At 37.3% G+C, this 57671-nt stretch carries 51 protein-coding genes and 2 pseudogenes (1 of these 53 running past the window's edge); 21 read left to right on the top strand and 32 right to left on the bottom strand.

The window, feature by feature from the left end:
- A protein-coding gene (locus A6E03_RS00260; protein ID WP_061005313.1) for a cold-shock protein crosses the window boundary here: on the bottom strand, positions 1-184 show its 5' portion. 23 nt of this gene lie to the left of the window's left edge; only the first 184 of its 207 coding nucleotides appear in the window; the start codon lies at positions 182-184; its stop codon lies beyond the left edge, outside the window.
- A gap of 196 nt (positions 185-380) precedes the next feature.
- Here A6E03_RS00260 and A6E03_RS00255 point away from each other — a divergent pair, with 196 nt between their 5' ends.
- On the top strand, positions 381-995 hold the full coding sequence (locus tag A6E03_RS00255) for a hypothetical protein (protein ID WP_065599926.1): 615 nt from the start codon (positions 381-383) through the stop codon (positions 993-995).
- Between the two features lie 38 nt (positions 996-1033).
- Entirely contained in the window at positions 1034-1957 is a 924-nt protein-coding gene (locus A6E03_RS00250; protein WP_065593147.1) for a LysR family transcriptional regulator, read from the top strand.
- 22 nt (positions 1958-1979) lie between these two features.
- Here the strand turns inward: A6E03_RS00250 and A6E03_RS00245 are convergent, their stop codons facing one another.
- Entirely contained in the window at positions 1980-3083 is a 1104-nt protein-coding gene (locus A6E03_RS00245) for a 1-acyl-sn-glycerol-3-phosphate acyltransferase (RefSeq protein ID WP_065599925.1), read from the bottom strand.
- Between the two features lie 181 nt (positions 3084-3264).
- On the opposite strand from A6E03_RS00245, the gene A6E03_RS00240 reads away from it, so the two are divergent.
- A complete protein-coding gene (locus A6E03_RS00240) occupies positions 3265-3882 on the top strand; it encodes a hypothetical protein (protein ID WP_065599924.1) in 618 nt (205 codons plus the stop codon).
- Between the two features lie 56 nt (positions 3883-3938).
- Here the strand turns inward: A6E03_RS00240 and A6E03_RS00235 are convergent, their stop codons facing one another.
- Positions 3939-4445 carry a hypothetical protein gene (locus tag A6E03_RS00235; RefSeq protein WP_065599923.1) on the bottom strand — a complete coding sequence of 169 codons (507 nt, stop codon included), beginning with the start codon at positions 4443-4445 and terminating at the stop codon, positions 3939-3941.
- Positions 4446-4451: 6 nt separating this feature from the next.
- Positions 4452-4964, bottom strand: a complete 513-nt coding sequence (locus tag A6E03_RS00230; RefSeq protein WP_065599922.1) for a nicotinate-nicotinamide nucleotide adenylyltransferase — start codon at positions 4962-4964, stop codon at positions 4452-4454.
- A 156-nt stretch (positions 4965-5120) separates the two neighbouring features.
- On the opposite strand from A6E03_RS00230, the gene nadE reads away from it, so the two are divergent.
- The gene (nadE, locus tag A6E03_RS00225; RefSeq protein WP_065593152.1) at positions 5121-5951 is read left to right on the top strand and encodes an ammonia-dependent NAD(+) synthetase; all 831 of its coding nucleotides are present in this window, start codon (positions 5121-5123) and stop codon (positions 5949-5951) included.
- On the opposite strand, the gene A6E03_RS00220 is transcribed toward nadE, so the two are convergent.
- A complete protein-coding gene (locus A6E03_RS00220; protein ID WP_065593153.1) occupies positions 5948-6232 on the bottom strand; it encodes a GIY-YIG nuclease family protein in 285 nt (94 codons plus the stop codon). The genes nadE and A6E03_RS00220 overlap by 4 nt on opposite strands.
- A 5-nt stretch (positions 6233-6237) precedes the next feature.
- A complete protein-coding gene (locus tag A6E03_RS00215; RefSeq protein ID WP_065599921.1) occupies positions 6238-6906 on the bottom strand; it encodes a YceH family protein in 669 nt (222 codons plus the stop codon).
- Between the two features lie 154 nt (positions 6907-7060).
- Between A6E03_RS00215 and A6E03_RS00210 the strand changes: the two genes are divergently transcribed.
- Both A6E03_RS00210 and A6E03_RS00205 read left to right on the top strand, forming a co-directional pair.
- Positions 7061-7468 carry a polymer-forming cytoskeletal protein gene (locus tag A6E03_RS00210; RefSeq protein WP_065593155.1) on the top strand — a complete coding sequence of 136 codons (408 nt, stop codon included), beginning with the start codon at positions 7061-7063 and terminating at the stop codon, positions 7466-7468.
- A gap of 111 nt (positions 7469-7579) precedes the next feature.
- Positions 7580-7888, top strand: coding sequence for a DUF496 family protein (locus A6E03_RS00205; protein ID WP_065593156.1), 309 nt, complete (start codon positions 7580-7582; stop codon positions 7886-7888).
- Positions 7889-7928: 40 nt separating this feature from the next.
- On the opposite strand, the gene A6E03_RS00200 is transcribed toward A6E03_RS00205, so the two are convergent.
- From A6E03_RS00200 to A6E03_RS00185, 4 genes are all read right to left on the bottom strand, one after another.
- Positions 7929-8369 (bottom strand): PAS domain S-box protein, encoded by a 441-nt coding sequence (locus tag A6E03_RS00200; protein ID WP_065593157.1) that lies wholly within the window; start codon positions 8367-8369, stop codon positions 7929-7931.
- Complete coding sequence (locus A6E03_RS00195) at positions 8369-9373, bottom strand: response regulator (RefSeq protein ID WP_065593158.1); 1005 nt, start codon at positions 9371-9373, stop codon at positions 8369-8371. The genes A6E03_RS00200 and A6E03_RS00195 overlap by 1 nt, the downstream gene beginning before the upstream one ends.
- A gap of 132 nt (positions 9374-9505) precedes the next feature.
- Positions 9506-9871 (bottom strand): NADH:ubiquinone oxidoreductase, encoded by a 366-nt coding sequence (locus tag A6E03_RS00190; protein ID WP_065593159.1) that lies wholly within the window; start codon positions 9869-9871, stop codon positions 9506-9508.
- Positions 9872-10207: 336 nt separating this feature from the next.
- Positions 10208-10759, bottom strand: coding sequence for a DUF3332 domain-containing protein (locus tag A6E03_RS00185; protein ID WP_065593160.1), 552 nt, complete (start codon positions 10757-10759; stop codon positions 10208-10210).
- 312 nt (positions 10760-11071) lie between these two features.
- Here A6E03_RS00185 and A6E03_RS00180 point away from each other — a divergent pair, with 312 nt between their 5' ends.
- The 3 genes from A6E03_RS00180 to A6E03_RS00170 all read left to right on the top strand — a co-directional run bounded on the left by A6E03_RS00180 (position 11072) and on the right by A6E03_RS00170 (position 15503).
- Positions 11072-12313, top strand: a complete 1242-nt coding sequence (locus A6E03_RS00180; RefSeq protein ID WP_065593161.1) for an OFA family MFS transporter — start codon at positions 11072-11074, stop codon at positions 12311-12313.
- Positions 12314-12423: 110 nt separating this feature from the next.
- Complete coding sequence (locus A6E03_RS00175; RefSeq protein WP_065593162.1) at positions 12424-14781, top strand: fatty acid cis/trans isomerase; 2358 nt, start codon at positions 12424-12426, stop codon at positions 14779-14781.
- Positions 14782-14849: 68 nt separating this feature from the next.
- Entirely contained in the window at positions 14850-15503 is a 654-nt protein-coding gene (locus A6E03_RS00170; RefSeq protein ID WP_065593163.1) for a hypothetical protein, read from the top strand.
- Here the strand turns inward: A6E03_RS00170 and A6E03_RS00165 are convergent.
- From A6E03_RS00165 to A6E03_RS00155, 3 genes are all read right to left on the bottom strand, one after another.
- The gene (locus A6E03_RS00165) at positions 15495-15872 is read right to left on the bottom strand and encodes a hypothetical protein (RefSeq protein ID WP_065593164.1); all 378 of its coding nucleotides are present in this window, start codon (positions 15870-15872) and stop codon (positions 15495-15497) included. The genes A6E03_RS00170 and A6E03_RS00165 overlap by 9 nt on opposite strands.
- A 189-nt stretch (positions 15873-16061) precedes the next feature.
- Positions 16062-17477, bottom strand: coding sequence for an FAD-dependent oxidoreductase (locus A6E03_RS00160; RefSeq protein ID WP_065593165.1), 1416 nt, complete (start codon positions 17475-17477; stop codon positions 16062-16064).
- A 183-nt stretch (positions 17478-17660) separates the two neighbouring features.
- The gene (locus tag A6E03_RS00155; RefSeq protein WP_065599920.1) at positions 17661-17894 is read right to left on the bottom strand and encodes a hypothetical protein; all 234 of its coding nucleotides are present in this window, start codon (positions 17892-17894) and stop codon (positions 17661-17663) included.
- Between the two features lie 167 nt (positions 17895-18061).
- On the opposite strand from A6E03_RS00155, the gene A6E03_RS00150 reads away from it, so the two are divergent.
- Positions 18062-19708: an ABC-ATPase domain-containing protein gene (locus A6E03_RS00150; RefSeq protein ID WP_065593167.1), complete on the top strand. Its 1647-nt coding sequence runs from the start codon at positions 18062-18064 to the stop codon at positions 19706-19708.
- A gap of 270 nt (positions 19709-19978) precedes the next feature.
- Complete coding sequence (locus A6E03_RS00145; RefSeq protein WP_065593168.1) at positions 19979-21346, top strand: YjiH family protein; 1368 nt, start codon at positions 19979-19981, stop codon at positions 21344-21346.
- A 192-nt stretch (positions 21347-21538) separates the two neighbouring features.
- Here the strand turns inward: A6E03_RS00145 and A6E03_RS00140 are convergent, their stop codons facing one another.
- The 10 genes from A6E03_RS00140 to lolC form a co-directional block, all read right to left on the bottom strand.
- The gene (locus A6E03_RS00140; RefSeq protein ID WP_065593169.1) at positions 21539-21787 is read right to left on the bottom strand and encodes a DUF3297 family protein; all 249 of its coding nucleotides are present in this window, start codon (positions 21785-21787) and stop codon (positions 21539-21541) included.
- A gap of 243 nt (positions 21788-22030) precedes the next feature.
- Complete coding sequence (gene gnd / locus A6E03_RS00135) at positions 22031-23479, bottom strand: decarboxylating NADP(+)-dependent phosphogluconate dehydrogenase (protein ID WP_065593170.1); 1449 nt, start codon at positions 23477-23479, stop codon at positions 22031-22033.
- Between the two features lie 40 nt (positions 23480-23519).
- Positions 23520-24236 (bottom strand): 6-phosphogluconolactonase, encoded by a 717-nt coding sequence (gene pgl, locus A6E03_RS00130; protein WP_065599919.1) that lies wholly within the window; start codon positions 24234-24236, stop codon positions 23520-23522.
- Positions 24233-25735, bottom strand: a complete 1503-nt coding sequence (gene zwf, locus A6E03_RS00125; protein ID WP_065593172.1) for a glucose-6-phosphate dehydrogenase — start codon at positions 25733-25735, stop codon at positions 24233-24235. The genes pgl and zwf overlap by 4 nt, the downstream gene beginning before the upstream one ends.
- A 152-nt stretch (positions 25736-25887) precedes the next feature.
- Positions 25888-26958: an HlyD family secretion protein gene (locus A6E03_RS00120; RefSeq protein ID WP_065593173.1), complete on the bottom strand. Its 1071-nt coding sequence runs from the start codon at positions 26956-26958 to the stop codon at positions 25888-25890.
- Between the two features lie 5 nt (positions 26959-26963).
- Positions 26964-28289, bottom strand: a complete 1326-nt coding sequence (locus A6E03_RS00115) for a glycosyltransferase (RefSeq protein WP_065599918.1) — start codon at positions 28287-28289, stop codon at positions 26964-26966.
- Positions 28282-29640 (bottom strand): hypothetical protein, encoded by a 1359-nt coding sequence (locus tag A6E03_RS00110; protein WP_065593174.1) that lies wholly within the window; start codon positions 29638-29640, stop codon positions 28282-28284. The genes A6E03_RS00115 and A6E03_RS00110 overlap by 8 nt, the downstream gene beginning before the upstream one ends.
- Before the next feature lie 220 nt (positions 29641-29860).
- A complete protein-coding gene (gene lolE / locus A6E03_RS00105) occupies positions 29861-31105 on the bottom strand; it encodes a lipoprotein-releasing ABC transporter permease subunit LolE (RefSeq protein ID WP_065599917.1) in 1245 nt (414 codons plus the stop codon).
- A complete protein-coding gene (gene lolD, locus A6E03_RS00100) occupies positions 31105-31821 on the bottom strand; it encodes a lipoprotein-releasing ABC transporter ATP-binding protein LolD (RefSeq protein ID WP_065593176.1) in 717 nt (238 codons plus the stop codon). The genes lolE and lolD overlap by 1 nt, the downstream gene beginning before the upstream one ends.
- Positions 31814-33022: a lipoprotein-releasing ABC transporter permease subunit LolC gene (lolC, locus tag A6E03_RS00095; RefSeq protein ID WP_065593177.1), complete on the bottom strand. Its 1209-nt coding sequence runs from the start codon at positions 33020-33022 to the stop codon at positions 31814-31816. The genes lolD and lolC overlap by 8 nt, the downstream gene beginning before the upstream one ends.
- 176 nt (positions 33023-33198) lie before the next feature.
- Here lolC and A6E03_RS00090 point away from each other — a divergent pair, with 176 nt between their 5' ends.
- The 5 genes from A6E03_RS00090 (at position 33199) to A6E03_RS00070 (ending at position 39504) form a co-directional block, all read left to right on the top strand.
- A complete protein-coding gene (locus tag A6E03_RS00090; protein WP_065593178.1) occupies positions 33199-33768 on the top strand; it encodes a hypothetical protein in 570 nt (189 codons plus the stop codon).
- A gap of 15 nt (positions 33769-33783) precedes the next feature.
- On the top strand, positions 33784-37239 hold the full coding sequence (mfd, locus tag A6E03_RS00085; protein ID WP_065599916.1) for a transcription-repair coupling factor: 3456 nt from the start codon (positions 33784-33786) through the stop codon (positions 37237-37239).
- Positions 37240-37328: 89 nt separating this feature from the next.
- Entirely contained in the window at positions 37329-38222 is an 894-nt protein-coding gene (locus A6E03_RS00080; protein WP_065593180.1) for a peptidoglycan binding protein CsiV, read from the top strand.
- 117 nt (positions 38223-38339) lie between these two features.
- On the top strand, positions 38340-38963 hold the full coding sequence (locus A6E03_RS00075) for a thiol:disulfide interchange protein DsbA/DsbL (RefSeq protein WP_065593181.1): 624 nt from the start codon (positions 38340-38342) through the stop codon (positions 38961-38963).
- A gap of 67 nt (positions 38964-39030) precedes the next feature.
- The gene (locus tag A6E03_RS00070; RefSeq protein ID WP_065593182.1) at positions 39031-39504 is read left to right on the top strand and encodes an FKBP-type peptidyl-prolyl cis-trans isomerase; all 474 of its coding nucleotides are present in this window, start codon (positions 39031-39033) and stop codon (positions 39502-39504) included.
- Between the two features lie 66 nt (positions 39505-39570).
- Here the strand turns inward: A6E03_RS00070 and A6E03_RS00065 are convergent, their stop codons facing one another.
- Positions 39571-40242 (bottom strand): class I SAM-dependent methyltransferase, encoded by a 672-nt coding sequence (locus A6E03_RS00065; protein WP_083201823.1) that lies wholly within the window; start codon positions 40240-40242, stop codon positions 39571-39573.
- A gap of 601 nt (positions 40243-40843) precedes the next feature.
- On the opposite strand from A6E03_RS00065, the pseudogene A6E03_RS00060 reads away from it, so the two are divergent.
- From A6E03_RS00060 to A6E03_RS00040, 5 genes and pseudogenes are all read left to right on the top strand, one after another.
- A pseudogene (locus A6E03_RS00060) lies at positions 40844-41650 on the top strand (aromatic amino acid lyase); the annotation flags it as partial.
- Between the two features lie 149 nt (positions 41651-41799).
- Positions 41800-43116, top strand: coding sequence for an MATE family efflux transporter (locus A6E03_RS00055; RefSeq protein WP_065599914.1), 1317 nt, complete (start codon positions 41800-41802; stop codon positions 43114-43116).
- 9 nt (positions 43117-43125) lie between these two features.
- A complete protein-coding gene (locus A6E03_RS00050) occupies positions 43126-43371 on the top strand; it encodes a DUF2164 domain-containing protein (RefSeq protein WP_065593185.1) in 246 nt (81 codons plus the stop codon).
- Positions 43372-43551: 180 nt separating this feature from the next.
- Positions 43552-45180, top strand: a complete 1629-nt coding sequence (locus tag A6E03_RS00045) for a methyl-accepting chemotaxis protein (RefSeq protein ID WP_065599913.1) — start codon at positions 43552-43554, stop codon at positions 45178-45180.
- A gap of 284 nt (positions 45181-45464) precedes the next feature.
- Positions 45465-47093, top strand: coding sequence for a methyl-accepting chemotaxis protein (locus A6E03_RS00040; protein WP_065599912.1), 1629 nt, complete (start codon positions 45465-45467; stop codon positions 47091-47093).
- A 69-nt stretch (positions 47094-47162) separates the two neighbouring features.
- Here A6E03_RS00040 and A6E03_RS20410 read toward each other — a convergent pair.
- From A6E03_RS20410 to A6E03_RS00005, 8 genes and pseudogenes are all read right to left on the bottom strand, one after another.
- Positions 47163-47267: pseudogene (locus tag A6E03_RS20410) on the bottom strand (copper-binding protein); the annotation flags it as partial.
- Positions 47268-47279: 12 nt separating this feature from the next.
- Positions 47280-47846, bottom strand: coding sequence for a 4Fe-4S single cluster domain-containing protein (locus tag A6E03_RS00035; RefSeq protein ID WP_065599911.1), 567 nt, complete (start codon positions 47844-47846; stop codon positions 47280-47282).
- A gap of 2 nt (positions 47847-47848) precedes the next feature.
- Positions 47849-48310 carry a hypothetical protein gene (locus A6E03_RS00030; protein WP_065599910.1) on the bottom strand — a complete coding sequence of 154 codons (462 nt, stop codon included), beginning with the start codon at positions 48308-48310 and terminating at the stop codon, positions 47849-47851.
- The gene (locus A6E03_RS00025) at positions 48311-48514 is read right to left on the bottom strand and encodes a DUF2997 domain-containing protein (protein WP_065599909.1); all 204 of its coding nucleotides are present in this window, start codon (positions 48512-48514) and stop codon (positions 48311-48313) included.
- Entirely contained in the window at positions 48514-50970 is a 2457-nt protein-coding gene (locus A6E03_RS00020; protein WP_065599908.1) for a hypothetical protein, read from the bottom strand. The genes A6E03_RS00025 and A6E03_RS00020 overlap by 1 nt, the downstream gene beginning before the upstream one ends.
- A complete protein-coding gene (locus A6E03_RS00015; RefSeq protein WP_065599907.1) occupies positions 50967-52523 on the bottom strand; it encodes a hypothetical protein in 1557 nt (518 codons plus the stop codon). The genes A6E03_RS00020 and A6E03_RS00015 overlap by 4 nt, the downstream gene beginning before the upstream one ends.
- Positions 52524-52525: 2 nt before the next feature.
- Positions 52526-55915 (bottom strand): AAA domain-containing protein, encoded by a 3390-nt coding sequence (locus A6E03_RS00010; protein WP_065599906.1) that lies wholly within the window; start codon positions 55913-55915, stop codon positions 52526-52528.
- A 4-nt stretch (positions 55916-55919) separates the two neighbouring features.
- Positions 55920-57560, bottom strand: coding sequence for an AAA family ATPase (locus A6E03_RS00005; protein ID WP_065599905.1), 1641 nt, complete (start codon positions 57558-57560; stop codon positions 55920-55922).
- Positions 57561-57671: the final 111 nt, after the last annotated feature.

The raw sequence follows: 57671 nt of genomic DNA, 5'->3' as shown, positions 1-57671 counted from the left end.
CTTGAGGGCCTTTTGGACCTTGTTCAACATCAAAAGTTACTGCTTGGCCTTCTTTCAACGTTTTGAAACCTTCTGATTGAATCGCGCTGAAATGTGCAAACACATCTGGTCCATTCTCTTGTGCGATAAAACCAAAACCTTTCTCTTCGTTAAACCATTTTACAGTACCAGTTGCTTTAGACATTACGTCTCCTTAATCTTAAATTTAATTACTTGCGACTTTATTTATCGCGCCGGTATCAAATACCGAATTTCACTATATCAAATGTATTTTCATAAAAAAAATGCAAAAACACGACCCTTATCACTGATTTGAAATTAAACTTATTTCCTATCTTGCCGATATTGAAAGTAAGCCATAAACCTAAGTTGCCTTTTATATGTCTAAATTAAATATTGCTCTCATTATCATCTTTATATCAAGTGCTACCTCTCCACTATCAATGGCTGAAACACTTAATAAACATCGTCTTATTAATCATATTGATAGCTATGGGAATATCAGCTTAAGAAATACAAATTATACAGAGCTACCAGATAATCTAGAGCTTAAAGGTAACGTAAATCTAGCCAATAGTAAGATTATTAAATTACCGAAAGGGCTTATTGTCGATGGCAATCTAAATCTAGCAAATACAGTAATCAAAACAATCCCTGGCGGTACACAAGTAAAAGGTTACTTAAATTTAGCAGGTACAACTCAACTTAAACGCTACACTCGTGGTATTAAGGTTGATGGATTTATTAACTTTGCAGGCTCCGGACTCACAAAATTGCCACCACGCTTAACCGTAAATGGGGATTTAAGCGTGATTAGAACGCCCTTGACTCTCTTACCGAAACAACTGACCGTGAAAGGTAATCTATACCTTGGGTATTCGAAAGTTACCACCCTGCCTGATGATCTGATTGTGAAAGGTAATATCTACCTTGGTGGCCAACAAATTACTGATTTTCCTGAATCAATAAAAGTAGATGGTTATATTTTTAAGTAGTATTACAATAGAGTCATCATTCTTCTTTAGGCGCAATAATGTTAGACAATCTACATCAAATGGTGATCTTTGCGACAGTAGCTAATGAGTTAAATTTCACTCGTGCTGCCGAGAAATTGGGGATATCGAAATCCCACGTATCTAAACAGATTAAAGCATTAGAAACCCGTCTAGATTGCCAACTCGTTCAACGTAATAATCGCTCAGTCTCTATTACAGAATTAGGCCAGCAATACGCTGAATACAGTCAAAAGCTCATTGATACAGCTTATGAAGCAGATGCTTTACTTGATGCTCATCATGGCCGCATCTCTGGAGTATTTAAAGTCGGTATCGCACAATCTTTTGGCAACCGTCATATAATTCATGCGTTAGCTGATTTTCAAGCACAATTTCCAGAAGTAGAATTAGACGTCAGTCTTTTTGACCACAAGCCAAAATTACTTGAAGATGGATTAGATTGTTGGATAGCCATTCACGATAATATCCCAGAAGGTATGGTGGCTCGTAAAATTGCTGATTGTCGCTTCATTGTCGCTGCGGCGCCTAGCTACATTGAGCAGCATGGCCTACCTTCTCGTCCTGCTGATTTAGCACAACATAAATGCATCGCTTATCAGAGCAATGAACGTAAATTTAATGAGTGGGAATTTACTCGAGATGGCGTTCATCAAGTAGTTAAGATTCAAAGTATTTTTAAAATAGATAATGCCTCTGCCATTTTAGATGCAACAAAAGCCGGTGCGGGAATTTCGTATTTAGCGAGTTATTTGTTGGAAGATGAATTTGAAAATGGAAGCTTGGTTCGTCTATTAACGGAGTGGAAAGCAGACATGGTATTGCCAATTTATGCAGTCTACCCTAGGCGTCAGCACTTGCCCCCAAAAGTTCGTACTTTTATTGATTTTCTATCCCAACAAGTTGGTAACCCTCCTCATTGGGATAAAAAACTATTTCTTTAATTCTATTCTTTTGTTGCTGTTATTACTGTGCGTTTTTTACTGGATTAGCATAAAGCGCACGTAAGAATGGTTGCTCTTCTAAAGACAATTGTGCCAGTTTGTTTTCTAGCTCACGTTTAACTTCAACAGTAACGTCATCCGACTCAACATTTGCTGCGGCATAGTTAATTGGGAATAAATGATAGTTCTGGTTAATCTGTTGATCCATCATTTCTGCTAATTCATCAGCAGACTCTGGCGCAGAAATGACAACATCACCAAAATGAATATGGATACGTTTTTTATGTCCAATAATTCCTTTAATAATACTATCTATATCTTCAAACTCCCCTTTATTATAAGAGCCAAGTGTTGCCACTGCATTTAATTCTTTGGCTTTTTGAACATCTAATGGATCGTTTTCGTAAGAGATAGAAACAGGAACAATTTTTAGACTATTCATGTATTCAGAAAAGTTTTCTTTACGCTTTCTACCTTCAACGTGGAACATTTTTAAAATAGCTGGATCAGTAAAGTCATTCCCATCCTTCGCTCTTCCTTCTTTTTGAGCAATCCAAATTGAGTTATTTGTTTCTAGGGAATGCTTAATATAAGAGGACAAAAGACCAAGAGCTTTTAGCATTTGGCGTGGAGCCTTAGCTGAGCGCTTAACAATAAAACTTTTGTTTAATTTCATTAACTCAGTACTGCAAGGTTTTTTCAGTAAATTATCACCAATTGCAATTCTTACCGTTTGCATTTTATTGTTATATAAAACCCAGTTCATTAAAGCAGGGTCCATTGCAATATCACGGTGGTTAGAGACAAACAAATAGGCTTTATTTGGGTCTAGCTTATCTAATCCTGTATAGGTAATGCCATTAGTTGTCTTTTTAACGGTCTTATTTAAATAAGACGCGACGTTAAGTTGGACATCTTCTATTGTTGTGATTTTTGACAATGAACTGCGTAATTTACAGCGAAGTAACGGTGCTAAAAACCAAAATAGAAACTTAGACGCTGATGGAAACTTGTAATGCAGGATCGCGGTAATGAATTCATCATCAGAAATTAGACGCTCAATTGCAGCAGGAACTTCATCATCACTATACGGGCGAATTTCTTGATAGATATCTTGTGTGGTCATTTTTAGACTTCTGGTTACCGAAAAAGGAAGTAAGGCCTATTCTACTTGATTTTATCCCTCTTGTACGTGATCAATTACAGAGGTCATACCATTGATGACTAAATATAATACTTATCACAGAGAATCCGTTGATTTTTGAGCTAAAATCAGTAAAGTTACGGGCTTAAATTTAGAGGTTATTATGAAAAACGCAATTACGTTTCAATCAGAGACACATTCTCATCTTCTTTATACTGCTCGTAAAAAAAAGAATCATTATGAGTTAATTTCGGTACAAACCGGTGCGGTTCTAATTCGCCTAGGAAAATGGGAATATTTAGTGCTACCTGGTGAATCGTTCTGGTTACCTTTTGATGCACTAAACGCCATGACCGTGGTTCCTAACTCAACCATCTCGACCACTCAATTTTCTATTAGAACAAGAGAATCTCTGCCTCATCAAGGTGGTTATGTTGAGATGACACCTCTTCTTATCGCTGGCCTAAATAAACTACAATCACCAACGATGCTAGAGCAAGCTCAACAACGTTTATTGTTGGTTATTCAAGATGAGTTATTAGAAGCCTCTTTACATACTGATTTATCTGACGAATCTAAAAGCATTAACGCTTATTTATCGGCATTAACAGAAAATAAGACGACCACTGGATACTCGGTTTCTCCTGATATGATGATGGCGTTAAAAGTACGAGAAGCAGATAAAATGCGTAAATCAGGTGTGAAGAATGACATGATTGCTGCACGATATTTCTCTGGAAATGTGGATTTTCTGTTGCAGGCTTGCTCTATATTGGCTTAATCAGAAACACTATTGTTCGTGAAAGACTAAAGTCAGTTATTCACGAACAAGGTGTATTATTGGAATGGAATCTCAAACTGCATAAATACTTGGTCATCTGCACTATCATGCCAGCGATAATCAATACGGAAACGAGGCGTTTTCCCTTCTTCTTCCCCGCCAAATGCTAAGCTTAATTGCAAACCATAGCTTTCTAGCCATTCTCCGTAAGATTTAAATTCTTCAATTTTTTTATCGTAATATTCTTCAGGTTGCCAAACCGCAAAACCTACCGCACTATCACTTAAATACCCCGTAAGTAATGGATCATCACCAGTGCTGTAAGCCCATTTATCCCAGTAACTTTCTTCAAAAAGATCATCTTCAATTTTCTGAGTCATGTCTGTTAATTGAGTAATGAACTGATTAACCTCGAATAAGGGTATTAAACAATTTGAATTACTTGAATAAATTTGACGAGAATAGCTGTCATAACTTTCTTGAAAACAAGTCGCTTTATCCTCTGCACTCGCATGCAGTGGTATCGCAATCATCAAACTTAATAAGCTGACTTGTCTTTTCATAAATAACTACTCGTATAAGCGGTGCGTAGAAATATATTTTTCTACACCCTTTGTTGTTAAGTGAGCAATCGACTCACCATCTTGTATTGCTGTTCTAATGTCTGTACTTCTTACTGGTAATGTTTCAGGACAAGCCATCACACTCCAACGTTGTACTATTTCATCTGATTTATAAAACTTGCTAAATTGAAGTAAATTATCTGGTCCAATGATAAAGGTAATATCGGCGGTACGATGTAACTCTTGAAGCTTTTTTAACAAAGAAAACGTAGTCACACTTTGTTCTGGGATATAGATCTCTTTTTCCAATGTTGATAACTCAAGGTTATTCATATTCAGATCATTAACAAATATCGAAACCATCTCTATTCTAGTTTCATATGAAAGCATTGATTTCCCCCAAGCGTGAGAAATACTTGGAACTAGCAATACTTTATCAAAATGACTTAACCGCTCTAAAACACTTTTATGCCCAAGGGACGGGGGATTAAAGGCACTACCAAATACAGCTATCTTCATTAATGGGTCTCTTTACTTTCGATATTATTAATTAGCATAAGTGAAAATTTCGTCGATGACCATCCTATCCCCCTATTAAACTGTCATTAATTGGTTAAATTCAGTATGATTATTCTAATTAATTGTGAACTGTCTCAATAAAGTAAAGGAATGAGAATGCAGCAGCAGATTGTTGAAGAAATGAAAGTAAAAGCGTTAATTGACCCGACTCAAGAAATACAACAACGTGTCGATTTTATTAAATCTAAACTTATTCAATCTCATTGTAAATCATTGATCCTTGGGATCAGTGGTGGTGTTGACTCAACGACGTGTGGACGCTTAGCACAAATTGCAGTGAATGAATTAAATGAAGAGTCTCAATCATCAAGCTATCAATTTATCGCCGTTCGTTTGCCTTATGGAATACAACAAGATGAAGATGAAGCTCAACTTGCTCTTTCTTTTATCAAACCAAGCCATTCTATTAGTATCAATATAAAAGACGGTGTTGACGGTTTGCATGCTGCCAATCATATCGGGCTTGAATCAACCGGTTTATTACCAACAGATAAGTCTAAAGTCGATTTTGTAAAAGGCAATGTGAAAGCCAGAGCGCGTATGATTGCGCAATATGAAGTTGCTGGTTATGTCGGTGGTTTGGTATTAGGTACTGATCATTCAGCTGAAAACATTACTGGCTTTTATACTAAGTTTGGTGATGGTGCGTGTGATTTAGCGCCTTTATTTGGATTAAATAAACGCCAAATTAGAGAAGTTGCCGCTGCACTGGGCGCACCTGAACAATTAGTAAAAAAAGTGCCAACGGCGGATTTAGAAGAACTAGCACCACAAAAAGCAGATGAAGACGCACTTAGTGTCACTTATGATCAAATTGATGACTTTTTGGAAGGCAAAAAAATTGATGCCGAGGCAGAAGCAAGATTAATTAGAATCTATCAACTGTCTCAGCATAAACGCCTACCTATTCCAACGATTTACGATTAGTCGCAAAGAATAGGAAGACTACCTGTTTGATTGACCAAGGCTTCTTTTGAGGCTTTGGTCATTTTTTTTATACGGTATTCATATCGCAACGCTAGCGATTTAGAATCTACTTGATGTGACCACTCTAGCGTTAAAGGTCCCTTACCTCTTAAATATTTCGCTCCTTTTCCTGTCTGATGCATAAGAAAGCGACGAGATAAGTCATTAGTAATACCGCAATATAGAGTATCTAGTCGAGTTCGAACTAAATAGATACTCCACTCTGTATTTGTTTTCGTCACGTTAACTAAGCTAAAACATCATTAATTAATTGCTTTAGCTCTGCGACTTCAGCTCGCAGTAATGCAACTTCTTGTTCTAGTTCATCCATTCTTTGCGTATTGTCATTACTGGTCTGCTCTGAATGGGTATGAGTATGAGTATGATTGACGGCAACACTGTCCTCGATTTCTCCACAGAATAAATGGCCATATCTTGCTTCTCGTTTTCCTGGTTCTTTCTCAAGTTTCACAACTTTTGGTGATGCCTCTTCTGAACATAATTTATTTAATACACTTTCTACTTGAGCAACGTTATCAAAATCACACAGACGTTGAGTTCGAGTGCGTAATTCCCCCGGAGTTTGAGGGCCACGTAGAAATAAAACACATAGAATAGCAATTTCTTGTTTTGATAATTGAAGGCTACCAAATTCGGTATTACAAAAACGATGCTGATATTTAGCAACTCGTGCATTGCCACGAGTTTCATCAGTAACTAATCGATCATTAATTAATGAATTAACCGCATCAAGAACCTCTGAATCGGTCATTGATGTGACAGGGTCACGGTTGCTTTTTTGATTACATGCAGTTGTTAATGCATTGAGCGTTAAAGGGTATTGTTCTGGTGTTGTGATCTCTTTTTCAATTAAACAGCCAATAATACGAATTTCTGCTTGGGTTATAATTCTCATTCTTTACTTCCTTTACTTTAATCGATTATGCATACGATACAAAGTGTGAGCTCTGTTACCAAATACTACTGTTAACTCTGTAATTAGTAGCTATCCCCTGTTCTATTCATGATAATATTCTTTCGTTAGTTTAATATCAATTGGAGAAACACACATGGGCCTTTTTAGTAGCAGGTCTACCTCTGCCTCTTTATCTATTATCGCTAAAGGTTGTCGTGCTATTGGCAATATCGAATCAGATCAAAGCATTCAAGTTGATGGTTTCGTTCAGGGAAATATCATTACAGACGCGGAAGTAATAATTACTCCGACAGGTCGAGTCCAAGGTGACATCAAAGCAAGATTAGTATTAATCAATGGGCTAGTTGAAGGTACATGTCAGGGCGGAGAAGTAAATATCCAACCGAAAGGAAAGTTTAAAGGGATAATGCAAACTCAGCAGCTAACGATTGAAAAAGGTGGTTTGCTTATCGGTGAAAACCGTGAGATTGTGGAAGTTGAAAAAGTGACAAAGCTTTCTCCAAACAACCAAGAAAATCAACCTAAAAGTAAAGCCAGTTAATAAACGGCTTAATTCAATTTTTTTAGCACTGTATTGATCTTGTTATTGTTTTCATTACTGCATTTATGATTTAATCAAGATAGTAGCTATTAAATATTATAGGAAATTAAAATGAACAACGTTTTTGAAATTATCAACCAAGCTCGTCGTAAAAATAAACTAAAACGTGAACTACAAGACAACCAAAAGAAAATTCGTGATAACCAAAAGCGTGTAACATTGCTAGAAAACATGCTTGATTATATTCACCCTACTATGTCTACTGACGAAATCATTGCTGTTGTACAGAATATGAAAGCAGATTACGAAGACCGCGTAGATGACCACATCATTAAAAGCGCTGAAATTTCAAAATCTCGCCGTGACATCAGCCGTAAGATCCGCGATCTTACAGAAGCTGATAAAAAAGCACACAAATAATATTTTTCTTAATAAAAATGGAGGCCTCGGCCTCCATTTTTTATTTATTCAATTTTTCAGCAAGAGCTTCTGGTGTTACGTCGTCAACAGAGATAAATATTGATTTAACTTCACCGGTAGTGCTTCGCATTGGATTAAGCGTGACATTTTGATACATGAATTCACTTTGTTGGGTAATAGGTCTGACATTACGACAACGAAATAAATAAGGTCTTTGCCGCCAAATTACAAAACTCCGCGTTCCCAACTCAAAAACGGGCTTTGATTTCGCTCTAAACCAATCTTCATGTATTTCAGGAAAAACAGTAAATAATGATTTACCCATGACATCATGCGATTGTTTTCCACTGTGATGAATCATAAATCCATTCCAAAGATGGATAGTAAATTCTTTATCTACAACGATTAAACCAACATCAACATTTTGTACTATATCAACCATCCAATGAAACTGCTCGAACTCGACAGGGATCCCATTCATTATTCATCATCCAATAAGTAAGCAAGTTTATTATCTAAAATTGGAAGTGATTCATCCACTATCATTAATAACATGTCACATTTAATATTTGTATTGTCAATATTATAACTGACCTCAAATGCCATTATTCGATTAAACGACCCTTTTGTTGATTCCAAAACACTATCAATAGAAATATGTTGCCCAAGCAATACTGGCGCACTTTGGAAAAAACGAACCTCCGATTGTTCCCCGATGCCTTTTAAGAATGCACCAACTAATATATTAGACACATCCATTAACAGTTCTAATTCTAAACTTGTATCATTGGATTCAGGGTAATCCATTAATTTAACAAGGTCACTTACACTTGAGTCACTTAATAATACTAATGCTTCTCCTGCAATACCTTCACCACTAAACCCCTGGCACACGCCTGACATATCCTCATTACTGGCCAAATGACGCAATGTCATTTGTAATTCACTCATTTCAAATAAATTAACGTTAGGCAAAGGCATATTAACAAAAACATCAAAATGGCGCGCTAAAGAATCTGCTGCACGACCAATTGCAACGTTCGCCACTTCTAAATAAACATCTCTACGACGTAATTGAATTGGCATTACAGGCTGTGGTGAATACGCTAATTGACGCTCAGGATGGATCCCGATTGATGTTAATGTCGAGATTAAAGTGGCTTTATCTAGAGGTTTTTTTATAAAGGCTTTTGCACCAAGTTCCGAAACTCGTAATTGTGCTTTTGGTTGAATATCACCGGAAACGACAACAACTTGGGTATTGATTTTACGGATATTAATTTGTTCTAACGTACCGTAACCATCAAGTTCTGGCATCGTTAAATCAAGAAATAAAAGATCGTATGAGTCAACTTCAAGTTTAGCAATCGCATCCCAACCGTCCTGAGCAAACTCTATTTTTGCTCCCCATGATAACGGTATAACTCGAGATAATTGCTTACGAGCTAATGCAGAGTCATCACAAATTAAGATGGAAATTGCCATCTAGAAACCCTTTTTAAGTAAAACTATCAAGACTATAGCAAGAAATCTAATTCATAGATACGGTATAGCATAATACAAAAACAAGAAGAGGAGCCAAGGCTCCTCTTCTTGTTTTAAAACTGATTGTCTCGGTTAAGCTATTTTTTGATTTTTCTTAAGCAGTTCTGCAGATATTTTTGCATCTTTAATTTTGAACCAAAGATATGTAGTCACTATTAAGAAGAATAAATAAGATACTGAGAATATAAATGGCGAAGTGATGAGATCCGCTTTCATACTAAAAACAACGCCAATAACAGTTACTGCAATCTTAGAAAATAAACCTAACATCAGTAACAGTAGTGCCATTTGTGGGTATCTAGTCGTTCTAAAAGCAAACCAATGGCAACAACCAACAGCTAACGAAGCAATACTTAACCCTAAAATAAAGGAATGAAAATGCTCAGCAGCAGCTACGCCACCTAAAGTTGAAACTAAAAAAATAAGAAATAATTTCATAATATACCTCGAAGATAAATTGAGAGCATCCTTTCAATTTTGGAATCTTTGTTTCCGGTATATTCTATCGCTTTCTATTTTAAATTCAACTATATGAAAAACAACGAAATGTAAAAAAAATGTTACGAAAATATCAGTTTACATTGAAAAGAAATAAGAGTGACCTGTTGTAATTTTAGTTTCTTAGAACTGGCACATTTAATGTAAATTAATTGTTAATTTTAGCCTGTTCCCAACAGAAAAAAACACATAAATAAATTAATTTATTTTGAACTGACACAAAAAAAGCACCCAAATTTGAGTGCTTTTTATTAATGCTATAAATCAGTTTAAAAATTAAGCTTGAGAAGCTGCTACGTAATTTTCTAACTCTTCAACTTGCACTGTTGTGATGTAATTACCATCTAGGTAAAAAGCAATTCCATCTTCCGCTTTCTCGCCACGTAAAACTTGTTGCGTACCATCAAGTAATGCTACATGCATTTCTAATGTATTTTCATCAATTTGCTCAAATGATGCGCTTTTTACATTGTTATTCACTTGAAGCGGCGCAATTGGTGCTTTTGTCATTGATGCGTCAATTTTATCATTAACTTTAAATACCGCACCACCAACATCGCTATCTACAACTGCAGGACTTTTACCTGTAATAATGTTTTTACCTGTCCAGAATTCAATTGAGTTGAAAACAAACAGATCGGCAAATGCTGCAACACCATATACAGGCGCTAATAAAACATATAGTCCAGCACGACCATAGCGGTTATCTACTGCTTTTAAGTTACCAAATGCAACTAATTTTGACACGCCCATTTGACCCATACAACCAGTTAACGTTGTTACGCCTAATGCTAATACTACTGCTAGTTTAATTTTCTTAATATTCATGTTTATCCATATTTTTAGTAATGTTTTTTCGCGGCGGATATTATCAAGCAATTGATCATAAAAATAGCCTTAATATCATTAATTTACACTAACATGACAAAAAAATGTGGTTTAGCGTCAAATTTATGACACTGCCAAATTTGAAATATTAGATTGTAAAAATGTGGTGTGATTTTCATACAGAGTATTCCAATACATATCAACTACTGGTAGACTCCGCCCAGATTTACGTGACGAATGTCATACTTCCAATAAAGAAACATAAAAAACATACATTTAATTGTAATAAACTTTCAACTCACTGAGATTGCGATGAAAAATATCGATAAAGCAATGCGTATCCTGCTAGCAGGCTTCTGTATTAACCTATGTTTAGGAATTCTTTACGCATGGAGCGTATTCAACAAGGCTCTTGTTACTGATATGGGCTGGACTGCTTCACAAGCGTCCCAACCTTATGCAACTGCAACAATCACTTTTTCTATCTGTCTTTTAGTTGCAGGTATTCTTCAAGATCGCATGGGTCCGCGCTTAATTCTTATCTTTGGTACTGTTTTAGTAGGCCTAGGTATGATCGCATCAAGCTTTGCTGACACGGTATTAATGCTAAATCTAACGTTTGGTGTGATGACAGGTGCTGGTATTGGTTTTGGTTACGCTTGCCTTGCTCCTTCTGCAATGAAATGGTTCCACCCTTCCAAGAAGGGAATGGTTAATGGTTTAATCGCGGCGGGTTTCGGTCTTGCTGCAATTTACCTAGCTCCAGTAACTTCTGCTCTTATTTCAATGTACGGTATTCATACTAGCTTTTTAGTTCTTGGTATTGCGATTCTTATTATTGCTGTTCCACTAGCGACAACAATTAATAATCCACCTGAAGGTTACCAACCAGAAGAGCCAAAAGTAAAAGCAGGTCAATCACCTGTTGCTACACGTAAACCAACGGATCTAAATTGGAAGGCAATGCTTAAAACGCCTCAGTTTTATTCATTATGGATTATGTATGCATTTGCAGCTTCTGCTGGTCTTATGATCATCGGTAACATTACTACTATCGCAAGCATGCAAGCTAACCTTCCAAACGCGGTTTACTTAGCCTCTCTTCTTGCTGTATTTAATTCAGGCGGCCGTGTTGCTGCTGGTATGCTTTCAGATAAAATTGGTGGTGTGAAAACATTACTTATTGCATTTATTCTTCAAGCAGCAAACATGGCTTTATTTAGCATGTATGACAACGAAGTAATGCTAATTATTGGTACTGCTGTTGCTGCTGTTGGCTATGGTACGCTTCTGGCTGTATTCCCATCGCTAACTGCCGAATTCTACGGCCTGAAAAACTACGGTACAAACTATGGTGTACTTTACACATCATGGGGGATTGGTGGTGCAATCGGTGCGGCTGTTGTTGGTTACTCAATGACACAAGGCGGTGATTACGCATTAGCATACACAATTTCTGCTGTAATGGTTGGTATCGCTATTGTATTAGCGTTAGTAACAAAACCTATCTCTGAAGAAAAAGCACAACAGTTAAGCCCTGCTACTGCTGCTTAAATATTCTTAATAAAATCAAGCCCGTTTACCTATAGGTAAGCGGGCTTTTTTTGTTTTTTCCCTTATTTATTATTACAATAAAACTATCTCTTTATTTCATGGATGTGCTTATGCTTTCTAAACGCTCATTAATTATTTTCTTTGTCGTCATATTCTCTGGATGTGCTACCTATGCAAGTTATAATTATGATCAATTATTCGGTAAGCAAAATGTTCAGCCCAGAATGCATGAGTATGATTCTCCTGAAAGCCTAAACTATTTAACTGACATTAAACCTCTTGTAGATAAACGATGCGTTGTTTGTCATGCGTGTTATGACGCGCCTTGCCAGCTAAAAATGTCTTCTGCTGAAGGGATGGATCGTGGAGCACATAAATCGCTTATATACCAAGGCACACGACTAGTTGCAGCTAATCCTACTCGTCTGTTTGAAGATGCTCAAACCACTCAAGAATGGCGTGATATTGGGTTCACACCTATTCTGAATGAACGAGAGCAAACAGAGATAGCGAATACAGATGCCAGTGTAATGGCTCGTATGTTAAACCTAAAACAAAACAATCCATTAGAAAAAGAAGCGCAATTAAGTGGTTATGATTTCTCTATCGATCGTGAGCAACAATGCCCAACCATTGAAGAAATGGCAGATTATGAATCTCAATATCCAAGCTGGGGAATGCCTTATGGAATGCCAGAGCTAAATAACTCAGAGCATAACTTACTTATGTCATGGCTTGAACAAGGCGCAAAAATGAGTGACATAGCCCCTTTAACGGAAGACGAAATTACAAAAATAACTCGTTGGGAAGCGTTCTTTAATGGCGATTCATTAAAGCAACAACTCGCAAGTCGCTATTTATTTGAGCATCTATTTTTAAATAACCTTTATTTTTCAACAAATCCTAATGCGTTACGCTTTTTCAAATTGGTACGTTCTGCAACACCACCTGGAGAACCTATTTCTCTTATTGCAACTCGTCGCCCTTATGATAATCCAAAAGTTGAGCGTGTTTATTATCGCATAACCGCCGTTCGTAGTACTACAGTCGATAAAACTCACATGCCCTACTTACTTGACCAATCTCGATTTGATAAGTGGCAAAAATGGTTCGTAAATTCAAGTTACACTGTAACTAAACTCCCAAGTTATTCTACTGATATAGCGGCAAACCCATTAACGACATTTGTAGATTTGCCCGTAAATTCACGTTATCACTATTTATTAGATGAAGCGCAAGACACCATTCAAGGCTTTATTAAAGGTCCAGTCTGCCGTGGTCAGTTAGCTTTGAATGTGATTAACGATCATTTCTGGGTGTTCTTTGTCGATCCAGAAAAAGCAGACAACCCAGGTGTCACTAAATTTTACAGAGAACAAAAAAATAACTTAACGCTTCCTGCTGAGTTAGACAGTACAACGGTACCCATCACTAGCTGGATTCAATACTCACGTAATCAAGCTCGTTATTTAGAAGCAAAAAATACCTATTTAAATCAAGTATTCAGTAATGGCCAGCATTTAACACCAGAACTCGTTTGGAGTGGTGATAAAAATAATGATAATGCCGCATTAACAATTTATCGACATTTTGATAGTGCTTCGGTAATTAAAGGATTGAATGGCCCGACACCAAAAACCGCTTGGATCATTGATTACGCCTTGTTAGAACGAATTCATTACTTATTAGTCGCAGGTTTTGATGTTTATGGTAATTTTGGTCATCAACTAATGACGCGTATGTATATGGATTTTTTACGAATGGAAGGTGAGAGTAATTTTTTAACCTTACTACCAAAAGAGATCCGTCAGGAAGAATGGCAAAGTTGGTATCAAAACCCACCACCTCAGCTAAGTAAATATATGCAACGTGATGTTCAGCCTTTTGAACAACCAACAAAAATTCAATATCTAACGAATAACCCTAAAGCAGAGTTATTCTCTTTATTACGCAAACACATCGGTAATAACGCTTCAAGACGTTACAATCTATCAAATTCAAACTTAAACGATGCCTCTTTGCTTGCATTGCATCAAATAGAGACGATTAAAGGTAATGGTTTACAATATTTACCTCAAATCATCACCATAAAAGTTATTGCGAATTCTGATAAGCGCAGTGAGTTTTTCACTCTACTCAATACAAGTGCCCATACCAATATTTCGTCACTGTTTAATGAAGAAAAGAACCGAGATCCCTTACTTGACCGTTTTTCCATTCTCTATGGCGTGGTAGGTAGTTATCCTGCCGCCTTTTTAGAACTAGAAGAAACTCAATTAATTCGCTTTGTTAGCGAACTGAATCGCATTAGTACTGAAGAAGATTATGTTAAACTTCTCGATAATTTTGCAATTAGACGCAGCTCAGATAAATTTTGGGCTTATAGTGATGAATTAATAGAGTGGTACAGGGTACATTATCCAGTAGAAGCTGGCCTATTAGATTACAATCGATTTGAAAATCGTTAATTCTGACTGTTGCTCACTGAAAAGCTAGTGACTTCCCGTTCCTCTGGATTAAAAAAAGGAAACTTTTCTTGTTAGAATCGTTATTTAAACATTCTCTTGATGCGTTCAGTGATGATTACAAGGCACTGTGTAAGCATCATTATCCAACAATTCATAATCGGGGAATGTCACCAGCTCACTTAAGCTCTGCATTTCATCGTCGATTGACATCTTTAGCAACAGACAAAGGGCTACCGATTAATTGTTCGCTTTTTTTACATGATGTCGATCATCACCTCTATATATACACACTATTAATCGACACTAAAAAAGTATGGTGTATTTATCCGTTATTTCTTAATGCCAAAACGGAAGCTAAAACACAAATATTACTTTCGATTAATAAGTTGTTAAACGATGGCGAACTACATAAAGAAGATTACGTTGCTGTATTATGTGATCACTGGTTTGATAGAACTCGTAGTAGTAAAGCGCTATATCATTGGTGGAACGGTCACTTACCAGCAGCTTTTGAGTCTTATGCTGAGCAAGGGATTCAACATTTACCTTCAGAAGATAATTTTGCAGCTATCGTTGAAGAACGGTTTGAGCTAGCATGCCTTAATCACTCTATATATCATCCGCTAGAGTCGAATCAACAGCATGCTTTGCTTAAATACTTTTTATGCTTTGCCTTATTTCAATATCCAAAAAATCAGGATACGTTTTTTTTATTAACCTAACGATTCTTTTTCTGGTTCTTTAATTATATGCTCTAAATTAATGACACCTTTACAACCTAAATTCTCTATTTGCGTTTTATGTAATTGAGTATTTAAGTAAAAACCATACTGGTAACGAGTTGCACCGTTATCTGTTTTACACTCTTTTCTATAAACGATGTTACCAATCATACTCGGAAAAGATCGAATTCTTAATTCACAACTGCCTTCTTGCAATTTCCGTTCACTAGTAAAACCAAAACCCTTTTTGGAAACGTCCATTAATTTAATACTAACGAATGGCATTAAACGATGAGCCCAAAATATTTTTGCATTAACCGATTTTTTACATACAAATCTAGGCCAACGGCGTTTCAGTAAAAATTCCACATATCACCTTGAAGAAGTCTCTATGCCCCTATTTTCAACAAAAAAGGAGGATAATTCAATAAAATTATCCTCCTTTTTTTGTGCGTATGGCATATTCTATTTTGGCTCAAAGAGTAATTAACCAAATCGATACATATTATAAATATAAATGAAATTAATCATTAAATAGCCTGATTAAACCCATTTAATTTAATAAACTTGAGCTAATTCTATTGGATAACCTCTTTCTAGTGCCAATCTTTCTGCTTCTCTTTCAATGTCTAATAATGCAAATTCAGGTATGTTCGACACCTGATTATTAAGTTTAATAATACGCTCTATCTCTTTGGCGCATTCAATTGCAGAAGAGGCTTTCACTATTTCAGCTCTAAAATAGCCATCTTCAGTATAAGAAATATTAGCGGCTCGCAAGGTAACATCATCTCCAGGGATCTGTTGTGCGCCATATAACGGCTTTCCTGCAGGCGTTGCTTCTATAAAATCAGGCATAAATTGAGATAGATGACGAATCGCTCTCTGTGTTCTTTCTGTTTGAAGTGAAATTTCCCAGCCATTGGTCAACTTCTTATTAAATGCTTCTGGCAGTTTAGGTTGTGCAGAAAGGTCACAAGAACCAGATAAGCCATCTTTAAATAAAGTGATCTCTTCGGTCATACCGTGTAATTGAAAATAACCATTTGGATATGGCGTAAATTGAGCCATGCCCTGTGGTGTTCCACGCTCTCCATGGAAAATAATCTCAGGCCATTTACCAAATTGTGGTTTATCCCATTGAGCAACATACGCCGCTTTGAATTCAACCAACCTTTTTCGGTACTTGTTTGCTAAATCATCAATAATACCGGTTTTAAAGCCCGCGCTATTAATCACATAATCAAACTCACTAGAATGTTGTTGTCCTGAATGCAAATAACTTAGCGCCCACAGAGAATCGACGCCTTTATTTTCCGTTCTAGAAAGCTTATTCACACTTGAAGAAAAATGTAATTTGAGGTTAGCAAGGTTTGATAAGGTAAGTTGGGCGGTTGCTGCCATACGAAAGACACTCAAACCGTGTTCTTGAACAAGTGCTATTGGGTATTTTAATTCATTTAAATCAACCTGATTTGCGAAGGCGATTAACCAATCATCAAGAGAGGTAGGATTTTGTGTTGGCGCACGTTGAGCAATTTTTTCTAAATCCACTTTATTGTATGTTTTAAAATACTCGTCAGCAGGCCCAAAAACTTGGTTAGCACTGTTTTGTTGAATTAATTGGCCGTAGGTTTGTTGTAATAATTTTAATCTCGGCAATAATTCTTTTGGCTCCCCGGGATCATTTTTAGGTACCGCAATCACAGTAGGACGAATATTCACGGTATGAGGAAAATAACGAACGGTTTCGATAGACTCAGTTAATAAGGTGATGCACTGTTCATCAGAGATTTCTCGATAGAGATTTCCTCCCGCATGAAGGTGACAAATTGGTGGTCCATTCACTAGACTTGTGCCTTGCTCAAACACCTCAATATCAACATCGTATTGCGATAGATACATTGCGATACTAGAACCTGCAATACCGCCACCAATAATGGCTATTTTTTTACGTAAATGCGTTTTATCCATCTTATTTTTATCTATCCAAGGCTATTTTCTTATTGACTTAGCTATTTTACTTCGCGTCACAAAAAAATAACAGGATATAGTAAAAAAAAGCTTGCTTCATACTTTATATTTTTAATATTCAATGAGTTAAGCGTTTATTCAAATAGTTACCCACAGAAATTGTGGATAACTGTGAGTAACTGTCTATCCAAAAAAGGCTAAATTTAAAATTCGAACCACAACCCCAAGAAAAAATGAGCTAACCCCAATTCGGTACCATTTGTGCTCTTGTATTGATAAATCAATTCGTTTAACAAATAAGATACACGCACCACCCCAATCTGATGTTCTTCTTCCATATTGGGTAATAGCAAGTAATAGACAGATAACGCCAATGCCGATTAAAAGATTCTCTAAAATGGTCACAATAACATTCATACCCGTACTCCTTTACGTATTATTAGCACTACTATGACTTGAAAGTCGTAAATATGTAAATTAGCCAATAGTCTTAGAGTTATTTTCCACATCAGGAGGAAAGATGTTCTTATTCTGACTGGGATTTTGTTATACTCCTCACAACTTTATTTGATAATGTGAATGTAATGGAACAGCTTGAAGCCAAACTAAAAAAATTAGAAAAAAGAAATTACCGTAGCTACACCTCTATTAAGGGTGAGTACGATTTTACCGACTTCACTTTGTATATTGATAACGTTCAATCTGACCCATACGCTCCACCTTCTCGTCTTCGAGCGAAACGTGCTTGGTCATTAACTCACCTTCAGTGGCTACAAGAGACGTCTCTTGATTATCAACGTGCTGCTCGTGATTTCCTTGCTCGCCACTTTAGTTCATTACTTGAGAAAGACGCAACGCTATCTATTGCATTATCAGGACAAACTGTTTTAGACCATACTTCTGTTATTTTTGATGATGAAGGTATTGAGCTTCGCTATAACATGAATCTACCGGCTGATGGTCGTGAGATTTTAGCTAAACGAGCCATTAATATTTTGACATTCCATATGCCAAAATACGTTCGTCGTACTTTATTAGCTCGTGAATTGCCAATTGAAGAGCTAAAAGAACATTGTAAAGTTATTGTTGACCAAGTCGCCCTTCGTCGCCAGCTTGCTGAACATAACTTGGTTGCTTTCGTTGCTAACGGCAGTATTTTACCTCGTATCGCAGGTAATAATGATCGTCCAATGAAAGAAGCCATTCCTTTTCAAAGCCCTGAATCTTTAGAAATTGAATTATCGACACCAAACCGTGGCTTAATTAAAGGCATGGGGATCCCTAAAGGGATCACGCTAATTGTTGGTGGTGGTTTCCACGGTAAATCGACGTTATTGAATGCATTAGAACGCTCTATTTATGACCACATCCCTGGAGATGGCCGTGAATATATCGTAACGGAAGAATCAACCACTAAAATTCAAGCGGAAGATGGACGCTGTGTTCATAGTTTGAACCTATCTAACTACATTAATCACCTACCAATGGGTAAAGATACGACGTGTTTCTCTACTCAAGATGCGTCGGGTTCTACATCACAAGCGGCATGGCTTCAAGAATCATTAGAAGCTCAAGCTCAAACGCTATTAATTGATGAAGATACGTCTGCAACTAACTTCATGATCCGTGATGAACGTATGCAAGCATTAGTTAATAATGGTGCTGAACCTATCACTCCATTAGTTGACCGCATTGGCCAGTTACGTGATGAAATGGGCGTTTCTACTATTTTGGTTATGGGCGGTTCAGGTGATTACCTTGATGTTGCTGATACCGTAATTCAAATGCACGACTATCAAGCAGTTGATGTCACTAAAAAAGCAAAAGAAGTCGTTATTTCTCACCCTACTACACGTGTTAGAGAGGGGTCGGAGCATTTACTTCCAACTCAAACTCGCCAACTAAACCGCTCTTCTCTTCAGGCTATCCTGCAAGAAGGTAAATTCCGTATTCAAGCAAGAAACAAGAATACATTGCGCTTTGGTCGTGAATTGGTTGATATTACCGCGATGTCTCAACTTCAATCTTCTGCACAAGTTCACGCAATTGGTTGGATGTGGTTCCAATTATCTCAAACCCCAGGTTGGGAACAAAACCCTATTGAGTTTATTGCTCAACAACTTCATGATAATTGGCATGAATTAATGCCAAAACATGGTGACCTAGCTAAGCCTCGTGTTATCGAAGTGATGGCAACATTAAACAGAATGCGAGTTGCTGATTTTAAGTAATTCCATCCATAATTTAAGCCTCCGATTTCGGGGGCTTTTTTTTGTATTTAATTTCATTAATTTAACAAAAACCAAACAAATAAGTTGCATTTAAAGAGAAAACCATGAGTTAACACTAGATAAAAGTGAATAATTACTTTTTTTTAATGAATAGTATTCCACTTTAAAATAAAACAGTGTAACCTCCATATTACTGAATGAATACGGAAGTTTAGTGAATAATAATGCTAAGGATTAGCTTTTTATTAACTAGTAGTAATCGAGAGATTTATGCAAAATTCAAGTGAGATACCACAAATGAGTAAGAAGAAGAATCTTCTAATGTTCCTTATCCCATCACTAATTGGTTTGTTCCTGTTTATGGCGCCAATCACTTACAATGGTGATATTACAATTCCTGTTGCTGTATTAGCAAAAACGATTCAAGCATTATTTGGTGAGCATTTAGTCGCGATGGTTACTGGCATCATTATTTTTATGTCTGTAATCACGATTATTGCTAAAATCATCAAGCCTAGCATTATCACAAACAACGCCTTTTTATTTGGTTTGCTAAACCCTACCCCTCTTTGGTTTGTGGTTCGCTTAATTGGTGGCGTAGCTGCTGCAATGGTTTTCTTTCAGGTTGGTCCTGAAGTTATTTGGGAACCAAACACCGGTGGTTTAGTTCTTAATGACCTTCTACCTGTACTTTTCTCTGTATTTATTTTTGCAGGATTACTACTCCCATTATTACTTAACTTCGGATTGCTTGAACTCTTTGGTGCTCTTCTAAGTAAAGTAATGCGCCCTGTATTTAATTTACCTGGCCGCTCTGCAATTGACTGTATGGCTTCTTGGTTAGGTGATGGCTCTGTTGGTATCCTTTTAACCAGCAAACAATACGAAGAAAAGTTTTACACTCAACGTGAAGCTGCCGTCGTTGGTACTACATTCTCTGCAGTCTCAATTACTTTTAGCTTAGTAGTTATCGCACAAGTTGAACTAGAAAGTTACTTCTTACCATTCTACTTAACAGTATGTTTAGCGGGTGTTGTTGCGGCAATCATTATTCCTCGCTTACCTCCTCTTAGCCGTAAAAAAGATTTATTCATCGATGGTACAGAACGTGCTGCAGATGCTGAAGTTATCCCTGAAGGTTATACCACTTTCTCTTGGGGTCTTGAGCAAGCAATGAATAAAGCATCAAAAGTAACCTCTATTAGAAGTGTATTTGGTGAAGGCGTTAAAAACGCAGTTGATATGGTTTTTGGTGTATTACCGGTCGTAATGGCACTTGGTACCGTTGCTTTGGTTATCGCTGAATACACCTCTGTGTTTTCTACCTTGGGTCAACCTTTTATTCCTTTCTTAGAATTACTTGGTGTTCCTTATGCGGTAGAAGCATCGCAAACAATTGTTGTTGGTTTTGCTGATATGTTCATTCCATCAATTATCGCAGCATCTATTGATAGTGAAATGACTCGTTTTGTTATCGCTGCAATGTCAGTAACACAGCTTATCTATATGTCTGAAGTGGGTGCATTACTGCTTGGTAGTAAAATTCCAGTCAACATCTTTGAGTTGTTCGCTATCTTCATCTTACGTACATTGATTACGTTACCTGTTATTGCTGGTATGGCTCATTTGATTTTTTAATCAGTGATACACTTTAGTTAACATTTTCAAAGGCGAACTTTTAAAGTTCGCCTTTTTTATGTCTAATCATTATTGCTTAGCTTCATTTATTAAACATAAAAAAAGAGCCTACATTTCTTTAGGCTCTTTTGGGAATAACATTCTCAGTGAAATAACGACTGATTGTATGATTATTTATTCGTATCTACTTTCTTATTTATAAAAAGCTTCAACTGTACCTTTTAGGGTAATCATAAGAGGTTGACCACGACGATCTAATGCTTTTGGAGAAGGAATTTTTACCCAACCTTCACTGATGCAGTATTCTTCAACATCTGTACGCTCTTTACCATTAAGTCGAATACCAATATGGTGTTCAAAACATTCTGCCACATGATGTGGGCTGCGAGGATTACCTGAAAGGTGATCTGGTAAAGCTGGTTGTGCGTTAATGTCGCTCATATTCGTGACCTATAGAAAATAAAAGTGCGCCATTGTAGACAATATAACGCCAACTCTCAAGCGCATCAGGAATAAATTGCGTTGATATAATTAATTATTTAATAGATTGATTTAAAAGTAATAATTATCACTTTAGATAGAACCTATCTGGATGCAACTTTCTATTATTTAAACTCGTGTTCACAAAAAAAGCCAAGAGTCTTAAACACTTGGCTTTGATTTTATCTAATTATTAAATGCACGTTAAGAATTGTATGTTGTTGATGAAACATCTCCACCTTTACCAGTCCAATTCGTGTGGAAAAACTCGCCTCTCGGTTTATCTAAACGCTCATACGTATGCGCACCAAAGTAGTCACGCTGAGCTTGTAATAGATTTGCAGGTAAACGAGCGGTTGTATATCCATCTAGGAATGTTAATGCTGATGTCATACAAGGCATTGGAATACCAACTTCCATTGATTTAGATGCAACTTTACGCCATGCAGATAAACTGTCTTCTAGAATCCCTTTAAAGTAACTGTCTGAGCCCAGGAATGACAATTCCGGATCGATATCATACGCATCACGAATATTACCCAAGAAAGCAGAACGAATAATACAACCACCACGCCACATTAACGCTACGTTACCGTAATTCAAATCCCAACCGTTTTCATTCGACGCTTCACGCATCAACATAAAACCTTGTGCGTACGAGATAATTTTTGAAGCTAGCAGCGCTTGACGTAATGCGTCAATCCACGCGGTCTTATCCCCTTCAATTGGAGTAATTGTTTTACTAAATAATTGCTCCGCTTCTATACGTTGATCTTTCAATGCAGATAAGCAGCGAGAAAAAACAGATTCTGTGATTAACGTTAATGGTATGCCCATATCAAGTGCATTGATACCCGTCCATTTACCTGTGCCTTTTTGTCCCGCGGTATCAAGAATTTTCTCAACTAATGGCTCACCATCAGTATCTTTATAACCTAAGATATCTGCTGTTATCTCAACCAAATAGCTGTTTAGTTCGGTTTCATTCCAATCCATGAAGACAGATTGCATCTCATCATGCGTCATGCCTAAACCGTCTTTCATGAACTGATACGCTTCTGTAATTAATTGCATATCGCCATATTCGATGCCGTTATGCACCATTTTCACAAAATGACCAGCACCGTCATTGCCAACCCAATCACAACAAGGTTCATTATTCTCTGTTTTTGCAGAGATAGCTTGGAAAATAGGTTTTACAAATGGCCATGCTTCTGGTGATCCACCAGGCATGATTGAAGGGCCAAAACGCGCGCCTTCTTCACCACCAGAAACACCGGTACCGATAAAGTAAATGCCTTTTTCTTTTAATGCTGCAACTCGACGGTTTGTGTCTGGGAAATTCGTGTTGCCACCATCAATAATAATGTCGCCTTTATCTAGTAAAGGAGCAAGCTTATCAATAAAGGCATCAACAACATCACCAGCACGAACCATTAACATAATTTTACGAGGCGTTTCTAGCTTCTCAACTAGCTCTTCTAAAGAATAAGCCCCTACAATGTTAGTTCCTTTTGCTGGACCTTCTAAAAATTCATCTACTTTTGCCGCGGTTCGGTTATGAGCAACTACTTTAAAACCATGATCGTTCATATTTAAGATAAGGTTTTGGCCCATTACTGCTAAGCCGATTACACCGATATCACCTTTCATATATTTCTCCAAAATTTGTATTGTGCAAGCACTCTATTTATTAAATGATTTGCGCTGCTGCATCTAAATCTAAAAACCACTCAGTTCGACCCATTGTTGATTGGATCTTTGCTGCCGGATAGGGCAACTGTTCTGCTGGTGTTGTATTAATCTCGTGTACGATGTCTGCCTTGCCTTTACCTAAAACTAAATAGCTAATACGTTTTGCGGCTTGCAATACTTTGGCTGTTTTTGAAACTCGACGCTGACCTGACTCTGGATGAATAGCGACAAGAGTAAGATTTGAATCACTATAATCGGTAACGTTTGGAAATAAAGAGGCCGTATGACCATCAGCTCCAACACCTAATAGGATCCAATCAAATACTGGAATACCGTCTTGTTGCGGAATGACATCACGCATTTCTTGTGCAAAACGAATCACTTCTTTTTCTGGGTCATTTTCACCTTGAATTCGGTGAATATTCTCTTCAGGAATTGTGATATGTGAAAACAACAACTCGTTCGCTTCGCCATAATTACTTTCTGTATCATCCGGTGCAACACAACGTTCATCCCCCCACCAAAAATGGAGGTTATCCCATTGAATAGACTTTGCGTAAGATTCAGATGCTAACAATGAAAACAGCATCTTAGGCGTACTGCCACCAGAAAGTGATACATGCACTGGTTTACCTTGCTCACTTAACGCTTTTAATTCATCAGCAAGGCTAACCACAACTTGTTCCGGTGTTTGAAATATTTGATGATTTATCATAATTCACAATAATCCGTATCAGTTAAGTTTTTGCAAGGAAAGCGCCATGCTCGATTGTCTCGCTCTAACAATTGATCCGCTTCTTTTGGCCCCCACGTTCCACAAGCGTAGCCAAATAGTGATTGAGGATCTTGCTTAAAATCTAGTATCGGTTGCACAAACTTCCAACATGCATTTACCGCATCACTGCGAGCAAAAAGTGTTGCGTCACCGTTTAGTGCATCTAAGAGTAATCTCTCGTATGCCGTTAACATGGTTGTTTCAGTTAATGACTGATAATGAAAATCCATTGATACGTCTTTTACTTTAAAGCCAGAACCCGGCTCTTTTAAACCAAAACGCATTTGGATCCCTTCATCAGGTTGAATTCGGATCACTAATTTGTTTTCTGGCGCATTTGCTGCAAACGCTGGGTGCGGTGTTTTCTTAAAGTGAACAACAACCTCAGTGACACGAGTTGGAAGGCGCTTACCAGTACGAACATAAAAAGGAACCCCATTCCAACGCCAGTTGTTAATGAACATTTTCAAACCAACGTACGTTTCTGTTCGTGAATCATCAGCAACGCCATGTTCATCACGGTAACTTGGTAAGAACTTACCTCTTACTTCAGACTCAGTGTATTGACCCAAAACGAGGTTATTTCTTAAATCATCATCTGAAATAGGTTGTAAACTTTTCAGCACTTTTGCTATTTCATCACGCATTGCATCTGCATTTATCGCTGAAGGTGATTCCATACCAACCATTGCCAATACTTGTAACAGATGATTTTGAAACATATCACGCATAGCACCAGAGCCATCGTAATAACCACCACGCTCTTCTACACCTAAAAACTCTGAACCTGTGATCTCTACGTATTCAATGAAATTACGGTTCCACAGAGGTTCAAACATCACGTTAGAAAATCGTAATACCAATAAGTTTTGAACCGTTTCTTTACCTAAATAATGATCAATACGGTAGATTTGATGCTCTTCAAAATGCTTATGAATATCTTTACCTAATTGCAATGCAGAAGCTAAATCGTAGCCAAAAGGTTTCTCAATGATTAAACGCTTCCAGCCATTTGATTCATCATTCAAGCCATGAGCAGCTAAGCATGATGGGATTACACCATAAAGACTTGGTGGTGTTGCTAAATAAAAAAGCGTATTTTGCTGTTCTAGTTGATATTTTTCAGCTAATAAATCTAACTTTGTCACCAACAGACCATAGTCTTGAACGTCTGAAGTGTTCAACGCTTGATAATGCAAATGCTCACAAAACTTAACTAATGTTTCAGGATCTGTTTTCTCCATTTCTTGCAGAGAATTCTTCATTTTTTCTCGATATGACTCGTCATCATATTGAGTTCGGCTAACGCCTAAAATAGAGAAAGAATCAGAGAGTTGATTGCTAGCGTATAAATGATATAGAGCGGGGATAAGCTTTCGGTACGTGAGATCACCAGAAGCCCCAAAAATTACAATGGTATTGTTGTCCGATATTGTCATTATTTTTCTATCCGGTAGACATCAAAGTATTTATCTATAATAGAAACAATAACGTAATTTTACTAATCAATTTTAGTTATTATATTGATAGGCAAAACCGAACGATCAAGTGCCCATAATTAAACTGCGGCTTTTATCCTAAGTTAATGACATTAATTTTTAGGAAGATGCCAATGATCAAAAGAAACTTCTACCGGCATGCCTTCAACCCATTCATGTTCGAGTAACCCACCGACAAAGGTTATTTTTACTTTCAGTAATGCTTTTGTTCCTTCAAATGGTTTTGCTAACTGCGCTGGAAGTTTCGACGTTAATCCTATAGAGGATGAAACCCTTGCATCCACTTTTTTACCATTAGGTAGAGTCACGGTGACAAGAGTTCCTAATGTCGCCTTCTCAATATGTTTGGGTTCTAAATAACTAATCACATAAGGAGCAACATCAGGTGATATCGTAACGAGAGGATCACCTACATTAACCTGTTGTCCCAATAAGGTATTAATATCAATAACCACTCCCATATAAGGTGCAGTTATAAGCAATTCATTTATTTGGTTTTTTTTAGTTGTTAGGCTTTGATTTAGTTGCCTTGTTACTTGTGCTATCCCACCAGCAACTAACCTTTGCTTTTGCGCAATTTTAGCTTGGTTTAATGCGATGTAAGCATTAGTTAAGTTATTTTGAGCTGTATTATAAAGCCCAATAATCGAAGCATAATCAACTTGTGATACTTTTCCCTCATTGGCATATTTATCATAATTTCCTTTAATTGTTCTAATTTTTGCTAAATTCAATTTAGCTGCACTAATTGCAGAGATATAAGGTGAAAAATCCTCGGTTATTTTTTCTTTCTTCTCATACGCCAACATCTCCAGTTCATTTTCAATGAAAGCAATTTCTTCCTCTAAAACTGGCGTTTCTAATGTTATCAACAGTTGTTCTTCTAATACAAACTCGCTGTCTTTAACATCAATCACATCGACGATACCAGATTGAGTCGCTGTTATTACGACAGGACCCGTCGTTATTATCCCAAGCGCAGTCGTAAATAAATGCAGCTTAGCGAACGTATAAATCATGAAGATAATTGGGCTAAAAATGATAGCTAAGATCAAATACCATCGTATACGATAACCGCCCCGCTTCTCGCTACCATACATCACTTTCATTCCTTTTTCTGATGTGGGATTTTTCTTTTTATCTAAATGAAATTTAACGTCCATAATCACTAAAACCTTTTTCCGCGTTTAAGTACCCACCATGGAGCCATGCTAGATTCTTCATGACTTCGCCTAACGACTTCATTTATCATTGAAAATGCGGTTACCACTCGCATAAATAAGGCATAAAAAGGATAAATAAATAACCATAAAATCATTTCACGGTCTTCTTTTATCCGTTCTGAAATTAGAAACATATAAACCAAAAATGTGGTTATTACAAAAACCAAATAGACAACATATAAACAACTCAACACTGCTAAGACAACAGTGGTGGGATAAAAAAGAAATAAATAGATATTAAATAACGTAATTAGAATCGGGAAAAGTACCGCTTGAAGAACCCCGTAGCAGAGTAGATATAAAAAACTTGGCCAACCCAAGAGCTTAGGATTCAACCCTTGCTTATGTTTTCTTAAATAAAGAAACAGAAGATCCCCATCCCAACGTAGTCGCTGATCTATTAATGTTTTAAAAGTATCAGGGACATCGGTATGCCCTATTGCGCGCGGTGAAAAATTCAACTCAAGATTTGGGTACCGTTTTTTATATTGCTTTAATCTCATCGTCAAATCTAAATCTTCTGCGGTGTGAGTATCCCAACCACCCACCTGTTTTAATATTGGCTTTCTAAACGCACCAAACGCACCTGATATATTATTAAGTAAACCCCATGTTGCCATTCCTGTTTTACTGGTTTGCATTGACATCATGTACTCTAGTGCCTGCATTTTAGTCCAGAAACTATCGTTATGATTTCTAACCCTTAATGCTCCACCACATGCGATTACATCTTGAGAGTGGAAAGATTTGGCCATTTTAAGTGCCATATCATTATCAAAAGATGTATCACCATCAACATTAATAATAAGATTATATCTTGCCTCTGATAACCCTGTATTTAATGTCGATACTCTTCCTCCTCTCTGCCATTTTGGTAATAATCTGACTGTTTTATTTCTTCGAGATAATGACTTTTGCTTTGAATTGGCTACATATTTCATCGCTGAGGCATAGGTGTATTTATTTTGTTTAGCACCATCAATAACAATCAGTATTTCTATTGGACTCGGATATATTTGCTCAAGTAAGGTATTGATTGTTTTTTCAATTCCATGGCCTTCAGAATAACAGGTGATAATGAAGCTTATAGGAGGGTAAGTCGTCTCTGTTATCTGATTGTCTTTCCATGACCAATGTAAAACACCAATAAAGACAAACAACAACAGTGGTACTTCCACAATCAACATAATAGGTAAAAAGGTAGCAATAAGCTCCCAATAATTAGTTAATGTCCCTAAAATTAAGGTTAGTACATGCTGGAACTCACTCATCGTCAACCCCATCCAATACACCATTTAACCAAGTCAATGCACTATGAGTTAATGACTTAGCAGGAAGTGACCAAGCATAAATATGTAATGTAATTAAATCCGATTCAATGTCCGCTGAAATATCAGCGATTTTTTTCTCAATAATACCAATAGAGTCAATCGGCGTTATCGGCATTAAAAGCAACATTAATTCAGAACTGTACTGACAACAAATATCGGTATCTCTTAATAAACCATTAAAATGGTTGGATATCTCAGCAATAAGTTGTAAACGTTTAACTTCACCAAATGTCTGAGAGAAATCATCAACGCCTGACAGTTTAACTCCAACTAAAAGATGGCTTTGCTTATGTCTTATCGCAAGTTTATTAACCCATACCAATAAATTATGAAATGAGTTTTTATCGATTAAGCTATTTAACGTAAGCGCTTGTTCAACGGGTCTTCCCCCATAAAGCATAAGATCTTTAACTTGCTCGCCGACCTTAAACTGACTGATAGGACGAGCAATAAGGTTATTCACTTCATTAATAGTAAAACACGATAGACAACGAGCTCGAACAAGAGATTCGGAGAAGGCGAGTTGGCAATCCCCACATTTATAGAGTTCTAATGGCCTATCATAATCAACGCCAATATGACGTAATTGAGTAAAACAATTAGGACACGCTAATATACTTTGCTTTAAGAAGTGCTCTTCTCTATCAACTTTCCCGCAAGTAAAACAATGTAATGATGTCGACTCCTCAATATTAGTACTTTTACAATCAGGACAAGTTTCAATATAGTTTAAATGCCCACTATGACAAAAAGTACATAGTCTAATTTTATCTATGGTTTTTTCTTTTTCTAAATACCCTCTTTTTTCTTCTAATTGTAAATAATGGTAAGGTTCATAATCGTCACCAAAATAACACGCTAATAAAGGATAAAAATACAGATCAGTTCGTTCACTTTGACATAAAGGCAATAGTTTACGATCAGCCCCAAGCCATAACCAAGCGAGTAATTTATCAATGGGGGCTTCTTTAACAAGGGTCAGTTTATGTAAATGCCGTTGCCATTGTTCATCAAGATTGGAAGGTTCAAAGACGCCATCAGATAAATACGGGCTCAAGGTACTTTCTTGTAGAACATAGATGGTACAATTCCAAACTGAATAATCAGAATGCAATGTCTTAAGTATCTGGTTTTGCTGCTTTGGATTTAAGCAAAGTATAAGAATTGATGGGGTTAATAATGTTAATTCTTCTAAGTTATTAATATATATTAGCGTCAGTTCATTACTCGTAATAGGAATATCATTACCAATGGCATACGCTGATATATGGTTATTTTTTTCTATCTCCATACAATAACTCCATAAAATATTTATACGATTACAAACCTCAGTGCTCTCCTCCAACAAAATACAGATACTTGTAATTATTTAATAAGTATAGTGAAGTATTTTTCTTTAACACAAAAAAAAAACCATTTAATTAATTTTCAAACAAAACAGTCTGAATAATAATTAAACGGTCTCTAGTTACGCACAAATACAATTAACAATACCACCATTTAAGTGATCGTTACTTGGCGCTTAATACCTCTGCGGGATGCAATCGACTTGCTCTTCTGGCTGGATACCATGTCGCAATGGCACTTAAAATAATGGCCGTTCCCGTTACGATAGCTACATCACTCCACACTAATTCTGATGGTAAAAAGTCAACAAAATAGATATCACCGGATAAAAACTGGTGCCCTATTAGTGACTCTATCCCCTTAATCATGGGCGTTAAATTTAATGCCACAAATGAACCAAGAGCTGAACCCGCTAAGCTGCCTGTTACTCCCGAGAAGATCCCTTGGCATACGAAGATACGTTTAATTAACCCATCATTCGCGCCCATGGTTCTTAATATAGCAATGTCTCCAGAGCGATCTTTTACTGCCATCATTAACGTAGACACAATATTAAAACAGGCAACTCCAATCACTAAAACCATGACAAGGTACATAATAGAACGTACTAATTGAATGTCTCGGTATAGATAGCCATACTTTTGAATCCAACTGCGCAAGTAAACATATTCAGTTAGTGTTCCACCGACTTCTCTAACAATATCTTGAGCATTAAGAACGCTGCTCACTTGCAGTGACACACCAGTGACGCTGTCACCTAAATTGATATATTGCTGTGCATCTTTTAGAGGAACAATCGCTAAACCATGATCAACTTGCCCACCCAATGAGAGTAAACCCACCACTTGCAGTCGTTGCCTCTTTGGTGAACGCAGCTGCTTATCGCTATTTTCATCCGGGATCATCGCCGTGATCCAATCGCCAACCTTAACATTTAAAGTATCAGCTACACCTTTACCTAAAATCACACTTTGGTGATCCGCTTCAAATTTTTCCCAAGCGTCTTTATCTATGAATTGAGGTAACTTAGACACCGAAGCTTCTAATAAAGGCTCAACCCCTCTAACTTCAACCGCTTTTAGTTTACTGCCTCTTTCTAATAACGCCGTAAACCGAACATAAGGTGCAGCACCCGTTACTTTAGGGTGTTGTTTGGCTTGGCTCATCATAGTTTGCCAATCATCAATTGGTCGTTTGACGCCTTCAAGCTCTGCATGAGGAATAACAGACAATACACGATTTTGTAACTCTCGTTCAAAACCATTCATCGCAGAAAGGCCGATGATAATAACGGCAACACCGATAGCGATACCAAGGGTTGATGAGATAGAAATGAACGACACCATTTTATTACGCTGCTTTGCACGAGCGAAACGACTACCAATATAAAGAGAAAGCGGTGAAAACATTACGCCTCCTGCTCTTGATTACTGTTTGAGCGAATCGTTTCTGTAATAAATCGACCATCTTGCATACTTAACTGTTTATCTAATTTTCCAGCTAATTCATTATCATGCGTAACAACTAAAAAGGCAGTGCCTGATTCTTGGTTCAATTCTCGCATTAAATTATAAATATCTAATGCTGTTTTATGATCCAAGTTACCTGTTGGTTCATCAGCAAGAACTAAAGCAGGCTTGTTGACTAACGCACGTGCAATCGCCACACGTTGACGCTCACCACCTGACAGTTCAGAAGGACGGTGTTCAATCCGATGAGCAAGTCCGACTTTCTCAAGCAACTCTGTCGCTCTTCTCGCCGCTTCTTTCTTATTGACCCCGCCGATAAGTAACGGCATTGCGACATTTTCTAACGCACTAAAATCAGAAAGAAGGTGGTGGAATTGGTATACAAAACCAATGTGTTGATTACGGATCTTAGCTTGTTTATTAGCACTGAGTTTAGTCAATTCATGCTCTTGAAAGCGAACGGTACCGCCAGTTGGTTCATCAAGAGCGCCAAGAATATGTAGTAGCGTACTTTTACCAGAGCCTGATGACCCAACAATCGCCACCAATTCGCTCTCATTAATCTGAAAATCAACCCCTTTTAGCACTTCAGTTTCCATTGTTCCTTCTTGGTAAACCTTATGAATACCCTGACAAACTAATAATGGCTTACTCATATCTTAATGCCTCTGCTGGTTGTACGACTGCCGCTCGATAAGATGGAAATACAGTCGCTAATAAACTTAATAAAATTGCTAGAATAATCACTACACAAACTTGCAACGGTTCAACCTGTGCAGGTAAAGAGCCACCAACGGTAAATAGAGACAGACCAAATGTAGAAAGAATAACGTTAATATTACTGGCAAACAGTACACCTAACGCCCCCCCGACAAGCGACCCAATCACCCCACTACTTGCACCTTGCACCATAAAAATAGAAAGTACTTGATTACTTGTCATACCTTGTGTTTTTAATATCGCGACTTCAGCTTGCTTCTCCATCACCACCATAATAAGTGCAGAGATAATGTTAAATGCAGCAATGGCAACAATCAGACCAAGCATTAGGCCCATCATATTTTTTTCCATTTTTACCGCTTGGAATAATTCACCGCGCTGATCACGCCAATCACTCCATGTCATATCATTTTCTAAAGGCAGCTTTGCTAATTCAGTCACCTGGAACGGGTCGTCAAAAAATAAGCGCCACCCTGTAATATTGCCTTTTTTTAGCTTCATCAATCGAGCGGTATCTTGAATGTTCGCCACCATTAACTGGCCATCAACATCAGAACCTGTATTAAATACACCAACAATTTTAAAATTACGTTGACTTGGAATACGCCCTAATGGTGTATATTGGCTGGCATTGGTCACCATAATACGCACAGTGTCACCATACCTAACATTCAACTCACGCGCTAATTTTGAACCTAAGAAAATGCCATATTCACCGGCTTTAAGCTGGCGCACATTACCTGAAACTAATTCATAAGCAATAGGATCATATTCATTAGGGTCAATCCCGACGAGTATTCCTGCACTTAAACCTTGAGCACTTTGTATGATAGCTTCGCCACGAACAACCGGGGTAACTTGAGTGACATGAGGTAAACTTGCGACGTAATTTCTTTCATCATCTGATGGTGTGATTTGATCATCAGCACTTGAAATCACCGCTTGTGGTAATACCCCTAAAATACGATCTTTTAGTTGTGCTTCAAAACCATTCATTACAGATAACACCGTCACTAAAGACAACACTCCAATGGTGATACCTGCTGTAGACATATAAGAGATAAAACGGCTGAATCTATCGCCCGAACGCCCTCTTAAGTATCGCAATCCTATAAACACTGATACTGGATGAAACATAAACTCTCTCAATCACGCTTATTACAAGCTATAACAATGTTTTCATTCTATCACGTAAAATACTGGTATTTATTCCTTTTTTTACTCTACTCTTACTCAAAGTTACATATTAAACACTTGCTGATACCCAGTGACTTCGCCATAATCAGAGAATAATAATAAATAAAGGGACACTTATGTCACATGATGAATACTTTTCAGTTCATTACGATTTAACCATCAATGTTGAGCCTCTTGCTTTAGACACGACACTACCTGATACAGTAACGTTTGAACGTGAGATCCCTGCACCATTTCGAGTTGCCCAAGAATGTAGCTCACTCGATGATGTTTCTGAAAACGAACTTTCTTTCTTAAAATTAGATGACGGTAAACGTTTAGCTAATTACCTTAATAATCAAAATCAAAAACTCAATTTATTGCTCTCTTATCTGTTAATTCAACAAGATAATAAAACTTATCGTCATAAAACAGTCTCATTTGGAGCAAGTAAGTTCACCTACGAAAGTAAGGTCGCGTTAACTCTTACTCAAAAAGCCAAAGTAAAACTGTTCCTTGAGCATCCACCTTCTGCAATTTATTGCTATGCTCAAGTAACACAATGTACTCAGACTGATACTGGGTATACGATTGAGATGAGTTATGATCTCCTTCGTGATATTGACCAAGATTTACTGATCAAAGCCGCGCTGTTCCAGCAACAAAAAGTGCTAAAACTTCGCGCCCTAGAACGAAACTTAACCTAATAACTGAATATCCTGATGCCTATAAAAAACTTACTGTCATTAACATTACCGACAAAAGCGAACGACACTCGTTCTGTTGGTAACTTAACGGGTTCTTCTCTAGCACTTGCAATTGCAGAGATTGAGCAACAACACACTGGTCCTGTCGTGGTTGCGGTTACTGAGCCGCAATTGGCGTTTCGTTTACAAAATGAAATTAACCAATTTAGCCAACATTCAGTAGAGGTTTTTCCTGATTGGGAAACCCTTCCTTACGACAGTTTTTCTCCGCATCAGGACATCATTTCTGACCGTTTATCACGCCTATATCATTTGCCTCAGCAAAAAGATGGCACGCTAATCGTTCCTGTTAGTACCTTATTGCAACGTCAATCACCGCAATCTTTCTTACACAAGCACGCATTAGTTGTAAACGTCGGTGATCACCTATCGTTTGATAAGCTAAAATTACAGCTAGAAAAATCCGGTTATTTACACGTTGACCAAGTAATGAGTCACGGTGAATACGCAAGCCGAGGTTCTATTCTTGATTTATTCCCTATGGGTAATGCACACCCGTATCGTATCGACTTTTTTGATGATGAAATTGACACCATTCGTCAATTTGACCCTGATAACCAACGTACTATTGAAGAAGTAAAATCAATCAACCTACTGCCTGCGCATGAGTTTCCAACCGATGATGTAGCGATTGAAGATTTCCGTATTCGCTGGCGCCAACGCTTTGATGCACGTCGTGAGCCAGAGTCGGTTTATCAACAGATCAGCAAAGGCGCTTGGCCTGCGGGTATCGAATATTGGCAACCGCTGTTCTTTGATGAAACGGAAACTTTGTTTGATTACCTGCCAGATAACACATTACTGGTTACTATTGGTGATATAGAAAAAGCAGCCAATGATTTCTTAGCCGATGCTGAATACCGCTATGATCAACGTCGAGTGGATCCATTACGCCCTCTTCTTCCAGTAAATGAGCTGTGGCTTCAAACGACGGATATGTTTGGTTTATTCAAACAATACCCACGAGTTAAGTTATCTAAAGAAGCCGAAATAGAAAAAGCAGGTCGATTTAATCCTGATTTATTAGAATTACCAGAGATTGCAATTCAGCACCAAAATAAAGAACCCTTCGCTCAATTTCGTCAATTCTATGAGAAATTCAGTGGTCAGGTTATCTTCTCTGTTGAATCTGAAGGTCGCCGTGAAGCGTTACTTGAATTACTAGCTCGTATTAAGTTAAAGCCAGCTATTTGTAATTCAATGACTGACGCGGTTACGCACAAAAATAAAGCAACTTTAGTTATTGGCTCGGCTGAACACGGCTTTATTCTTCAAAACCCATGCGTTGCTTTTATTTGTGAAAGTGACTTACTGGGTGAGCGAGTAATTCAACGTCGCCGTCGTGGTGATAACAAATCAATAAACAGCAATACACTAATCCGTAACTTAGCTGAACTGAAAATTGGACAGCCAGTCGTTCATATCGATCACGGTATTGGTCGTTACATGGGGCTTCAAACATTAGACGTTGGCGATATGCCAGCGGAATACATGATGTTAGAATACCTAAACGAAACTAAGCTGTATGTTCCTGTCTCTTCTTTAAATCTCATTAGCCGATACTCTGCGGGCGCAGACGATTCAGCACCAATCAGTAAATTAGGCAGTGAAACGTGGAGTAAAGCCCGTCGTAAAGCGGCTGAAAAAGTGCGCGACGTGGCCGCTGAATTACTTGATGTCTACGCAAAGCGCGCCATTAAACCTGGTTTTGCCTTTAAGCAAGATCGTAATGCTTACGCTGATTTCAGATCAAGCTTCCCGTTTGAAGAAACACACGACCAAGAAATAGCCATTAACGATGTATTATCTGATATGTGCCAAGCCAAAGCAATGGATCGCCTCGTGTGTGGTGACGTTGGTTTTGGCAAAACAGAAGTGGCAATGCGTGCAGCATTCTTAGCAACACACAACGAAAAACAAGTGGCAGTATTAGTTCCTACCACTCTACTTGCGCAGCAGCATTTTGAGAATTTCCGAGATCGTTTTGCTAACTTCCCAATTCGAGTGGAAGTTTTGTCTCGCTTTAAATCAGCCAAAGAGCAAAAAGAAATATTAGCTGCCACTGCGGAAGGGAAAGTGGATATCCTAATCGGCACACACAAATTACTGCAAGACAGTATCAAGTTTCAAGATCTTGGCTTACTGGTTGTAGATGAAGAGCACCGCTTTGGTGTGCGTCAAAAAGAAAAAGTCAAAGCGATGCGCTCGGACGTTGATATTCTAACGTTAACGGCAACGCCAATTCCAAGAACGTTGAATATGGCAATGAGTGGAATGCGTGATTTATCCATCATCGCCACACCACCGGCTCGTCGATTAGCAATTAAAACCTTTGTGCGTGAAAAAGCGGATGACGTGATCAAAGAAGCGATTCTTCGTGAGATCAAACGTGGTGGTCAAGTGTATGTTCTGCATAACAATGTAGAAACGATTCAGAACGCCGCTGAAGAGATTGAAAAACTGATCCCTGAGGCTCGAGTTACCTTAGCTCATGGTCAAATGCGCGAACGTGAATTAGAACGCATCATGGGTGATTTTTATCATCAGCGGTTCAATGTTCTAGTTTGTACAACGATTATTGAAACCGGTATTGATGTTCCAACTGCCAACACCATTATCATGGATCGCGCCGATAAGCTCGGTTTAGCACAACTACACCAATTACGTGGTCGTGTAGGTCGCTCACACCATCAAGCTTATGCGTATTTATTAACCCCACACCCAAAATCTATTAGTAAGGATGCCGTTAAACGTTTAGATGCTATCGCATCTCTTGAAGATTTAGGGGCCGGTTTTACTCTAGCAACACACGATTTAGAAATTCGTGGCGCTGGTGAATTACTGGGTGATGGTCAAAGTGGTCAGATACAATCTGTCGGTTTTACCCTTTACATGGAAATGCTAGAGCAAGCGGTAGAAGCATTAAAAGAAGGCAGAGAGCCTTCACTTGATGACCTATTACGTGAGCAAACAGAAGTAGAACTGCGCTTGCCTGCATTAATTCCAGAAGATTACATTCCGGATGTAAACACGCGTTTATCTTTATATAAGCGAATTGCGAGTGTGACAAGCAATGGTGAATTAGATGAACTTAAAGTAGAAATTATCGATCGCTTTGGATCATTACCAGAAGCAACTCAAACTCTACTGGTTAGTTCAGAAGTTAAAATGCTTGCTGCGTCATTAAAAGTGAAGAAATTAGAAGCACATGGTAATGGTGGTTATATTGAATTTGAACCTACCGCTGACATAAACCCTATGTTCCTTGTGTCATTATTGCAAAAAGATCCAACCGGTTTTGCGCTAGATGGCCCAACCAAGGTTAAATTTATAAAAGACTTAACTGAGAGACAAGTGCGAATTAAATACGTAATGGACTTGCTCAAATTGTTTTACGAAAATAGAATCTAACTATTAGATTTAAATAATAAGAAAATACTAATTTTTGGTCTTGATTATGGACAACCAAGACTTTAAAGAACCATTTCACTGGAGTTTGAATGAAAAAAATAATTTATGCGTTAATTTTACTGGCAAGCTGGCCTTCTTTTGCTCGTCAATTTGACGTCGAAGTCATCATTTTTAAACGCAATGTAGAGCCATCTTCTTATCAAGAATCTTGGCCTGACATTCTTGCGCCAATCAATTTAGATCGTGCGTTCTCATATCGCGATAAAAAGATGATGAACAGTAATGGTGCATCACTACTTCCTTCTGGCTACTACAAGTTAAATGAAGCTTATACTAAACTGCAAAATCACGCTGGATTTAAGCCGTTAGTACATGTTGCTTGGCGACAAGGTGATTCAGGCTCATCTCGTTCTCCTATTTTCCATATTCAAGCAGGACAAGATTTCTCTGATCGTTTTGTTGCTGATGGTCGAACTATTGAAGATGCAAACGCTGATTTATCACTGGTTCCTTTAGACGCACCAAAACCTGCGCTTATTGAAGGCTCAGAAACTCTTGAGGCAGATACAACAGTAGCAACACCATCTTCTGGCCCTCTTCTTGAGTTAGATGGAACAATGCAAGTTTACGTTCAACATTACCTATACGTAAATACGATTTTAGATCTTAAAGTTCCTGGTCAACACGAATTTATCGTCAGCACACCAAAAGAAGAAAAAGACGTTATTACAGAAACAACCTCTACTTCTTCTGACGAAGTAACAACCACGGAAACCGCAGAACTGTCTACTGAATCGACAGCAATTGAAGATCCAAATGCGGATGTTCAGTTAGGCCATTTAGAAGACGTAACTCCGGAAACTGAAATTAAAGAGTTTTTAAAATCTTACCGCATGGAAGAAAGACGTAAAATGCGCAGTGGTGAAACTCACTATATTGATCACCCACTAATGGGCATGATCATCCAAGTGCGTAAAGTATAACATCGTAATTTCTTTACATAGTTTTACTAAATAGGACAACAATTGTTGTCCTATTTTATTTCTACTTTTTTAAAATCATGCTATTTTCACTCGAAATAATAACCTATGAGAATTCACATGAAATCCATTATCAAACCATTGTTACTTGTTCTTTCTTCAGCTCTTTTTTTAACAGCATGTGGCGATACTAACGAACCAAAAGAAGGCGTTCAATATGAAGTGCTTTCTACCACATTACCTACAGATTCAATTGCACCAGTAACTGAAGTTTTTGCCCTATCTTGTGGCCACTGCCGTAACATGGAAAACTTTTTACCTGTGATCAGCCAAGAAGCGGGCACTGATATCAGTAAAATGCACATAACGTTTAACCAATCTGCTCATGTTGCTGCTATGTTCTACTACGCTGCAGAAATGCAGGTAGAAGGCACACCTGACCACGCGTTTATGGAAGACTTATTTGCAGCAACACAAATGGGTGACGGAACCACACTGACTCAACAGCAAGAAGCATACTCCACAGCATTTACCTCTCGAGGCCTAACAAGTCCTTACGAATTTAATGAAGAGCAGCGTGATATTCTGATCAAAAAAGTAGATAATGCAAAAATGCTTTCTGAGCAATCAGGTATCAGTTCTGTTCCAACTTTTGTAGTTAACGGCAAATACAACGTGTTAATTGGTGGTCATGACGATCCTAAGAAAATCGCTGAAACTATCCGTTACCTACTAGAAAAGTAATTAACTAATATCAATAGAGATAAGTCATTATTACTTATCTCAGTTGGTGTCTATATAAGGAAATATTGTGTCTAAAATCATCATCACTATTGCATTTATCGTTCTTGGTTATATGTTGTTTCAACACTTTGTAAACAACCCAAAAGCTGCAAAAGAAAACATTGAACTTGGGAATGCATTTTTAGCTGAAAATGCAACTAAAGAAGGCGTTCAGACAACGGCATCAGGTCTTCAATACTTAGTACTTGAAGAAGGTACGGGCACTGAACACCCTACAGCAAAAAGCAAAGTAAAAGTGCATTACCACGGTACAACAATTGACGGTAATGTATTTGATAGCTCAGTAGAGCGTGGTGAGCCAATTGAATTTGGCTTAGGACAAGTAATCAAAGGTTGGACGGAAGGTGTTCAATTGATGGTTGTTGGCCAAAAGATGCGTTTCTTTATCCCAAGTAACTTAGCTTATGGTAATCGCTCTGCAGGCTCTATCCAGCCGGGTTCAGTTTTGATTTTTGAAGTTGAATTATTAGATTTTAAATAATTATTTCTAAATTGAAAATTATAGAATGGCTAATCCTTTGATTAGCCATTTTTTCATCTTAACTGTCTAGAATTTTTTACGCATAACTATCGTAAAATCTTCATCTGAATAATCTTTAATTAACTGGCTGTTTGGGCAGAGGCTTAAACAGTAATTAAGCACTTGTTCTGGATCATGAGCTTCTAATAATCGGCCATTCTTAACGTATTTACTATCTAGCAAGTTAAAAATGGCAGCCTCTTCCGCTTTTTCATACATATCGCGGATAACTTTAGCATGATAGGTTTTGTTTCTCGCACGGTAATTTAACGATCCACTCGCCACTACGATATCGGCATTAGGTAATTTTCCAGAAGAAAAATCCCCTTTAATAAATTCACAATTACCTTGCTGCTCAAACTGTTTCTTGGCTTGTTTAATAAAACTTGATTGTTGATCAATCCCAACATAAGACTTCACACGACAACTCATGTCCAAGAAGGTTTTAAGATCACCATAGCCGCAACCTAAATCAAGTACGCGCTTATTCTCAAAACTCAATGCATTCGCTATCGTTTTAAAACGTAAAAACTGAGACTCAGTCGAATTCCAGCCTAAACTTCTCGCGTGATCACCTGAGAATTGTTTTTGTCTTTCATCATGAAAAAGGCGAATCGTCAGCCTATCTAATAAATGCACGTCGTTACCTGCTCTGTCTTTATTTTCAGAGAGTGTACTCCTACCCGCTCTGCTTTTCACCCGCTTAACGTTACCTACACCGTATAAATATTATTAAATTATTTTAGATAGATGCCCCCCCCCCTCTTTGACGCGTAGTATCTTCTCAAAACTGGACATTTAATGGTCAATAATTGCTCTTTTGATCACAACTCCATTACACTCTACCTTGTCTTAACCAATAAAAAAGATTATCTATTTGTATATACATATTAACTTATCCGTTAATTTACATAGGCAGATGCTCATGGATAGAATTTTTACGAATCTTAACCTAGTCACAATGAAGACAGATCTGTTTAACCAAAACGCTGGCTATCAAGTTATCCAAGATGCAATGGTAGGCGTAACAAATGGAAAAATTGAATACGTTGGCCACTCTTGCCCCGAGATATTTCACGGTCATCCTGATGTTATTGATTGTGGTAATGCTTTAGTCACACCTGGGTTCATTGATTGTCATACGATTGATATGTCCGTTTGGCACGGCAGAGTTGATTCCGAAGATGGTGAGTTCGGTTTACGTTGGCATCAAAAAATAACGCCTTTAACTCACTCATCTATCCATGGGATCACCCTTATTGGCTTTGCGTGTGACGAAGGCGTTTCTCGTAACAAAGGTCGTGTTGGTGGGCATCGTAGTCAAATGGACGCCGCATTAGGCTATCGTCATTTATTAGCACAACATAGTGAGATTGGTTTATCACATCAATGCTGTGAACGAGTACAAGATCCCTATTCACTGCGTTGTCAGCCTCAAGTGATGGGCGCGTGTTTACAACAGATCAGAAACTCTGCCGATACATTAGAGATAGAATCAAACTCTGTATCGGATAATCCTTTAGTCTTTGCAGAAGATGGCGACATTATCTCTGGCGGTAACTTTCATGCAGAGCCTGTCGCAATGGCTGCGGATAATCTAGCGTTAGCCATTGCAGAAATTGGCAGTTTGTCTGAACGTCGAATGGCACTCCTCATTGACAGTGGGTTAAGTAAATTACCGCCATTTTTAGTGGATAACGGCGGAGTAAACTCAGGTTTCATGATCGCGCAAGTCACCGCAGCGGCATTAGCCAGTGAAAACAAAAGCCTTGCTCACCCTGCTTCTGTTGATAGTTTACCAACGTCTGCAAACCAAGAAGATCACGTATCAATGGCAACCTTTGCAGCCCGTCGTTTAGGGGATATGGCCGAAAATACACGCGGGATATTAGCCGTCGAACTGCTCGCTTCGGCTCAAGGGTTAGATTTCAGAGCTCCAAACAAAAGCTCAGAAAAAATAGAACAAGCAAAAGCTATGCTGCGTGAACGTGTCGATTTTTATGACAAAGACCGTTATTTCGCACCAGACATTGCCAAAGCAAACGCCCTATTGCTAGAGGCTACATACAATCAACTAATGCCTGAATCATTATTGCCAAGTATTTGATTTTATAAATAACAGATAAACTTAGCCCTTATTTAAACCGAAGTCGATTCGCTAATAAGGGCTTTTTTCTACTATCTTCTTTCTGAATTTGTGTCTTGCTCTATAATCAGTACAATGACCAATCAATACTTACTGAGCACCTCATAATCATGCCAACCCCTTCTCTTTCAAAACAGCTTTTTCAAATGACATGGCCAATGATGTTTGGTGTACTTTCTTTAATGAGCTTTCAATTAGTCGACAGTGCCTTCATTGGACAACTAGGTATTTTACCCCTTGCAGCTCAAGGTTTTACCATGCCATTACAAATGGTAATTATTGGCCTGCAAGTTGGGTTAGGCATAGCAACGACAGCCGTTATTGCCCGAGTTCTTGGCGCCCAACAACCTCAAAAAGCAAAACAATTAGGCGGATTAGTCATAATTCTGGGTGCCGTAATGGTATTCACTATGTGCTTGGTTATTTGGTTTTCTCGTGGGCCTATTCTCTCGTTGCTGGGAGCACAAGCCGATGTTTTCCCCGTTATTGATAGCTACTGGCCGGTTTGGTTAGCAAGCTGTTGGACTGGTGCTATGATTTACTTTGCTTACAGTGTGTGTAGAGCAAACGGAGACACCAAGTTACCCGGTTTAATGATGGTAATCACCAGTATATTAAACATGATTTTAGACCCTATTTTTATTTTTCATTTTGATCTCGGGTTAAACGGCGCAGCGTGGGCAACGATCCTTTCTTTCAGTATTGGCTTTTGTATTATTCTTCCTTCTATTTTCAAACGTCATTGGATTTCTTTTTCTTGGCATGATCTGCCAATCGCTCAATCGATTAAAGAATTGAATGCTGTTATGTCACCCGCGATGATGAGCCAATTATTGCCACCACTCTCTTCAATGATGGCGACTAAAATCATTGCAGGATTTGGCGCAGCGGCGGTTGCTGGTTGGGCAATGGCTTCTCGTATCGAATTTTTTGCTATTGTTGTTGTACTTGCGTTAACCATGTCGATTCCACCAATGGTCGGAAAGATGCTAGGCGCTAAACAGTTCGATGATATTCAAAAGCTGATCCGTATTGCCGCTAAGTTTGTATTAACGTGGCAGATCGGCCTTGCTATCTTGTTATTCATAGTAGCCAAGCCGTTAGCAAACCTATTAAGCACTGACAGTAATGTAATCAACGTTATTCAGGCCTATCTTATGTGGGTTCCGATCAGCCTCAGTTCTTTGGGTATCTGTATGTTGATGGTGTCTGTTTGTAATGCGCTTGGGGTTTCAATGAGAGCGTTAACCATTTCTATACTGCGACTTTTTGCCTGTTTCTTACCGATGATATGGCTAGGTTCAACCTTGTTTGGGTTGCATGGTGTATTCATAGGTGCATTAGTGGGTAATACGATGGCAGGGATAATGGCGTGGATAATGTACAATAAAGCCGTTCATAACCTTCAAAAAAAACATAACCGCTAAGGACATAGAATGACCACCATTACGATACCAAAAAATAAACGAGATGAATTAATTCACAAATTTCAAGGCTATTTTGAACAAGAACTCGATATGGAATTAGGTCAGTTTGATGGTGAGTTTTTGTTAGATTTTATTATCAAACAAACTGGCCCTGTGTTTTATAATCAAGGCTTAGCGGATGCTCAAACAATTATCGAGCGTAAAACACAAGATATCGCTGATGAAATCTATGAGATTGAAATGATTGAGAATTAATATCACTGATGCACATCCAAATTCAGAACAAATTTTTAACTGATAAATCAAATTTAAAAGACAAAAAACCACAATCCGTTACAATACTTATCGACAAAACTGTGATAAAAGTCTAAAATTTGAGAAAATATAACATAAACTCCATATTGTTTACGTTAATCTCAAATTTAAGAGGCTTCAATGCAATTTTCTTTAAAAAATACGTCTATACGTATTCAAATCCTATTACCTGTCATTCTTACTGCTTTGGCCTTATTTATCTCTCTCGGTTTTACCGCTTCGACTTTAGAAAAAGAACAAAATACCATAGCAAGTAATACCCATTCTTTTGTTTTTTACAAAGACCAATTAGCTAAAGTAGATGATATTATTTATCCATTACGTATCAATGCTGTTTATGCTATTTATGATGTAAATCGTCGAGATAACTTTACCAACGAATTAAGAAACAAAACCAATATTATTGATGGCTTGCTTAATGACATCGCGGCAAGAAAAACATTTGCTAGTGAAGTAAAACAAGTTAGCTCAAACATTAATGAATATGTTCAATTTTCACATAAGATTGTTGATTTCTTAAACAAGAAAGAAAGCGGCGTTACTGTTACAGATAATTATGAAACGTTGATCTCTCAATATCGAAATATTGGTAACAGCATGGTTGAATCTATCAACCACCTTTCTCAACAAGTAAATAAGTTTTCTGACACTGCCATGAAAGAAAGCTATGAGAAAAACACTCAAATTAAATTGAATGCTGGTTTCGCTATTTTAGCCGTATTTTTCATTTCAATGATTGGTGCATGGTGGTTGTCTGGCCTTATCGTTACTCCTGTTAAACAAATCCAATTAATCATACGTCGTTTAGCTGCGGGAGATTTAACTGTCCGTGCTGATGTAAATGGTGATAATGAAATTGCTGAATTAGGTAAAGATATCAATACGACAGCGATTCAACTACAAACAACGGTTGAAGCTCTTTTTCGCATTAGTGAAGATGTCGCAGCTGCATCAACAGAATTAGCAGCAGTTATGACAGAAGCTGAAACAAATTCACAAAAAGAACTCAGTGAAATAGAACAAGTTGCCTCTGCGGTAAATGAACTATCAAGCACAGCAGATAATGTAAGTGATAATGCATTATCTGCTGATAAAACAGCTCGAGATACAAGTGAACTAGCTCAAACTGGTCTTGATATTTTTACTCAAAGTAATCAAGCAAGTGAAGACATGGCGAATGCATTAACCGATGCCGCTATCGTTGTTAATCGCTTAAAAGAACAATCAGAGCAAATTAATAACGTCGTTGAAGTGATCCGTGGTGTCTCGGATCAAACTAACTTATTAGCATTGAATGCCGCAATTGAAGCGGCTCGAGCTGGTGAATCTGGCCGAGGTTTTGCCGTCGTTGCTGACGAGGTTCGCTTACTTGCTGCTCGAACTCAAGATTCAACAAAAGAAATACAAACCATTATTGAATCATTGCAAGAACAGTCAGGTCTCGCTAATGATAGTATGCAAGCAAGCCTTGATAAACTTGAATTAAATAAAGAGTTAACAACAAAAGCAAGTGACGCGTTAGTTAGTATTACGGAATCAATTACTGCGATTAATGATATGAACACTCAAGTTGCCACAGCTGCTGAAGAGCAATCTCAAGTAACTCAAGACATTAACCGTAATGTAGTAAACATGTCTGAACTGGTAAACCAAAACGTGACAGGCATTAGTCAAAGTGCAAGTGCAAGTAACGAGCTATCTCGTTTAGCTGAACAACAAAAAGAGCAATTAGCGTTCTTTAAACTATAAAGTTACTTAATAACGCGGTAAGGTAATCTCCTTGCCGCATTATCCCCACCTTCTTTATCCTAAATTAAACCTAAACACTCGCCAGAAGCATAACTAAGATCAATATTTAGAATCGCAGATACAAAGCGCTCATTATAAAGCCACCTAAATGCATTGAATATCAATCACAAATACACATTTACTTACATTAAAGATCGACATAAGTGTGACAAGAGTCTATATTTCGAGAAAATATAATTTCATGGATGAACTTTCTTTACTTTTGTTTATTTGTCGAGGCGACAATGCAATTTTCATTAAAAAACACATCTATACGAATTCAAGTTCTACTTCCTGTATTCTTTACAGCACTAGCTCTATTAATTTCTCTTTGGTATACCTCTTATAGCTTAGATAAAGAACAAAATATCCTGCATGACAACACGACTTCATTTATTTTCTATAAAGACCAGCTAGCGAAGATAGATGATCATATGTATCCAATGAGAATCAATGCTGTGTACGCAATTTATGATCATTCTCATCGAGTTAGTTTTTTAAAAAGTCTGGATAAGAATGAAAAAATACTTAATCAACTTCTTTTAGAAATATCTGAGCACAAAACCTTCGGCTCTGATGCTAATGTAGTTAAAAAATCGGTTCATGATTATTTAGAGTTTTCAAAAAAAATACTTGCCTATCAAGAGCAGAAAGAACAAGGGTTAACCGTAGACAATAATTACAGTTCATTAATTGCACAATACAGTAAGCTGGGCAATATTATGGCGGGATCAATTAATAACTTATCACAAAAAATAAATGATATTTCTACGGCTGAGTTAACAAATAGTTCTGAACGAAATACTCAAGTACAACACAATGCAATCATTACCATTCTGCTTGTTTTTATTGTCTCTTTACTTACATCTTGGTGGTTATCAGGCTTAATCGTCCACCCTATTCAAAAACTACAATTAGTTATCCGTAAGCTTGCAGAAGGTAACTTAGCAGTACGAGCAGAGTCTGATGGTGATAATGAAATTGCGCAACTGAGTAACGACATCAATACAACGGCTCGTCAGCTTCAAGTAACTATTGAAGAGTTAAGTAATATTAATGAAAGCGTCGCTTCAGCGTCTACTGAGCTTGCCGCCGTGATGAGTGAAGCGGAATCAAACTCACAAAAAGAATTAAGCGAAATAGAACAGGTTGCTTCAGCAGTCAATGAACTATCAAGCACTGCTGATAACGTAAGTGATAATGCGCTTGCGGCTGATAAAACAGCTCGTGAAACCAATGAATTGGCACATGCAGGTTTAGATATATTTGCTCAAAGTACTGAAGCAAGCGAGAAAATGGCTTCAGCATTGACTGATGCTGCTGTGGTTGTTAATCGCCTTAAAGAGCAATCAGAACAAATCAATAATGTCGTTGAAGTGATTCGTGGGGTTTCAGACCAAACTAATTTACTTGCACTCAATGCGGCTATCGAAGCGGCTCGTGCGGGTGAATCTGGTCGTGGTTTTGCCGTCGTTGCTGATGAAGTACGCTTACTTGCTGCTCGTACTCAATCATCAACTCAAGAAATTCAAACGATCATTGAAGCGCTTCAAGAGCAATCAGGTTTAGCTAACGACAGCATGCAATCAAGCCTTGATATGTTAGAGCTAAATAAAGAGCTAACAGCAAAAGCAGGTGATGCTCTGGTTGGTATTACCGAATCTATCAATGCGATTAATGATATGAACACTCAAGTTGCAACTGCGGCTGAAGAGCAATCTCAAGTAACTCAAGATATTAACCGCAATGTCGTTAATATGTCTGAGCTTGTGAATCAAAACGTCACGGGCATTAGCCAAAGTGCAAGTGCAAGCTCTGAGTTATCAAGATTAGCAGAAGAACAAAAACAACAATTGTCATTCTTCAAATTATAATTTGATGGCACAATAAAAAAAGCGGTAAGGCCACCCACCTTACCGCTTTGTTATCTTAAAAACAGTCGTTTATAACGTTATTTTCTTTACCATCCCTGCTTCTGCATGCCCTGGAATATTACACGCAAACTCTACGTGATTATCACCATGGAAATGCCACGTAATTTGCTTCGCCTAGTTCAACGGTTACAGCTTTAATTGATCGGGATAGCCATATATGGATAGCTCTCCAAACTCGCCAATATGAATTTCGACTTGATTACATTCTAAGATTATTTTTTGATCATACTTACCAGTTAAAAAACTAACCTTTTGATTTTCGGAACCTCGCCATATTAAATTAGTATTACGTAAAGAATGTTGATAACGACCTGAAATTAAAATGTCTACAAAATCAAAGATACCTTGTTTATTGCTACATGATTGTATTTCAGCAAATTCATAACCAGTATAAAGCATAATATCAACCCCCTCCTCTGATAGCTTTTTCATTAACCAAAGAAGGTTTTCGGCTTGCTGTAGCGGCTCACCACCGAGAAAAGTCACACCAACTATACCTGGTATGTCCATTATTTGATTGAACAACTTCTGCCGTTCAATCAATTCATTCTTTTTGTGGGGCCACATAGCTGTATTCCAACAGCCTTTACATGCAAGCGTACAACCTTGTAGCCAAATTACAAACCGGTCTCCAGGACCGTAAATGTGGCTTGATGGTTCAATATTAGCTAAGTTAAAACAAGTCCCAAACATAACTAAATGGTTCTTGTTAGAACGAGCTGTATTTTACCGTTTTTCTTCTGTTCTTTAACTCGATAGCCCTGGGCTTTTGCTTTCGCAATTGCCTTAACTCTAACGGCTTCAACTCGGGCAAGGCGTTCTTGTTCTAAACGCAGTCTTTCCGCTTCAGCTAAACGAGCTAAATGTAGCTGATAAGCCGTCTTGTAAGCAATCTCCAACTTAGATAAGAACTGTCTCGTTGGGGTGTACTGTCTATGTATAGCATTATTTACAATACGCCCATTTAGTTCATCTGAATCATATTGAAATAAATAAGTATCACCATTCCAAACAAAGCATTGCTGACCTTGATAATCATGTCGGTCAGTTACAATGTTTATGCCATTTACTATTGTTGATACATTTAATGACGTCAGTGCTTCAATAAGTACATCGCACTCAGTAAACGGTGTTAAAGTTTTGATTACGACACTCATTTATGACCGTCCCTGCGTTACTTTTTTAGCTACATTACGTACTACATTATGATTAAACTCGTCTGTCGTACGAATGCTGGTCACAGGTTGAACATCCATTATTTCATCTAACGCATCTAGACAAGTGTTGCCAATAAACCCTTGTGTTTTAGCACAAATAGCACCATCTTCATCAATAATTAAAGTAATTTTCTGCTCTGCCATTATTTACTACTCCTTTCTACAACGAGGTCAGCATGCAATCTAGCAGCCTCTTGTCTTGCTAATTCAATATCGGCTTTGTAACGTATTGCAAGGAACCGATTATTTTTGCATGTATACAAATTACCAACACAAGGTAATTCTTCACTAGGCCAATTCAAAACAAATGACGTATTAGTGTTCATTACATTCTTACCAAATAACTTTGCAAGAACCGAATCTTTATTTTTAGTTTTAAAGATCTTGTTAGTACTATGTTTATCCAAGTCAGATAAATCTTTATTTTTTTTGTTATTTAATTGTTCCACATTGTTCATCAATGATTTGTGTTCCCTATTTAACCCATTCACTTTTTGTTCATATGCAGAAAACATTTGTTTAAACGCGACGGTTGCAAATTCAACGCGCTTTCTTTCTTCGGTAAGTACTTGCTTGTTATTTTTTACGTCAGCATCGATGAGGTTTTTGATTGTTTGTTTCAATTTTTTGGTCGTACTTTTTGCATGGGAATTCAACCATACTCGAATATCATCAGCTGTTTGAGGCAACTCTTTTTCTAGAATAGGATTCTGTTTATAAGTATCAATTAACGCATTCCACCCCATAATTAATTGTTCATTAGGCATGTCATTAAACTGTACATGCAGGTATGCTTTCAGGTTGTTGGTGTTTTCAGCACCAAACTCATTAATCCTCTTTAGAGGATACTCAGCAACTTTGTTTACAAAGTCTGTTTTGCAGAATTCGACTAACCAATGCTGCCAGTTATTTGATAGTTCGATATTGTTTTCTTTCGTCTCATCAACAGATTTTAATTTAAATTGTTCTAGTTCCCTTTCTGCTTGGGCACTGTTTTTTGTTGACGAGTCCAAAATTTGAGTAAGTCTTGAGTTTTCTCTATCCCATTTTAACTCTTGCTCCGCAATATCGGTGGCTTCAACGACTTTATCCATTGATAATGAAAGTGATAAAATAAGCTCATTAATGTCTTTTTCAGCTTTAGATCTTGCTTGTAACGACAGTTTAGATAAAGTAACCGTTTTCAATTTATCTAATTCTCGAGTTTGAGTTCGTTTCTTATTTAATTGACCTGTTAAGAAGTTACTCATAAAACGTTTAACGTTGTCGCTGACTGTATCTTTACTTTTTTCTATTTGAAATTGTTTGCGCTCTAAACGCTCAACTTCATCATTCCAGTGCTGCTGTAGGGCTAGCCAATGTTGATGTAAAGGATCTTCTTTAGCATTACTTGCTAGGTAAGGGGGGCTTATTGTTATTGAGTAATGGATCTTTTTGGCTAAGTTTCTGTCGTTGAACTTAGTGAAATTAAGTTCTTCAGCAATCATATGCGCTGATTTATTTTCAAAATCATCAAAGCTTTTACATTCTGTATTATTGAGGGAAATATACATTTCATCTTCGTAATTAACCTCCAGTTCCATTTGATTAGCAAATAACACTGTTGATGAAATGCTCTTAAGCTTAACTCTTTTATTCAAATTCCAATAACAAGTACTTAATAGCTCATTTTGATAATTTTCAATAGAACAGCGTTGGTTTTCAGTTAACTTGAGCGCCCAATTAACGCTATTGACATCACTTGTTGTTGGTAATAACCAAGCTTCGTTCTTTGATAAAATAACCTGAGGTAACGCCTTTTTTTCAAATAATTGAATATGGTCAGTTGCGTTAATTAAATTTAATAACGGCTGTTTTGATGATTGCCCTAAAGTCATCAAGACATTTGTAGTAGTTTTACTTTGTGATAATTGTTCTAATAAGAATTCATTACTGCACACTGAACTCTGATGAGTTATTGCTGTATTAAGTTTACTAAATAAACTCTCTGATAATACATGTTGATGTGGTAAATCAATATAGTTCACTGGCGAGTCACCGTTTGAACAAGATTGTTTTTTGCCTTGAATTAAATATTCACTTGTCGATTTAGTCCAAAATAAGTAACAAAACAAACGATAATAATCATCTATTTGTTTTTCTTCTAATTCTATATGATAGAAAAAATCAGAATTATCTACTATATCATTAGAAAAAATAACGCCTTGTTTAAACTCCTCTTGTTGATGGTCTGCAATTATTAGAGCACCTTGCTGGGCGACTCCAATTCGAATACAGCAGCGCCCTGACAATGCTTCAATAGCCTCTCGGTTAGCATCTGAATCGTCTAGCAACAAAAATATTTGGATATTGTTATCAGCCAGTTCTTGTAAAGATCTAATTGCATCATCGCTTGTTATTGAACTAGTCGATAACAGTAAACTTTTATTTATTTCAAGACTATTTAGATATGTAGTCCAACTGAATTCAGTACAAATATGAAAACCATCATCATCAAAATTTTCACATAAGCCGGATTCATCATCTTGATATACAAAAATATTATTTAAATACTCTTCACCATAATTAATAGTGAACTCTGTGTCATATGATGTGATCATGCGATAGCTTCCTTAACGATATTCATTGACAATGCTTGCTGTAAATAATCAGGAAGATCACTTTCTTCAAGTTGTATAAATGTAGTCGGCGATTCAATTTTTGGCGTTTTATATGTAAAATCGATAAAGTCTAGACTTGTAGTGACTTTCCATATTATCGACCTATTAATGGTTTCAATAACCCAGTAGCGATCATGGTTGTCTTTTTTGCTCTGCATTACTTCAAGTGTCCAACCTTCAGGTATTTTAGCATTGGGTTCGCAACTATAAATAGCGCCTGATTTTGCGCCACTAATACGAACAATTTCACGCATGTTACGATCATGTTTTGACGATTTATAATGGCGGTCAGAATAAATGATATGTTTGATTGGTTCACTTAACACTAAAGATCTGAGTAAATCACTTATACTTAATTCTTGATTTTGTTTAAACGTGATACTTGGTAATGGTGTTTTTGTATTCATAGGAATTAGAAAGTTTGCTGCTGATGCATGCCAATAACTTATTGGGTTCTGTTGTCGGTCTAATTGATTTAGTAACTCAGGACCTTGTAATAATGGCAACTTATAATGTTTAACGGCAGGGTGAGCAAGCCATATTTGTTGACTGTAATTAGCCTGAGGCACGGATAGATAATCCAATTTAAACAACTTATTTAACGCCTGTATTTGCCATTCTTTAGCGGTAGTAACATCCTTTGGTTTGATTGGTAAAAGTTTAATCTCACCTGAATCAAAATAACCAAAGCATGTATCAATTGAAGATAAGCGGTGTTTAGACATGATAAATGTAGATAAAGCATCATGACTTTTGGGAGTGGTACACAGCGCTCTTAATGAGGAATCCTCCCACTGCATATCGAGGGCATCGAGGATACTCTGCATAAACGTATCGTCATGTTGATCTAAGTATTTATTATTTATTTCAACAAAATGTTCACGTTCATTAAATCTAGTTGGGAGCTGGCCTGTAACTTTAAATTCAACCCGGTATTTTCCTTTTTCTAGACTGTAATTGAGTGTTAGCGTTAAATTTTGTTGCTTATTTTTAATACCTGTATTTAACACTTCAACGTGTAAATTACTGATATTATTTTCTTGTACTTTTGCACCGTCATTCAAAAAAACAGTTTCAAAATCACAATTAAACTTACTTTCTCTCACTATTTTTTCTGTTTCTGCCCACTCATAAAACTTATTACGCTGTTGATAACCCCCTTTACGTGTATTTGACTCTACGACCCGCTGCATCAAAAGAGGTTCTTGCATAAGATATGCATCTTCTTGTAAATACCAGATTTGGTAAATGCCTCGCTCTGTAGCAGAATGCTTACCACTATCAATAACTTTTCCACCTAGTTTTGTTAAGCTATTATTTTTAATTAACGTTTCTTTTTCAAGATAATCGATAAGTCGAGGAGGTAAACGATCTAGGTCACCTTCAACTTGCTTAAGGATACGCTGAAGATCCGGTCTTTCTTGTTCAACATTAACTGTTGCGAGTACTTGGTAGCAAACAGCCTTAACTTGGCGTTGTAATGTGATTTGCATGGTTACCCTTCTATTTTTCGTATTGGCAATGCTTGTGCCAATGCGTTTAATTCATTTGATCTAGAGTTATTTCGGTAATAAGCATGTTGGCCGACAACAACTAATTGAAAACGAGCCCGTGTAATCGCGACATTTAATCGGTTTGGACTATCTAAGAAGCCATCACGACTTGTATTCACCATCGAAAGGAAAGTAAGATCTGCTTCTTGTCCTTGAAAAAAATCAACAGTACTCAGTTTTATTTCCACATTCTTAAAATTAAATCTTGCGAAAGAACGTCTGTCGCCAGTTAAAGCTTGTAATTTATCTCGTAAGCATTTTTCTTGTTTTTTGTAGAATGTTAAAATCCCGACGTTGTATTTTTTATCTTGCTGAGATGCCCAATCACAAAATACAGATAGTTCATTGATAATTACTTTGGCTTCTTGCTCATTGGCATTGCCATGTGTATTGCCATTTACATCCAACCACACCGCATGTTTATCGTATCGATTGTATTGCCAGTCTCTTGCTGTTTTTGTTTGACGACCATCTAATAGAGATATTTGACTATTATCATCTGAGTAGAATTGCTTTCGGGGATATTGTGATATATCAGGGTGCATGCGATGCTGATAGGTTAACGTTGTATGGCGGCACTGCTTTTCATTATCATTAAAGCCAAAATTTAAGGTGTTTTCGGCATCATTTTTTTGTTTTAGTGTCCCAGAACCAGAAAGCGCTTCTAATACAGAAGGAAATGCCATGTTTCGGATACCATAAATTCTCCCTATTGCATTGACCGATTGAGGGAATAACTGATCTAGTTGCTTTCGAATACCTTGAGCTTTATTTTGGCGATTTCTCCCAGTATCGGTCTTTAAAAAACGCAACCAATATTCACGTTCCAAACGCCAAACAACTTCTTCAGACCAATTGGTTTCTTTATCATGCCTTAACCACTGGTCATGTATATTTGTGGCATTGGATTCTGGTTTACCATTTTTAATCGTAAAGTGGTGTACTCCATCCCACCTTGCTTTGTGACGAAACCCATGACTAGACAAACCCCATTTAGGGTCTAAAATAACACTATCCGCTGGCATTAAGTTTTGAGCTGATAGTAATAATTTTTCTTCACAAAAGAGTAGATTGAATTCATAGAGTAACCAGGGTTCATTTTGTAATTTTTTTTGTGTTAAACCATTGACACCAAAACACTGAGTATTCACACCAACAAGGCATATTGACTCAAATACGGTTTGCGTATTTTTGCTTTTAGATCGCGCTGCAATTTCAGCTTGTAGGGCCGTAAGTTCGAGTGTTGTAACTGGCACAATGATTTTGTCATGGTAGCCCCATTCTCGAGGCCCGTTATTATTTTGATTTAACGATCTTAATTCACTTAGCAGGAAACACGCTCGTTGAGTTTCAGGGGTGAGTAACTCTTCTATTCTATCGCGACTTTTATGCTTTAAAACTAACTGTTTTAAATTAGCCGTGATTTGTTCGCGATCTGTAAACGGCGATAACTGTTTCACATCACCCACTAAAATCCAACGTTTCGCATAACGTGCCGGTACGAGAAATTCAGCAAATGTCGTTTTACTACACTCATCAATAATCATCACATCAAAAGGCGATTCACCAGCATCAAAAGATAAACTCTTGTTATTAAATAGACGTAAAATTCCCATAGTTGTGCCACAGACAAGATTTGACGAATCAACCAGTAGTTGATCATGATCATTACCGTTTAATGAACTCGAAAAACTATCTGCTAAATTATCATATTGATAATGCTCAACACCTACAGCTCTATTTTCGTCACCAATCCGAAGTGGAAATATTTCATTGTTTAAATGATTTTCATCTACACGTTCTAATACATTATTGATAGCTGCATGAGTTGAAGCCGTAAGTAATATACGCTTTCCTTGACGTACTAGTTGGATAATTAACTCTAGAATTGTCGTTGTTTTACCTGTACCTGGAGGGCCGTCTAAAATGGCAAAATCTGGCGTGGCAAGGGCTTTTGTTACAAACTCTCTTTGTTTATCACAACCATCAAACTCTGTATCAGTGAGAACTGACCATTCTAGTTTATGAGAGTTTACAGGCGTAAATTCAGGCCAATGTTGTTGTTTTCTATTTTTTAATAAATCTAGCAATGGCTTTTGATCTATTGCTGGAGATAATTTTAGGCTAGTGATTGCTTCTTTCTGACGCCAAAGAGCTTGTGTATTAACTTTTACTTTTAACTGTTTACACTTAGGTAAAACAGCTTGTCTTTTACTGTCGTTCTTACGACAAAGCAATATTTGTCGCTCTTCTGGCCGTGACTTTAAAATACGGTATCCAGCTTTAGCATGTGCTTTCTCATTCTGATCAAGAATATCTATTTGATCTTCAAAAAAGTATTCTAAAGGGTCTTGACCCGTGCCCGTGTCATCGCCGTGATCGAGGCTGACTAATTGAATCCAATTTATGTCACTATTATTCTGTTTACATTGTATTTCTAGATTGATTAATTGCTCATGTCGCAAAGTTTTAGGGCAAGTATCATCAAGTGTATCTAAGGTCACTTTGCCTTCATGCAAACCCAAAGACCATTCATTGGGTAGCATGTTGCAGTTTTCATCTCGTAAGTTGACAAGGGACAGTTGCTCTAACCATGTCTTGGTTACATTTTTTATATCTGCATTAGAAATATTAGGTTTTTTGTCAGCAACAATATAGCTACAACCATCGATATTGATTGCATTGTCTGGGGAACTAAAATCAGACATAATTTTAAAGGTGAGTTTTTTGTCGCCGTATAAAATAGTCTTGTTTGCATCCGGTAAGCCGTTTAATCGATATCTTGCCTTATCAATAAGCTTTGCTTCGTAAAATTGACCTTGCTGTAATAACTTAAGTTGTTCGGGTAATGAAGTCGTAAGAGGCTGGATTTTCAACGAATAACCAGTCCATGAAATTTTTGATTCTTCACAATCACCTAGCTTTATATAAAATCGTTGTGCCTCCTGTATAAAGCCATCGTTATCTAAACTTATTTTTGTTCTGGTTTTACCGCGACCAATGCTGATAGGTTCATTAATATCTGGATCAAAGTCATCAGATAATGGGGCTTCTTCATCTAAATCTTCAATTATCTCAAACCAGCCTTTATCCATTAGTTCAAATTCAACTAACGTATGTGGTTTTATTTCAAATACCAATTGTTTACATGATAAAACAGCATTTGGAGATGGAAGTTTTTGCCATTCACAGCTCACTTCTTTTTTTTCCAATGCTCTTTGCGCATTATCTAAATAACGGCGAAAAGGTTCGAATGAATCATCAATCGCTTTGGAACCCTGTACGCCGTTATAAACCTGATCGTTTAACGCAGTAATATAAGGATTGGTCATTACCTTATCCTTGTGACTTAATAAATGGATTTTTACTTTCTTGTTTTAGCTTTAGTTGTTTATTGTCAGTATTTAAATTGAGAGATTCAGGTTTTGCATTACTTGCAGGGACAGCGCGACCCTTTATCCAATTTCGAGTATCTCTAATCACCTCATGCATAGTGACTGATAATGGGGACGTTGATTCAATCGCTTTTTTTATAAAATCGGCATCAATATCTCTTGAATCACTGAATGCCATAAACAGTGCTTCTTTCACTGCTTCCTCTAATTCAGCACCTGTAAATCCTTGGCTTAATTTGGCAAGTTCTAGCAGTTCATCTTTAGTGAACATCTCGTGTCGATCATTTCGTTTTTTGAGATGAATAGTTAAAATTTCAACTCGTTCTTCAAGCACTGGTAAATCTACAAAAAATATTTCGTCTACTCGTCCTTTTCGTAGCAATTCTGGCGGTAGCATTTCAATATGATTCGCAGTGGCTAAAACAAATACTGGACTCGTTTTTTCTTGCATCCAAGTTAAAAACGTCCCCAAAACACGTGCTGTTGTCCCACCATCACTGCCTCCTGACCCCTGAAGCCCAGATAAACCTTTTTCAATCTCATCTATCCATAAAATACAAGGTGAGATGGTTTCAGCTAGTTGTAAGGCATTACGAATATTTTCTTCCGATTGACCAACAATACCACCAAATACTTTTCCCATATCCAAACGTAATAAGGGTAATTGCCAATTACTTGATACTGCTTTAGCTGCAAGACTTTTACCTGTACCAGGTAAACCTAACATCATAATCCCTTTCGGAAACTCCAAACCAAACTCACGCGCATCGTCTGTGTATGCGTATTTTCGTCGGTCAAGCCATTGCTTTAAATTTTTCAGTCCACCCAAGTCATCAAGTCCGACTTTAGGATGAAAATATTCAAGCAAACCTGATTTTTTAATTACTTGTTCTTTTTCCGCAACAACAATATCAATCTCCAATTCAGTTAATTGAGAGCGATCAACAGCGGCTTTAGCAAATGCTAATTGCGCTTCTGCACTTGATAGTCCCAACGCAGCATCAATTAAACGACTGCTTTCATCAAAATTTCGTTCTTGGATGTCATAATGATCTTTAGTTGCATTTAATAGTGTTTTTAAGGTAGATCTATCAGGTAAAGGCAAATGAAGAATATGGGTATCTTTCTCTAACTCAATAGGTAAATTAGGCACGGGTTGAGAAAGTATTAACGTACGATCAAGGTTCTCACCACTTCCTTTTCTTATTGCATATAGACGGAGTTTACTGAATAGTTTGGGATTATCGCCTTCAAGCTCATGGCGAATATCGTCTAAAAGTACAATACTTCCTTCAGGACTCATCTCGACATCTGAATCTAAAAAACCATCATCGTTATTATCAATGGATAGAAACCAATCTAACACCTCATCAAGTGAGGTGATTGAGTTATTAATTGAACCACTTTGGTAACATTTCAATCCTTCAGTTCGATTCCAAAAATAAACTTGTCGATTTATACCATCAGATTCACCGGCCTCAATAACCTCAGCTTGAAGACGTAATGTGTCGTGGCTAATAATTTGAATAATTGGTGCCCCAGCCTGAATATTAATTTTGAGGTCACGAGAAAATGATTCCATTATTATTTCCATTTAATTATTAATTATATACGCCATAATATAACCTAACTTATTAGAATAAAATAAAAAATAATAGCTATAAAAATAAAATTATTTTGATGTGAGTTACAT

Origin of the sequence: Aliivibrio sp. 1S128 (assembly GCF_001691065.1) — a bacterium.
Classification (GTDB): domain Bacteria; phylum Pseudomonadota; class Gammaproteobacteria; order Enterobacterales; family Vibrionaceae; genus Aliivibrio.
Note: the sequence above shows the minus strand (reverse complement) of the source record. Positions and strands in the feature narration are given on the sequence as shown.

Bases quoted from the DNA above. Each gene is read 5' to 3' on its own strand.
- A6E03_RS00255 (WP_065599926.1), top strand. From the start codon at position 381: ATGTCTAAATTAAATATTGCTCTCATTATCATCTTTATATCAAGTGCT.
- A6E03_RS00250 (WP_065593147.1), top strand. From the start codon at position 1,034: ATGTTAGACAATCTACATCAAATGGTGATCTTTGCGACAGTAGCTAAT.
- A6E03_RS00245 (WP_065599925.1), bottom strand. From the start codon at position 3,083: ATGACCACACAAGATATCTATCAAGAAATTCGCCCGTATAGTGATGAT.
- A6E03_RS00240 (WP_065599924.1), top strand. From the start codon at position 3,265: ATGAAAAACGCAATTACGTTTCAATCAGAGACACATTCTCATCTTCTT.
- A6E03_RS00235 (WP_065599923.1), bottom strand. From the start codon at position 4,445: ATGAAAAGACAAGTCAGCTTATTAAGTTTGATGATTGCGATACCACTG.
- A6E03_RS00230 (WP_065599922.1), bottom strand. From the start codon at position 4,964: ATGAAGATAGCTGTATTTGGTAGTGCCTTTAATCCCCCGTCCCTTGGG.
- nadE (WP_065593152.1), top strand. From the start codon at position 5,121: ATGCAGCAGCAGATTGTTGAAGAAATGAAAGTAAAAGCGTTAATTGAC.
- A6E03_RS00215 (WP_065599921.1), bottom strand. From the start codon at position 6,906: ATGAGAATTATAACCCAAGCAGAAATTCGTATTATTGGCTGTTTAATT.
- A6E03_RS00210 (WP_065593155.1), top strand. From the start codon at position 7,061: ATGGGCCTTTTTAGTAGCAGGTCTACCTCTGCCTCTTTATCTATTATC.
- A6E03_RS00205 (WP_065593156.1), top strand. From the start codon at position 7,580: ATGAACAACGTTTTTGAAATTATCAACCAAGCTCGTCGTAAAAATAAA.
- A6E03_RS00200 (WP_065593157.1), bottom strand. From the start codon at position 8,369: ATGAATGGGATCCCTGTCGAGTTCGAGCAGTTTCATTGGATGGTTGAT.
- A6E03_RS00195 (WP_065593158.1), bottom strand. From the start codon at position 9,373: ATGGCAATTTCCATCTTAATTTGTGATGACTCTGCATTAGCTCGTAAG.
- A6E03_RS00190 (WP_065593159.1), bottom strand. From the start codon at position 9,871: ATGAAATTATTTCTTATTTTTTTAGTTTCAACTTTAGGTGGCGTAGCT.
- A6E03_RS00185 (WP_065593160.1), bottom strand. From the start codon at position 10,759: ATGAATATTAAGAAAATTAAACTAGCAGTAGTATTAGCATTAGGCGTA.
- A6E03_RS00180 (WP_065593161.1), top strand. From the start codon at position 11,072: ATGAAAAATATCGATAAAGCAATGCGTATCCTGCTAGCAGGCTTCTGT.
- A6E03_RS00175 (WP_065593162.1), top strand. From the start codon at position 12,424: ATGCTTTCTAAACGCTCATTAATTATTTTCTTTGTCGTCATATTCTCT.
- A6E03_RS00160 (WP_065593165.1), bottom strand. From the start codon at position 17,477: ATGGATAAAACGCATTTACGTAAAAAAATAGCCATTATTGGTGGCGGT.
- A6E03_RS00155 (WP_065599920.1), bottom strand. From the start codon at position 17,894: ATGAATGTTATTGTGACCATTTTAGAGAATCTTTTAATCGGCATTGGC.
- A6E03_RS00150 (WP_065593167.1), top strand. From the start codon at position 18,062: ATGGAACAGCTTGAAGCCAAACTAAAAAAATTAGAAAAAAGAAATTAC.
- A6E03_RS00145 (WP_065593168.1), top strand. From the start codon at position 19,979: ATGCAAAATTCAAGTGAGATACCACAAATGAGTAAGAAGAAGAATCTT.
- A6E03_RS00140 (WP_065593169.1), bottom strand. From the start codon at position 21,787: ATGAGCGACATTAACGCACAACCAGCTTTACCAGATCACCTTTCAGGT.
- gnd (WP_065593170.1), bottom strand. From the start codon at position 23,479: ATGAAAGGTGATATCGGTGTAATCGGCTTAGCAGTAATGGGCCAAAAC.
- pgl (WP_065599919.1), bottom strand. From the start codon at position 24,236: ATGATAAATCATCAAATATTTCAAACACCGGAACAAGTTGTGGTTAGC.
- zwf (WP_065593172.1), bottom strand. From the start codon at position 25,735: ATGACAATATCGGACAACAATACCATTGTAATTTTTGGGGCTTCTGGT.
- A6E03_RS00120 (WP_065593173.1), bottom strand. From the start codon at position 26,958: ATGGACGTTAAATTTCATTTAGATAAAAAGAAAAATCCCACATCAGAA.
- A6E03_RS00115 (WP_065599918.1), bottom strand. From the start codon at position 28,289: ATGAGTGAGTTCCAGCATGTACTAACCTTAATTTTAGGGACATTAACT.
- A6E03_RS00110 (WP_065593174.1), bottom strand. From the start codon at position 29,640: ATGGAGATAGAAAAAAATAACCATATATCAGCGTATGCCATTGGTAAT.
- lolE (WP_065599917.1), bottom strand. From the start codon at position 31,105: ATGTTTTCACCGCTTTCTCTTTATATTGGTAGTCGTTTCGCTCGTGCA.
- lolD (WP_065593176.1), bottom strand. From the start codon at position 31,821: ATGAGTAAGCCATTATTAGTTTGTCAGGGTATTCATAAGGTTTACCAA.
- lolC (WP_065593177.1), bottom strand. From the start codon at position 33,022: ATGTTTCATCCAGTATCAGTGTTTATAGGATTGCGATACTTAAGAGGG.
- A6E03_RS00090 (WP_065593178.1), top strand. From the start codon at position 33,199: ATGTCACATGATGAATACTTTTCAGTTCATTACGATTTAACCATCAAT.
- mfd (WP_065599916.1), top strand. From the start codon at position 33,784: ATGCCTATAAAAAACTTACTGTCATTAACATTACCGACAAAAGCGAAC.
- A6E03_RS00080 (WP_065593180.1), top strand. From the start codon at position 37,329: ATGAAAAAAATAATTTATGCGTTAATTTTACTGGCAAGCTGGCCTTCT.
- A6E03_RS00075 (WP_065593181.1), top strand. From the start codon at position 38,340: ATGAAATCCATTATCAAACCATTGTTACTTGTTCTTTCTTCAGCTCTT.
- A6E03_RS00055 (WP_065599914.1), top strand. From the start codon at position 41,800: ATGCCAACCCCTTCTCTTTCAAAACAGCTTTTTCAAATGACATGGCCA.
- A6E03_RS00050 (WP_065593185.1), top strand. From the start codon at position 43,126: ATGACCACCATTACGATACCAAAAAATAAACGAGATGAATTAATTCAC.
- A6E03_RS00045 (WP_065599913.1), top strand. From the start codon at position 43,552: ATGCAATTTTCTTTAAAAAATACGTCTATACGTATTCAAATCCTATTA.
- A6E03_RS00040 (WP_065599912.1), top strand. From the start codon at position 45,465: ATGCAATTTTCATTAAAAAACACATCTATACGAATTCAAGTTCTACTT.
- A6E03_RS00035 (WP_065599911.1), bottom strand. From the start codon at position 47,846: ATGTTTGGGACTTGTTTTAACTTAGCTAATATTGAACCATCAAGCCAC.
- A6E03_RS00030 (WP_065599910.1), bottom strand. From the start codon at position 48,310: ATGAGTGTCGTAATCAAAACTTTAACACCGTTTACTGAGTGCGATGTA.
- A6E03_RS00025 (WP_065599909.1), bottom strand. From the start codon at position 48,514: ATGGCAGAGCAGAAAATTACTTTAATTATTGATGAAGATGGTGCTATT.
- A6E03_RS00020 (WP_065599908.1), bottom strand. From the start codon at position 50,970: ATGATCACATCATATGACACAGAGTTCACTATTAATTATGGTGAAGAG.
- A6E03_RS00015 (WP_065599907.1), bottom strand. From the start codon at position 52,523: ATGCAAATCACATTACAACGCCAAGTTAAGGCTGTTTGCTACCAAGTA.
- A6E03_RS00010 (WP_065599906.1), bottom strand. From the start codon at position 55,915: ATGACCAATCCTTATATTACTGCGTTAAACGATCAGGTTTATAACGGC.
- A6E03_RS00005 (WP_065599905.1), bottom strand. From the start codon at position 57,560: ATGGAATCATTTTCTCGTGACCTCAAAATTAATATTCAGGCTGGGGCA.